The organism is Paracoccus halophilus, assembly GCF_000763905.1.
GTDB classification, from domain to species: Bacteria; Pseudomonadota; Alphaproteobacteria; order Rhodobacterales; family Rhodobacteraceae; genus Paracoccus; species Paracoccus halophilus.
Genome location: NZ_JRKN01000002.1, coordinates 111,331 through 169,001, shown reverse-complemented (window position 1 = coordinate 169,001; position 57,671 = coordinate 111,331). Strand labels below are relative to the sequence as shown.

Genomic DNA, 57,671 nt, shown 5'->3' with positions numbered 1-57,671 from the left:
ACGGGCGCCGGGCAGCCCGCCGCGCTGCTCTTTGCCGATGGCCGGGCCGAGGGTGCGCTGGCCTTTCGCCCGGGAGCCGAGATCGCCTCGCGGCTGCGCGCCTTGCAGCCGGCGCCCTGGGAAACCGCCTATCCCGAAAACCCGGGCGAGATTCTGGCCGAGGCGCCCGAAGCGGGGCTGACGGTGCTGTGGTTCAGCGACGGGCTGGATCACCCGCGCCGCGGCGCGCTGCTCTCCGCGCTGGCCGCGCGCGCGGCGGTCACCGTGGTTCCCCCCGAAGCGGCGCGGCAATCGCTGGAACTGGTCGCGGGCGATGCGCCGGCGCTGCGGCTGCGCGCCACCGGGCAGTCCGCGCCTCCGCCGGTGCTGGCCTTCGGGCTTGATCCGCAGGGCACCGCGCGCGAACTGGCGCGGCTCGAGCCGGGCGAGCCGATCACCGAGGCGGGCGTCACCACGCGCATGGTGCCGATCGACCTGCCTTCCGAGCTGCGCAACCGGATCACCCGTTTCGAGCTGCAGGGCGTGCGCGCCGCCGGCGCGGTGGTTCTGGCCGATGACAGCGTGCGCCGGCGCAAGGTGGCGCTGGTGGGCGACGATCGCGCGACCGAGGGCCAGCGGCTGCTGTCGCCGATGCATTACCTGCGCCGCGCCCTGTCGCCCAGCACCGACCTGATCGAGGGCAGCCTGGGCGATGTGCTGCAGGCCGCGCCGGATGTCATCGTGCTGGTCGATCAGCTTGGCCTGCCGGAAAGCGATGCGCTGGCCGGCTGGGTCGATCAGGGCGGGCTGCTGATCCGCTTTGCCGGGCCGCGCATGGGCGGCTCGGACGAATTGCGTCAGGAGCCGCTCTTGCCGGTCATCCTGCGCGAGGGCGGGCGCGATATCGGCGGCGCGCTGAGCTGGGGCGAGCCGCGCCGGCTGGCGCCCTTTGCCGCTGACGGCCTCTTTGCCGGGCTGGAGGTGCCCCGCGACGCGACGGTGCGTGCCCAGCTTCTGGCCGAGCCGGCGCCCGATCTGGCCGAGCGCGTGCTGGCGCAGCTCAGCGATGGCACGCCGCTGGTCACCCGCGCGCCGCTGGGGCAGGGCCAGATCGTGCTGTTCCACACCACGGCGAACGCGGAATGGTCCAATCTGGCCATCTCGGGGTTGTTCGTCGAGATGCTTCAGCGCCTGATCCAGACCGCCCGCGCCAGCGCCGAGCTGCCCGAACCCGCGCCGGACGAGGATACGTTCTGGATCCCGCAGCAGCTGCTGGACGGCTTCGGCCGGGCCGCGACGCCGCAGGATCCGGTGCCGGTCGCGGCGGCGGAATTCGGCAAGGGGCCGGCGCCGGGCATTCCGGCCGGCCTGTATCGCGCCGGCGAAAGGATCGCGGCGCTGAATGCCGGCGGGGCGATGGTGCCCGCCGAATGGCCCGCCACGGTGCGTCTGGAAGCCGCCGGGCAGGCGCCGGGCCTTGACCTGCGCGGCTGGCTGATCGCGCTGGCGGCGGCGCTTTTCGCGCTCGACGCGCTTGGCAGCGCATGGCTGGCGCGGGGCGGGCGCAGTGCTGCATCCCGCAGACGCAGGGGGGCCACGGCATGAGGATCCTGCTGATTCTGGCCGCAATCCTGTGGGCCGCGCTGGCCCGGGCGCAGGAAGATCCCGATCCGCGCCTGATCCGCGCCGCCGACGAGGTGGCGCTGGCCTACGTCCTGACCGGCGATTCCCGGATCGACGAGACCTCGCTGGCCGGGCTGCGCGGCATCTCGCGGGTGTTGACCGCGCGCACCACCGTCGAGCCGGGCGAGCCGATCGGCATCGATCTGGACCGGGACGATCTGTCGCTGCTGACCTTTCTCTACTGGCCGGTCAGCGACGATCAGCCCGCGCCCACGCCGCAGGCCTATCTGCGGCTGAACAAGTTCCTGCGTTCCGGCGGCATGATCCTGTTCGACACCCGCGACGGCGACATCGCGGGGCTCGGCGGGCCGGACGGGGCGGCGGCGCTGCAAAGGCTGGCCGCGCCGCTGGACATTCCGCCGCTGGCGCCGGTGCCTGACGATCACGTCCTGACCCGGACCTTTTATCTGCTCCGGGATTTTCCCGGTCGCTATCAGGCCAGCGAGGTCTGGGCCGAGGCCCCGCCCGCCGATGCCGCAGCCAGCGAGGGGGTGCCCTTTCGCAACCTCAATGACGGTGTCTCGCCGGTCCTGATCGGCGGCAATTCCTGGGCCGAGGCATGGGCGATGGATGAAAACGGCCTGCCGATGTTCACTGTCGGCTCGGGCCTCGAGGGCGAGCGCCAGCGCGAGATGGCCTATCGCTTCGGGGTCAACCTGATCATGTATGTGCTGACCGGAAACTACAAATCCGATCAGGTGCATGTGCCGGCGCTGCTGGACCGGCTGCGGCAGGAGGAGGTGATCCAGTGAACGCGCTGAGCTTCGATCCGCTGCTGCCCTGGCCGTTCGTCGGCGCGGTCGCCCTGCTGGCCCTCATGATCGCCGCCTGGTCGCTGTGGCGGGGGCTGCGCGGCTGGCCGTGGCGCGGGCTGGCCGGGCTGGCGGCGGCGGCGGCGCTGGCCGGGCCGGCGCTGGAATCGGGCATCCGCAACAAGCTGCCCGATATCGTCCTCCTGCTTGAAGACCGCAGCGCCAGCCAGTCGCTGCCGGGACGCGCGGCGCAGACCGATGCCGCCATCGAGGAAGTCACCCGCCAGATCGATGCGCTGCCCGATACCGAGATCCGCCGCGTCAGCCTGGGCGACGATGCCGATGGCACCTTGCTGGGCACCGCCCTGACCCGTGCCCTGGCGGCCGAGCCGGCGAGCCGGGTGGCGGGCGTCATCGCGGTGACCGACGGGCTGGCCCATGACGCGCCGATGCTGCCCGCGGGCGCGCCGGCGCCGGTCCATGTCCTGCGGACCGGCCGGCCCGACGACTGGGACCGGCGGCTGGTGATCGAGGAAGCCCCGGCCTATGGGCTGATCGGCGAGCCCGTCACCATCCGCCTGCGGATCGAGGATCAGGGCGCCGTTCCCGAGGAGATCGCCGACCGCCCCGCCCGGCTGCGCATCTCGGTCGATGGCGATGACGCGCAAAGCGTCGATCTGCCCCCCGGCCTGTCGGCGGAATTGCAGGTGACGCCGGAACATGCCGGGCAGAACGTCGTCTCGATCGCATTCGACGCGCCCGTCTCGGCGGGCCCCGAACTGACCGACCGCAACAATGCCGCCGCGATCCAGATCCAGGGCGTGCATGACCGGCTGCGCGTCCTGCTGGTGTCAGGGGAACCCCATGCCGGCGAAAGAACGTGGCGCAACCTGTTGAAATCGGACGCGAATGTTGACCTGATCCATTTCACCATCCTGCGCCCGCCGGACAAGATGGATGCCGTGCCGGTCAACGAGATGTCGCTGATCGCCTTTCCGACGCAGGAACTGTTCATGCAGCGGATCAACGATTTCGACCTGATCATCTTTGACCGCTACCGGGTGCGCGGCATCCTGATGCCGCAATATTTCGACAATATCCGCCGCTATGTCGAAGAGGGCGGCGCGGTGCTGGTCGCGGCCGGCCCCGAGATGTCCTCGGTCGAGAGCCTGAACCTGTCGCCCCTGGGCGGGATCCTGCCCGCGCGGCCGACCGGGCGCGTCTATGACCGGGCGTTCCTGCCCCGCCTGACCGAGGAGGGGCAGCGCCATCCGGTGACCGCCGGCCTGACCGGCGCGCCGTCGCCCGACGGGCGGGACGCGGCCGGGGATAGCTGGGGCCGCTGGCTGCGCATGTCGCAGGTGGTGCCCAATCCGCGCGCGCAGGTCGTGATGACCGGCGCCAATGACGAGCCGCTGCTGGTCCTTGACCGGGTGGGCGAGGGGCGGGTGGCGATGCTGACCTCGGATCAGGTCTGGCTCTGGGGTCGCGGTTTCGAGGGCGGCGGGCCGCAGCTGGAATTGCTGCGCCGCATCGCGCATTGGTCGATGAAGGAGCCCGAGCTTGAGGAAGAGGCCCTGACCGCCGATGTCTCGGACGGGCTGACCGTCACGCTGACCCGCCGGACGCTGGACGCGGCGGCCGGTCCGCTCACCATCACCCTGCCCGGGGGCAAGACCGAGATGCTGCCCCTGGCCCAGGCCGGTCCGGGCCGGTTCACCGCGCGCTGGACCGCGCCGGGGCCGGGGCTCTACCGTTTCGCCGATGACCAGATCACGCGGGTCATCGCGCTTGGCCCGGCCTCGCCGCGCGAATTCGAGGAAACCGTGGCCTCGGCCGAGGCATTCGCGCCGCTGGTCGAGGCCACGCACGGCGGAGTGGTGCGCCTGTCCGACGGCATTCCGCGCCTGCGCACGGTCCGCGAGGGGCGCCCGGCCCATGGTCAGGGTGTCGGTGGCGAATGGATCGGCATCACGCCGCGCGACGCCGCGACGGTCAGCGGCATGACGCATCGGCCGCTGCTGCCGGGCTGGGGCTGGCTCGCGCTGATCGCGGGACTGGGGCTGGCCGGCTGGCTGGCCGAGGGGCGCGGCTGGCCGCGCCGCGCGGCCTAGCTGCCGGAGCCGCGCGCCTTCGCGAATCTTGCCAAGCTGCCGCCCCGTTGCTAGGCACATGAAAAGACTGCACGAGGGAACCCGCATGGCTGCCGACGAGACCGCCTATACCCCACCGACCGAAGTCGATCTGGGCCAGATCAAGCAGATCCTGCCGCATCGCTATCCCTTACTGCTGGTGGACAAGGTGCGTGACATCGTGCCCGGCGAAAGCTGCGTGGGCATCAAGAACGTCACCTCGAACGAGCCGCATTTCGAGGGGCATTTCCCGCAGGAGCCCGTCATGCCCGGCGTTCTGATCATCGAGGCGATGGCGCAGGCCGCCGCCGTTCTGGTCGGGGTCAGCCTGGATCTGGCCGGCAAGGGGATGGGCACCTATTTCATGTCGATCGACAAATGCCGTTTTCGCCGCAAGGTGGTGCCGGGCGATGTGCTCGAGCTGCACATGAAGACCCTGCGCGGCGGTGGCAAGGTCTGGAAGTTCGAGGGCCGCGCCATCGTCGATGGCGAACTGGCCGCCGAGGCCGAGATCATGGCCATGCTGAACCGGGGCTGAGATGTCCGCGAATATCCACCCCTCGGCCGTGATCGAGCCCGGCGCCCGGATCGGCGACGGCTGCGAAATCGGCCCGTTTTGCGTCGTCGGTCCGCAGGTCGCGCTGGCCCGGGGCGTGGTGCTGAAATCCCATGTCGTGGTGACCGGCGAAACCTCGATCGGCGAGGAAACCACCGTTTTCCCCTTTGCCTCGATCGGCGAGGTGCCGCAGGATCTGAAATTCCGGGGCGAACGCGTGCGGCTGGAGATCGGCGCGCGCAACCGTATCCGCGAATATGTCACGATGAACCCGGGCACCGAGGGCGGCGGCGGCGTCACCCGCGTCGGCGATGACGGGCTGTTCATGGCCGGCAGCCATGTCGCCCATGATTGCCGGATCGGAAACCGGGTGATCCTGGTCAACAATGCCTCGGTCGCGGGACATTGCATTCTGGAAGACGACGTGATCGTGGGCGGGTTGTCGGGCGTGCATCAATGGGTGCGCATCGGGCGCGGCGCGATGATCGGCGCGGTCACCATGGTGACCGCGGATGTCATTCCCTTTGGCCTCGTGCAGGGGCCGCGCGGCCATCTGGACGGGCTGAACCTTGTCGGGCTGAAGCGCCGCGGCGCCTCTCGCGACGAGATCCACGCCCTGCGCGACATGCTGTCGCAACTGGGCCGGGGCAGTTTCCGCGACACCGCCCGCCATCTGGCGACGGGCACGCAGGATCCCCTGGTGCGCGAGGTTCTGGATTTCATCCTCGGGCCGTCGGATCGCAGCTTCCTGGCGCCGCAACCATGAGGTCGCAAGCATGAGTCGCATCGCCCTGATCGCGGGCGAGGGCAGGCTGGCCCCGGCCATCGCCGCCGCGCTCGACAATCCGCTGATCTATGCGCTGGACAGCCTGAATCCCCGGGTTGAGGCGCGCCCGTTCCGGCTCGAGCGGCTGGTGCCCTTTCTGGACGAATTGCTGGATCAGGGCGTCACCCAGGTGGTCTTTGCCGGTGCCATCCGCCGCCCCCGGATCGAGCCGGAACTGTTCGACGCCCGCACCATGACCATCGTGCCGCGCATTCTGATGGGCATGCAATCGGGCGATGACGCGGCCTTGCGCGCCGTGCTCGATGTGTTCGAGGAAAGCGGGCTGCACATCCTTTCCGTCGATCAGGTCCTGCCCGATCTGGTTCCGGGCGAGGGCGTTCTGGCCGGCGAGCCCGGCCCCCGTGATCACAAGGACGCGGCCCGCGCCGCCGCGATCGTCCGCGCGCTTGGCCCGCTGGATATCGGCCAGGGCGCGGTGGTCGCGCAGGGGCTTTGCCTGGCCGTCGAGGCATTGCCCGGCACGCAGGCGATGCTGGAATTCGCGGCGCTGCATGCCGGGCTGAAACCCGATCCCAAAGGCGCGCGGGGGCTGCTTTACAAGGCGCCCAAGCCGGGGCAGGACCGGCGTATCGACCTGCCCACGATCGGCCCGGATACGGTCGCGCAGGTCGCCGCGGCGGGCCTGGGCGGCATCGTCTGGGAAGCCGGCGGCGTCATCCTGCTCGAACGCGAAAAGGCCGTGGCCGCCGCGCGCGAGGCGGGTCTGTTTCTTTGGGCCCGGGCATAGGATAAGGGGAACGCGCCCGCGTGCCGGGCCGTTTCCTTCCTGCATGCGCCGAAGGAGATATGCGGATGAAGCTCTTTCTGATCGCGGGCGAACCCTCGGGCGACAATCTGGGCGCCGCGCTGATGGCCGGGCTGCGCGAACTGGCGCCGGGCAGCGCGTTCATCGGTATCGGGGGCCCGGCGATGGCCGGGCAGGGGCTGGAAAGCCGCTTTCCGATGGAAGAGCTCAGCCTCATGGGCATCTGGGAGGTGCTGCCGAAATACCGCGCGCTCAAGGCGCGGATCCGCGAAACCGCCGAGGCGATTGCCGATGCAAAACCCGATGCGCTGATCACCATCGACAGCCCCGACTTCTGCCTGCGCGTCGCCCATGCCGCGCGCGCGCTTTGGCCCGGGTTGCGCACGATTCACTATGTGGCGCCGTCGGTCTGGGCATGGCGGGCGGGGCGGGCGCGGAAAATGGCGCGCGTCGTCGATCACGTGCTGGCGATCCTGCCCTTTGAGCCGCCGCTGATGCGCGCCGCCGGCATGAGCTGCGATTTCGTCGGCCATCCGATCGTCTCGGAGCCGGTGGCCGGCATGGCCGAGGCGCAGGCCTTCCGTGCCGCCCATGACATCGACCCGGCGGCGCCGCTGATCCTGTGTCTGCCCGGCTCGCGCCGGACCGAGGTCTCGCGTCTTGGCCCGCGCTTCGACGAGGCCCTGATGCGCCTGCGCGACCGCGTGCCCGAGGTGCGGGTGGCGATTCCCACCGTGCGCGGGGTCTCGGGGCTGGTGCGGGACATGGCGAAGCGCTGGCCGTCCGCGCCGGTGGTGGTCGAGAATGCGCAGGAAAAGCGCGCGGCATTCGCCGCCGCCGATCTGGCGCTGGCGGCCTCGGGGACGGTCAGTCTGGATCTGGCGGCCAATAACGTGCCGATGGTGATCGGCTATGACGTGGCGCCGCTGAGCCGGCTGATCATCCGGATGATGCTGAAAACCGATACGGTGACGCTGGTGAATCTGGTCAGCGAAACCCATGCGGTGCCGGAATTCCTGGGCCGCGACTGCGATCCCGGCCCGATGTCGCAGGCGCTGTTCTGCCTGATCGAGCACCCCGAGGATCGCGGCGCGCAGCTTGCCGCCATGAACCTGACGATGGAGCGGCTGGGGCGCGGCGGCGAGGCTCCGGGCCTGCGCGCCGCGCGTTCGGTGCTGGGCGCGCTCAGTTCTGCGCCGCGACCACGATGATCTCGACCTTGTGCCCGGGCGTCGCCAGGGCCGATTCGCCGGTGGCGCGGGCGGGGGCGTGACCGGCCGGCACCCAGGCGTCCCAGACCTCGTTCATGGTGGCGAAATCGGCCACCATATCGGCCATCCAGATCTGGGCCGAAAGGATGCGGGTCTTGTCGGAACCGGCCTCGGCCAGCAGGCGCTCGATTTTGGCCAGCACCTCGCGGGTCTGGTCCGCGACCGGCGTGCCCGGCGTGCCGACCTGGCCGGCCAGATGGACGATGCCGTTATGGATGACCGCCTGGCTCATGCGGGCGCCGGTCTCGATTCGGGTGATCTGGGACATGGGGTTCCTTTCGGGTTGGGCGGAGATCAGAACAGCCGCCAGAAGAACAGTGCCGTCATGCCAAAGCCGATGGCCGCGATCAATGCCCGAAGCGCCGGCACCGGGATGCGCCGCGCCACCGGCGCGCCCAGATAGCCGCCCATGATGGTGCCGATGCTCATTACCGCGGCCGGCCACCAGGCGATCTGCCCGCCGATGGCGAAGATCGCGAAGGAGATCATCGACAGGGCAAAGGACAGCCAGCTTTTCAGCCCGTTCATCGCGTTCAGGTCGATCATCCCCCACAGCGCGAACAGTGCCAAGAGCACGATGCCCAGCCCGCCATTGAAATAGCCGCCATAGATCGCCACCGGGATCATGGTGCCGGCGCCGAAGGGCACGACCATGCTGCGATATTGCGCGGCCCATTCCCGCACCCGCGCCCCCCAGATAAAGACCGAGGTCGCCGCCAGCAGCAGGAACGGCACCAGAAGCGCGAAGGCCTCGTTCGAGGATACCAGCAGCAGGCAGGACCCGATGGTGCCGCCGAACAGCGTCCAGAGGCTGGTCTTGACGATCAGCCGCCGCTCGATCTGGCCGATGTCGCGGCGAAACCCGATGGCGGCGGCCAGATAGCCGGGCAGGGCCGCGACCGTGCTGGTCGCATTCGCCGTGACCACCGGCACGCCGCTGGCGACCAGCGCCGGAAAGGTGATGAAGGTGCCGCCGCCGGCGACGGCATTCAGCATCCCGCCGAAAAAACCGGCGATCAACATCAACAAGCTATCGGTCATGAACGGATTTCCTGCTCGGTTCTTGCGCCATGCTTAGCCGGGCGCCGACTGTCCGTCCAGCCGGCGGGACCGGGTCAGAGGCTTCCGGGCAGGAAAATCTGCACCGGCATCGGCGCTGTATCGACCGCCCGGCCTGCCTCCGGATGCGGGTTCTCGTGCGGAACCGCATGCAGCCGGGCTGCCGCAGCAACCGGCGGCGGTTGGGGCTCGGTTCCCGGGTGATGACGTGAATACCGCCCTGTCCGCTTGCAAGATCCGGTCCGGCCGGTGATAGTTTCACATCATTTACGATGCGATCCCGACATGAAACGACCGACCATTGCCGATCTTGCCAGAACCGCCGGTCTCAGCACCGCGACCGTGGACCGCGTCCTGAACGGGCGTCTGAATGTGCGCGAGGAAACCGTGCGGCGCGTGCATGAGGCGGCCGAGGAAATCGGCTATCACGGCGCCAATGCGATCCGTCACCGGCTGCTGGCCGACAAGCCGCTGTTCCGTCTGGGGCTGGTGCTGCAAAAGCCGCGCCATGCGTTCTATCAGGAGGTGCTGCGGGTGTTCGAAGCGCAGGCCCGCGCCTGCCATCAGCGCCGCGTCCAGTTGACCGTGCGCTTTCTGGAAGGCGCCCGTCCCGATGAACTGGCCGAAATCCTGCGCGGCTTCCGGGGGCGCGCGGATGCGGTCGCGGCCACCGGGCTTGATCATCACCTTGTCACCCAGGCCGTGCAGGATCTGCGCGCGGCGGGCGTGCCGGTCTATGCCCTGCTCTCGGACTTCGCGCAGGGCGTGCGGGAAAGCTATTTCGGCACGAACAACCTCAAGATGGGCCGCATCGCGGGCTGGTTCATCTCGCGTCTGGCGGGTCAGCCGGGCAAGGTCGGGCTGTTCGTCGGCGGCCCGCGCTTTCACGGGCACGAACTGCGCGAAACCGGGTTTCGCAGCTATTTTCGCGATGCCGCCCCCGAATTCCATCTGCTGGATACGCAGATCAATCTGGAGACGCGCGAACTGACCTATCAGGCGACGATGAAACTGATCGCGCAGCACGAGGATCTGACGGGAATATATGTCGCGGGCGGCGGCATGGAGGGGGCGATTCAGGCGGTGCGCGAAAGCCGCGCCGGGTCCCGGCTGGTGCTGATCGTCAATGAGCTGACGCCGGAATCCCAGTCCGGCTTGCAGGATCAAAGCGTCAGCGTGGTGCTGGCGACGCCCGTGCGCCAGCTTGCCGCCGACCTGATCGCGCTGATGATCGCCACCTCCGAGAAAGGCATGGCCGAGACGCCCGGACAGCGCTTCTTTCCCGCCGAGATATGGACGCCCGAGAGCGAATTCATGATGCAATAACATCATCCGCCATGTCAAAATGCATCATGAATGATGGCTTCTGGCAACGCTAACAGTTGACCGAAAACCGCCGATCGGGAATTGTGGCGCAGCACCGGGAGCAGGAGACCCCGGCGGCAAATCGCGAGGAATGCCGGAACGCAACGCACCGCTTTGGCGGACGGGGGAGGTCTGTCCGCGGCAGCGGTCCCGGGATGTGACTGGCGCCATCGCGCGCCGAAAGAGGAGGAAGCCTGAATGAAGAATTTCCTGATCACCAGCGCCATGACCCTGGCCGTCGCCGGATCGGCCTCGGCCGAGAATATCGGCGTGTCGATGGCCCTGTTCGACGACAATTTTCTGACCGTGCTGCGCAACGGCATGCTGTCCCATGCCGAGAGCCTTGGCGATGTGACGCTGCAGATTGAGGATGCCCAGAACGATGTCGGAAAGCAGCTGAACCAGATCCAGAACTTTGTCGCCTCGGGCGTCGATGCGATCATCGTGAACCCGGTCGATACCGATGCCACCATCGCCATGTCGAACGCCGCCGCCGATGCCGGCATTCCGCTGGTCTATGTGAACCGCCAGCCGGTGAACCTGGACAGCCTGCCGGAAAATCAGGCCTTTGTCGCCTCGGACGAACGGGAATCCGGCACGCTCGAGACACAGGAGATCTGCCGGCTGCTGAAAGAGCAGGGCAAGGGCGACGGCGCCCGGGCCGTGGTGATGATGGGTGAATTGTCGAACCAGGCGGCGCGGGTGCGTACCCAGGACATCAAGGACGTGATCGCCACCGAGGAATGCGGCTTCATCGAGATCGTCGAGGAGCAGACCGCGATGTGGATGCGCACGCAGGGGATGGACCTGATGACCAACTGGCTGTCGGCCGGCGTGGAATTCGATGCCGTGATCTCGAACAATGACGAAATGGCGATCGGAGCGATCCAGGCGCTGAAGACCGCCGGCATCCCGATGGATCAGGTGGTGATCGGCGGCGTCGATGCCACGGCCGACGCGCTGGCCGCGATGGAGGCCGGGGATCTGGACGTCACCGTATTCCAGAACGCGGCGGGTCAGGGGCAGGGGGCGGTCGATACCGCGCTGAAGCTGGTCCGGGGCGAGCCGAGCGAGCGGCAGGTCTATGTGCCCTTTGAACTCGTCACCCCCGCCAACCTTGCCGATTACAAATAGGGCGCGCGGCTCGGGCACCGGGCGAGGCCGCCCGGTGTCGCCCCGCATCGACAGGAGGAGAGGACCATGCTTGACGGCCAGGGCGCGAATGCGCGCGGTGTCTTCGAGGGCGAATTCATCCTCGAGGTGGATCACGTCCGCAAGGAATTTCCCGGCGTCGTGGCGCTGGACGATGTACAGCTGAAGATCCGGCCGGGCACGGTCCATGCCCTGATGGGCGAGAATGGCGCCGGCAAGTCCACGCTGATGAAGATCATCGCCGGCGTCTATAACCCGGATCGCGGCGAGGTGCGCTTTGCCGGGCGCCGGCTGGAGATCCGCACGCCGATCGACGCGCTGAATTGCGGCATCGCGATGATCCATCAGGAACTGAACCTGATGAACACCATGACCGTGGCCGAGAATATCTGGATCGGCCGCGAACCCAAAAGCGGCATGGGGCTGATCGACCATGGCGAGATGCGCCGCATGACGCGGGCGCTGTTCGACGATCTGGGCATCCGGCTGGACCCGGCCGGCATGGTCGGCGATCTGACCGTGGCGCAAAAGCAGATGGTCGAGATCGCCAAGGCGGTCAGCTTCAATTCCGACGTCCTGATCATGGACGAGCCGACCAGCGCCATCACCGAAACCGAGGTCGAGCACCTGTTCCGCATCATCCGCGACCTGCGCGCCAAGGGTGTCGGCATCGTCTACATCACTCACAAGATGAGCGAGCTTTTCGAGATCGCGGATGAACTGACCGTGTTCCGCGACGGCAGGTATATCGCCACCGTGGCCGCCAGCGACGTGACCCGGGACGATATCATCAGGATGATGGTCGGCCGCGAGATCACCGACATGTTCCCCAAGGTTCCCTGCGAGATCGGCGAGACCATCCTCGAGGTCAGGAACCTGGCCCTGCCGGGCGTGTTCCACGATGTCAGCTTCGATCTGCGCCGGGGCGAGATCCTTGGCGTGGCGGGGCTGGTCGGCTCGGGCCGCTCGAACGTGGCCGAGGCGATATTCGGCGTCACGCCCGCCGTTTCGGGCGAGATCCGCATATCGGGCGAAAAGGTCGCGGTGACCTCGCCCTCGGTCGCGATGCGCCACGGCATGGCCTTCCTGACCGAGGATCGCAAGGAAACCGGCTGCTTTCTCGATCTCGACTGTATCGAGAATATCCAGGTCGCGCTGCTCACCACCGGCAAGGTCGACAATCGCGGCTTTGTCAACCAGCGCGAGGTCAACCGCCTGGCCGAGGAATATGCCGCGAAACTGCGCGTCAAGACGCCGAACCTGGCCGAGACGGTGGCCAACCTGTCGGGCGGCAACCAGCAGAAGCTGCTGATCGCGCGCTGGCTGCTGACCGAACCCGGCATCCTGATCCTGGACGAGCCCACGCGCGGCATCGATGTCGGCGCGAAAGCGGAAATTCACCGGCTGATCACGCAGCTGGCCGGGCAGGGCGTCGCGGTTCTGATGATTTCCTCGGAACTGCCCGAGGTGCTGGGCATGTCCGACCGCATCATGGTCATGCACGAGGGCCATGTCAGCGGCTTTCTTGACCGGTCCGAGGCCGATCAGGTCCGGGTCATGGAACTGGCGGCCAAATGACCGGCGCAAGACAATCCGGAGGAGAAGATATCATGGCAACGCAAGATACCAATATCGAAAGACCGGCCGCCCGGGCGCATCGCAAGCTCCCGCCCGAGCTGAATATCCTGCTGGTGCTGGTCGGCATCGCCCTTGTCTTTGAAATCCTCGGCTGGATATTTCAGGGCCAGTCGTTTCTGGGCAATGTCGGCCGGCTGAAGATCATGATCCTGCAGGTCTCGGTCATCGGCATCATCGCCGTGGGGGTGACGCAGGTCATCATTTCGGGGGGCATCGACCTGTCCTCGGGCTCGGTCGTCGGCGCGGTCGCCATGGTCTCGATGAGCCTGGCGCAGGCCGCGGGCTATGAGCGCGCGATCTATCCGGCGCTGACCGGCCTGCCGGTCGTGGTGCCGCTGCTGGTCGGCCTGCTCTGCGGCGCTCTGGCCGGCTTCGTCAACGGCTGGCTGATCGCCTATACCCGGATCCCGCCCTTCATCGCGACGCTGGGCATGATGGTGACGGCGCGCGGCTTTGCCAAGTGGTACACCAAGGGCCAGCCGGTCAGCTTTCCGACCGACAGCTTTGCCTCGCTGGGCGCGGGCATGGCGCCGGTCATGATCTTTCTGCTGGTCGCGGTCATCTTTCACGTCGCGATGAAATACACCCGCTATGGCAAGTTCACCTATGCCATCGGCGCCAATGCCCAGGCCGCCCGCGTGTCCGGCATCAATGTCGAGCGCCATCTGGTCAAGGTCTATGTGATCGCCGCCGTCCTGGCCGCGCTGGCCGGAATCGTGGTCGCGGCGCGGGGGCAGACCGCGCAGGCGGGCATGGGCATGATGTACGAGCTCGATGCCATCGCCATGGCGGTGATCGGCGGCACCTCGCTGACCGGCGGGCGCGGCTCGATCATCGGCACCTCGATCGGCATGGTGATCTTTGGCGTCATCATCTCGGGTTTCACCTTCCTGCGGCTGGACGCCTATTACCAGGAGATGATCAAGGGCGTCATCATCGTCGCCGCCGTGGTCGCCGATACCTACCGCCAGCAGAAGCGCGGCAAGAAGACCTGACGCGCAAACGGTGCGGCGGCCTGTCCCCCGCCGCGCCACCTGCGGAAAACCGACCCATCATGACAATAGCTGGCGCCGGCCGCCGCCGGTTGGCCCGAGAACAGGAATGATCCCATGAAAATCGCCCTCGACCCGTTTATGCATCGCCACCTGCCACTGGAAGACCTGCCCTCGAAGGTGGCGGAACTGGGCTATGAGTGGATCGAACTCAGCCCGCGCGCCGACTTTCTGGAATGGTTCAAGGCGCCGCGCGTCTTCCCGGACCGGGTGAAATCGCTCAGAAAGGCGCTTTCCGACGCCAATGTCGGCATCGCCAGCCTGTTGCCGATGTATCGCTGGGCCTCGAACGACGAGGATGAGCGCCGCGCCGCCATCCGCCACTGGAAACGCGCCATCGAGATCGCCGTGGAACTGGGCGTCGACACGATGAACAGCGAATTCGGCCGCGGCCCGCATCCTGACAAGGGGTCCTGCTATTGCTGTCACACCGGCTCGATGATCGAGGCCTGCGAGGATGCCTGGTGGCGCTCGATCGAGGAGCTGGTGCCGATCCTCGAGCGCGAGGGGATCAACCTCAATATCGAGCCGCACCCCGAGGACTGGACCGAGTCGCTGCAGCCCTCGCTGGACCTGATCCGCACGGTGAACAGCCCGCGCGTCAAGTTTCTCTATTGCACGCCGCATACCTTCTATTTCGGCGACGACACTGCGGCGATGCTGCGTGAAAGCGCGGATGTTCTGGCCCATGTCCATATCGCCGACACGTTCAACCACAAGGCGTCTTCGGGCTTGCGCTATATCATCAACCCGCCGGGATCGCAGGCGCGGGTGCACCAGCATCTGAACATCGGCCAGGGCGAGGTGCCCTGGGACGATTTCTACCGCACGCTGGCCGAGATAGGCTTTGACGGCGTGATGACCGCCTGCGTCTTTGCCTGGGAAGAAAAGGCCGACGAAAGCGGCAAATTCATGCGCCGCGAGATGCAGCGCTATGTCGATCAATACTTCAAGTGAGGAAAGCGCAATGACCGTCAGAATTGGTGTCATCGGCACCGGAATGATCGGCCGCGATCACACGCGGCGCATAAACCAGGTGCTGTCCGGGGCCGAGGTGGTCGCACTCAGCGACTACAGCCCCGATGCGGCGCGCGCGGTGCAGGCCGATCTCGCGCCCGGGGCGAAACTCCATGACAGGGGCGAGGATCTGATCGCTTCGGCCGATGTCGATGCGGTTCTGGTCTGCTCGACCGGGGCCACGCATGAAGCCTATGTGCTGGCCGCCATCGCCGCCGGCAAGCCGGTCTTTTGCGAAAAGCCGCTGGCCACCACCGCCGAAGCCGCGCTGCGCATCGTTGAGGCCGAGGCCGCGCATGGCAGGCGTCTGGTGCAGGTCGGATTCATGCGCCGCTACGATGCCGGCTACCGGATGCTGAAACAGGTAGTGGACAGACAGATCGGCACGCCGCTGATGGTCCACGCCGCCCATCGCAACCAGTCCGTGCCGGAAAGCTATCTCACGCCGATGGCGATCCATGATACGCTGATCCATGAAATCGACGTGCTGCGCTGGCTGCTGGACGACGATTACGTCTCGGCGCAGGTCGTGTTTCCGCGCAAGTCGCGGCATGCCCATGCCCGGCTTGCCGATCCGCAGATCGTCCTGCTCGAGACGAAAAAGGGGGTCCGCATCGATGTCGAGGTCTTCGTGAACTGCCAGTATGGCTATGATATCCAGTGCCAGGTGGTCGGCGAGGAGGGGCTGGCGAACCTGCCCGAACCGATGACCATCGCCATGCGCCGCGAGGCGCGGCTGCAAAGCGATATCCTTGTCGACTGGAAGCAGCGCTTCATCGACAGCTACGATGTCGAGCTGGCCGATTTCATCCAGGCCGCCGCGCGCGGCACCGCCGCCGGTCCCACCGCCTGGGACGGCTATGTCGCCGCGATCACCTCGGATGCCTGCGTCGAGGCGCAGGAAAGCGGCCGGATCGTGCCGATCTCACTGCCGGCCCGCCCGGCGCATTACGACTGACCGGAGGAACCCATGCGCTTTGCCATCAACCATATCGCCGCCCCGAAGCTGGCGCTTGGCGAATTCTTCGCCATGTGCGGCCGGCTTGGCGTGACCGAGGTCGAGATCCGCAACGATCTGCCCGATATCGTCGGCACGATGGATCCCCGTTCGGTGCATGCTCTGGCCGCCGAGCATGGCATCACCATCCTGTCGATCAACGCGCTTTATCCGTTCAATCTGTGGTCCGGCGATCTGCCCGACCGGGCGCAGCGGCTGGCCGATTACGCCGCCGAATGCGGCGCCATGGCGGTGGTCATGTGCCCGCTGAACGACGGCAGCAAGGTCGCGCATTCGCAGGTGGTGGCGGCGCTGGATGCGATGAAGCCGATCCTGCGCGAACGCGGATTGACCGGGCTGGTCGAGCCGCTGGGCTTTCCGATCAGTTCGCTGCGCACCAAGGCCGAGGCCATCGCCGCGATCACCGAGGCGGGCGATGACGGGACCTATCGGTTGCTTCACGACACGTTCCACCACCATCTGGCCGGCGAGACCGAAATCTATCCCAACCGCACCGGCCTTGTGCATGTCTCGGGTGTCAGCGATCCCGGGGTGGCGGTCGCCGATATGCTGGACGGGCACCGGATGCTGGTCGATGGCGCCGACCGGCTCGAGAACGTCGCGCAGATCAGGGCGTTGCTGGCGGGCGGCTATGCCGGCCCCTTCAGTCATGAACCCTTCGCGCAGGAGGTTCACGATCTGGCCGATCCCGAGACGGCGCTGCGCAGCAGCATGGATCACATGCGTGGAGCGGTTTCATGACGAAGCCGTTGGACCTTATCACGATCGGCCGCAGCAGCGTTGACTTGTACGGCGACCAGATTGGTGGCCGGTTGGAGGATATGGGGTCTTTCAGCAAATATATCGGCGGGTCTCCGACGAATATCGCCTGCGGGACGGCGCGGCTGGGGTTGAAGTCTGCGGTGATCACCGGGGTGGGCGACGAGCATATGGGGCGCTTCATCCGCGAGCAGCTGCTGCGCGAGGGCGTGGATGTGCGGGGCGTGAAGACGGACCCGGAGCGGCTGACGGCGCTGGTGATCCTGGGCATTCGCGACGAGGACAGTTTCCCGCTGATCTTCTATCGCGAGAACTGCGCCGATATGGGCCTGACCGAGGAGGATATCGACGAGGGCTTGATCGGCGAGGCGCGGGCCGTGCTGGCGACGGGGACGCATCTGTCGCATCCGCGGACGCGGGCGGCGGTGATCCGGGCGCTGGAACTGGCGAAGAAGCACGGGGCGCAGACGGCGCTCGATATCGATTACCGGCCGAACCTCTGGGGCGTGGCGGGCCATGGCGAGGGCGAGAGCCGGTTCGTGGAAAGCGCCGCGGTGACGCAGGAGCTGCAATCGACGCTGCATTATTTCGATCTGATCGTCGGCACCGAGGAGGAGTTCCACATCGCGGGCGGGACGACCGACACCATCGCGGCTTTGCGCGCGGTGCGGCAGGTCTCGGATGCCACGCTGGTCTGCAAGCGGGGCGCGAAGGGGGCGGTGGCGTTCGAGGGCAGGATCCCGGACCGTCTGGACGACGGCCAGACGGGCCCGGGTTTCCCCATCGAGGTGTTCAACGTGCTGGGCGCGGGCGACGGGTTCTTTTCCGGTCTGATGAAGGGCTGGCTGGATGGCGAGGACTGGCCGCGCGCGCTGGAATACGCCAATGCCTGCGGCGCCTTCGCGGTCTCGCGCCATGGCTGCACGCCGGCCTATCCCAGCCTCGCCGAGCTGGAGTTCTTTCTGGGTCGCGGGGTCAGGCGCCCGGATCTGCGCAACGATGCCGAGCTGGAGCAGATCCACTGGGCCACGAACCGCACGGGTCCCGGCGCGGGCGACTGGTCCGGGATGCGGGTCTTTGCCTTCGACCATCGCGGGCAGCTGGAGGAGATGGAGGGCTATACGCCCGCGAAGGGCGGCGCCTTCAAGGAGCTGTGCCTGCAGGCCGCGCGTCAGGTGGCCGATGGGCGGACCGGTTATGGCATTCTGTGCGACAACCGGATCGGGCGCTCGGCGCTGCATGCGGCCTCGGGGACGGGGCTGTGGATCGGGCGGCCCGCCGAATGGCCGGGCTCGCGGCCGCTGCGGCTTGAGCCGGAACTGGGCCCCGATTGCGGCGGCTTGCATGAATGGGCGCGCGGGAATGTGGTGAAGGTGCTGTGCTTCTGCCACCCCGATGACGACGCCGCGCTGCGCGCCGGGCAGGAGGCGACGGTCGGGCGGCTCTACGCGGCGGCAAGGCGCAACGGGCTGGAATTCCTGCTGGAGGTGATCCCCTCGAAGGTCGGGCCGGTCGATGAGACGACCACCGCGACGCTGATCCGGCAGTTCTATGCGGCGGGGATTTACCCCGACTGGTGGAAGCTGGAGCCGATGCAGACGGCGACCGCCTGGGCCAATGCCATTGCCGCCATCGAGGACCATGACCGGCATACGCGCGGCATCGTGGTGCTGGGGCTGGACGCGCCCGAGGACGAGCTGGCGGCCAGTTTTGAGGTGGCGGCGGGCTTTCCGCTGGTGCGGGGCTTTGCCGTGGGCCGGACGATCTTTGCCGCTGCGGCGCGGGGCTGGCTGGCGGGCGCGCTGAGCGACGCGGATGCCGTGGCGCAGATGGCCGCGCGCTACGGACGGCTTTGCGCGATCTGGGACCGGGCGCGGGCGCGGGCGCGTGTGGCGGCCTGATGGGCGGGGGCAGGGGGGCTTTGCCCCCATCGCCTGACGGCGATTCCCCCAGGATATTTGGAGATGAAAGAGAATGGGTTTGGAGGCGGGCAGATGAGCGGGACGATCCGTTTGACGGCGGCGCAGGCGATGATGCGCTGGCTTTCGGTGCAGATGACGGAAGAGGGTCCGCGCTTTATCGAGGGCGTCTGGGCGATCTTCGGGCACGGCAATGTCGCCGGCATCGGCGAGGCGCTGCATGGGATCGGCGCGGCGCTGCCGACCTGGCGGGGGCAGAACGAGCAGACCATGGCGCATGCGGCGATTGCCTTTGCCAAGGGCTCGGCGCGCCGGCGGGCGCAGGCGGTGACCACCTCGATCGGGCCGGGGGCCACGAATGTGGTGACGGCGGCGGCGCTGGCGCATGTGAACCGGCTGCCGCTTCTGATCATTGCGGGGGATGTCTTCGCGAGCCGCCGTCCCGATCCGGTCCTGCAGCAGGTCGAGGACTGGGATGACGGCACGGTCTCGGCCAATGACTGCTTTCGGCCTGTGGTGCGTTACTTCGACCGCATCGCCCGGCCCGAGCATCTGCTGAGCGCGCTGCCGCGTGCCATGCGGGTGATGACGGACCCGGCCAATTGCGGGCCGGTCTGCCTGGCCTTCTGTCAGGATGTGCAGGCGGAAGCCTATGACTGGCCCGAGGCGTTCTTTGCGCCGCGCGTCTGGCGCATCCGCCGGCCGGCGCCGGATGCGGCTGAGCTGGAAGAGGTGGCGGGTCTGATCCGCGAAGCCAGGGCCCCGGTGATCGTGGCCGGCGGCGGGGTCGTCTATTCGGGGGCCGAGGATGCGCTGGCCGGTTTCGCCAGCCGCCACAATATCCCGGTGATCGAGACGCAGGCGGGCAAATCCGCGCTGCCGCAGGACCATGCGATGAACTATGGCGCGGCCGGGGTCGATGGCGCGGCTGCGGCCAATCTGGTGGCGGGCCGGGCCGATCTGGTGATCGGCATCGGTACGCGCCTGCAGGATTTCACCACCGGCTCGCGGACGCTGTTTTCGGGCGCAAAACTGGTCAGCCTGAATGCGCAGCCCCATGATGCGGCCAAGCATGGCGGGGTCAGCCTCGTTGCGGATGCCAAGGTCGCGCTCGACGCCCTGACTTCCGCATTGGGGGATTATCGCGCCGATGCCGCCCTGCCGCAGGCCCGCGCCGACTGGCTCAGGGCGGTCGATGCGCATTGCGCCGCGCCCTCCGACGGCAACGCGCTGCCGACCGATGCGCAGGTGATCGGCGCGGTGCAGCGGGCGACCGGGCCCGAGGCGATTGCCATGTGCGCGGCCGGGACCATGCCCGGTGCGCTGAAGCTTCTGTGGCAGCCGAGCCAGGGCGGCTATCACATGGAATACGGCTATAGCTGCATGGGCTATGAGGTGGCGGGCGCCATGGGGCTGAAACTGGCGCGGCCCGATCGCGAGGTGATCTGTTTCGTCGGCGATGGCAGCTACATGATGGCGAACAGCGAACTGGCCACGGCGGTCATGCGGCGCATCCCCTTTACCACCGTGCTGACCGACAATCGCGGCTATGGCTGCATCAACCGGCTGCAACAGGGCACCGGCGGGGCGGCCTTCAACAACATGTATGTGGACAGCAATGTCGAAGCGCAGCCGCAGATCGACTTTGTCGCCCATGCCGCATCCATGGGCGCGCATGCGGTGAAGGCCGACAGCATCGCGGCGCTGGAATCCGAAATCGCCGCCGCCCGCAGCCGCGACATCCCGACCGTGATCGTCATCGACACCACCGCCGAGCCCGGCCCCGGCGACGGGCTGGAGGGCGCGGGGCATTTCTGGGACGTGGCGGTGCCCGAGATCGGCGACAGCGACCGGCTGCGCGCCGCCTATGCCGACTATCTGACAAATATCGCGCGACAGGCGCTTTTGAACTGAGGCTGACCCATGATCCTTTACGGCACCAACCCCATCGCCTGGGCCAATGACGACGACCAGTCGATCGGCGCGCATATCCCGACCGAGCAGATCCTGCGCGAGGCGGGCCGCGAGATCGGCTTTGACGGGATCGAGAACGGCCATCGCTGGCCCGAGGACCCCGAGGCGCTGAAGGCGCTGCTGGGCGCATACGGGCTGCGCTTCATCTCGGGCTGGTATTCGACGGAACTGCTGACCCGTTCGGTCGCGGACGAGATCGCCGCCGTGCAGGGCCATCTGGCAAAGCTGAAGGCCAATGGCTGCCGGGTCTGCATAGCCTGCGAATGCTCGAACACCGTGCATGGCCGCCCGGATGTGGCGGTGAACGACCGGCCCCGGCTGAGCGCGGACCAGATGGCGGAATTCGGCGCGAAGATGGAGGAATTCGCGGCCTATCTGGCCAGCCAGGGCATCACGCTGGCCTATCACCACCATATGGGCACGGTGGTCGAGAGCCCCGAGGAGATCGACGCCTTCATGGCGGCGACCGGGCCGGCCACGCATCTGCTCTTCGATGCCGGGCATTGCGCATTCGGTGGCGGCGATCCGGCGGCGGTGCTGACGCGTCACGCGCCCCGCGTCGCGCATTTCCACGCCAAGAACATCCGCCGCCCGGTGACCGAAAGGGTGCGGGCCGAGGGGATGTCCTTCCTGCAGGGCGTTCTGGCCGGGGCCTTCACCGTGCCGGGCGATCCCGAGGGGGCGATCGATTTTGTGCCCCTGCTGCGCATCCTGGCGCAGGCGGGTTACGATGGCTGGCTGGTGATCGAGGCCGAGCAGGATCCGGCGGTCAGGAACCCGCTGGCATACCAGTCCATGGGGCTGGCGGCGCTGAAGGCGGCGGCGGCCGAGGCCGGGCTGGACAGGGCCGCCGCCTGAGGGCGACCATGGCGGGGGCTGTCTGCCCCCGCACCATCCGAGGATATTCGACATGGCAAATGAGGCAGGATCATGAGCGGGCTTTTACGCAAACCCTTTGGCACCCGTGGCGAGGTGCACCGCATCACCCCGCAGGATGCCGGCTGGCGCCATGTCGGTTTCTCGCTGCACCACCTGCGCGCGGGCGACCGGGCGGCCGGAGCGACCGGCGGCAACGAGGTCATTCTGGTCATGGTCGAGGGCAAGGCACGCCTCCACACTGCCGGGCAGGATTGGGGCGAGCTTGGGGACCGAATGGATGTCTTCGAGAAGACCCCGCCGCATTGCCTCTACCTCCCGAACGGTCAGGACTGGCAGGCCGAGGCGACCACGGATTGCGTCATCGCCGTCTGTTCGGCGCCGGGAAAGGGTGGCCATCAGGCGCGCCGGATCGGGCCGGACGGGATCACCCTGACCGAGCGGGGGAAGGGCACCAATACCCGCCATATCAACAATATCGCCATGGAGGATCAGGATTATGCCGACAGCCTGCTGGTGACCGAGGTGTTCACGCCGGCGGGTCACTGGTCCTCCTATCCCAGCCACCGCCATGACGAGGACGATTTCCCCCGCATCACCTATCTGGAGGAAACCTATTACCACCGGCTGAACCCCGAGAACGGCTTCGGCATCCAGCGGGTCTATACCGACGATGGCAGCCTCGACGAGGTGATGGCGGTCAGGGACGGCGACGTCGTCCTGGTCCCCCGCGGCCACCACCCCTGTGGCGCGCCCTACGGATTCGAGATGTATTACCTCAACGTCATGGCCGGACCCCGAAGAAACTGGCGCTTCGTCCCCGCCCCGGAAGTCGAGTGGATCATCGAAAGGGATAAGGGGTAGGAGAGCCTGCACGCCCGGCATCGGCCAGCGGGATGGAATCGCGGTTTTCTTTTGCCATGGCTTGGGCGTAGTGTCTGTGCCGAACAAAAGCGGGAGTCACGACCATGTCCGAGAACTGGGGTTTCGATACCAATGCCATTCATGCCGGGACGGCGCCCGATCCCGCGACTGGCGCGCGCCAGGTGCCGATCTATCAGACCACGGCCTATGCCTTTCAGGATGCCGGACATGCCGCCCGGCTTTTCGGCCTGCAAGAGGTCGGCTATATCTATTCCCGCCTGACCAATCCGACCGTCGCCGCCTTGCAGGCCCGCGTGGCCGCGATGGAGGGCGGCGCCGGCGCGGTCTGCTGTTCCTCGGGCCATGCGGCGCAGATCATGGCGCTGTTTCCGCTGATGGGGCCGGGTAGGAACGTCGTCGCCTCAAACCGGCTCTATGGCGGCACCATCACCCAGTTCAGCCATACGATCCGGCGCTTCGGCTGGTCGTGCAAATTCGTCGATCTGGACGATCCGGACGCGGTGAGGGCGGCGATCGACGACGACACCCGCGCGATTTTCTGCGAATCGATCAGCAATCCAGGCGGCTATGTCACCGATATCCCGGCAATCGCGAAAATCGCCGAGGCGGCCGGGCTGCCGCTGATTGTCGACAATACGCTGGCCACCCCCTATCTGTGCCGGCCGATCGAGATGGGCGCGACGCTGGTCGTGCACAGCCTGACCAAGTTCATGACCGGCAACGGCACGGTGACGGGCGGCGCCGTCGTCGACAGCGGCAGGTTCGACTGGTCGGCCTCGGACAAGTTCCCCGGCCTGTCGCAGCCCGAACCCGCCTATCACGGGTTGAAGTTCCACGAAACCTTCGGCGCGCTGGCCTTTACCTTTCACGGCATCGCCATCGGCCTGCGCGATCTGGGCATGACCATGAACCCGCAGGGCGCCCATTACACGCTGATGGGGATCGAGACGCTGGGCCTGCGCATGCAGCGCCATGTCGAGAACGCGCAGAAGGTGGCGGAATGGCTGGAGCAGGATTCGCGCGTGACCAAAGTCACCTATTCCGGGCTAGCCTCCTCGCCCTGGAATGCGACGGCGAAGCGGGTCTATCCCAAGGGGGCGGGGGCGCTGTTCTCGTTCTCGGTCAAGGGGGGCTATGACGCGGCGGTGAAGCTTGTCGACAGCCTCAAGCTGTTCAGCCATGTCGCCAATCTGGGCGATGCCCGCTCGCTGGTCATCCATTCGGCCTCGACCACCCACAGCCAGCTGAGCGACGAGCAAAAGATCGCCGCCGGCGCCGGGCCGGACGTGGTGCGGCTGTCCGTGGGCATCGAGGATGTCGCCGATCTGATCGCCGATCTGGATCAGGCGCTGAGCGCCGCCACGGCCTGATCCCGGCCGGGGATATGATCGAGGGCGGCGCGGAAAACCCCGCGCCGCCCTTGTCATTCGCTTGTTTCCCTTGCGCCGGTCAGTCCGAGGCGCCGTCGCCCTGCCCGGGCGTCGCGGGCGGCATTCCATCCTGCGGCGCGTCGAGCGGCCGCATGGCGAAAATGGCGGTGGCATGCGCGCTGACCGTCAGCTCGCCCGCCTCGACCGGGGTGGCGGCCGGCGCGCTGGCCTGGGCGCGGGCGAACATCGGCGCGACCGGCCTCGGCTCGCTGAGCTGCGCGTCGCTCAGCCGCAGCAGCGGGCCAAGCTTCATCCCGGCGGCCTCGGCCATGATCTCGGCCCGGTGACGGGCATTCGCGACCGCGGCGGCGCGGGCCCGGTCCTCGGCCTCGGTCATGTCCTCGCGCGAGAAGGCGATGCCGCCGATCTCATTGGCGCCCGAGGTGACCAGGCTGTCCAGGAGCGCGCCCAGCTTCGGCAGGTCGCGCAGCCTGACGGTGACATTGTTGCGGGCATTGTAGCCGGTCAGTTTCGGCGGCTGGCCATCCTGCGAATAATCCAGGACCGGCGACAGATCGAGGCTCGTGGTCCGGATGTCGCGCGCCTCGATGCCTTCGGCCTTCAGCACCTCGATCACCGCATTCTGCTGCTCGGCATTTTGCGACATCGCCTCGGCGGCGGTCGCGGCCCGGGTGCTGACGCCCACGGTGATCGTCGCCATGTCGGGCTGTGCCGAGGCCTCGCCCAGCCCGTTGACCGTCAGCCGCGCGAAATCATGGGCTTTCATGGCGCGTTGTTCCTGTCTGGCGGGGGTCGGGGAATCGGGCGCGGGGGATTCGGTCTGCGCGGCCAGCGGCGCCGCGCCAAGCGCGATCAGCGCGGCGGCGGTCAGAAATGGGCGGAATTGCTGCATCGGGTCGTTTTCTCCTGTATCGTGCGGCGGGTTATTGCCCGCTCGACCTCGGTCTAGCCGCTATAACGTGTGAATGCCGCCCCGGGATGCCTCACAATATGGTGTTTTGCTTTTCACGGATCGCGATCTGGGTTACTCGTCATTATCCAATAATGACGACGCGCCGCGGCGCCCGGAACTGCAAGGCAAAGCCTATAGATGTCGCTTGAGTCCGTAACCGAATACTCACTTTCCTTCAGCGCGGATTCCGTGCACCTTCAGCAGCGCGAAAAAGCCGCCGAAGACCAGAGCAAGCCGGCGCGCCCCGCCTGGCGGCATCTGGGTTCGGTCGAATTCGAGGCGGCGGATTTTCGCGGCGATCTGATGCGCCTGCGCCGGATGGCGCGGGGCGGCGGTGATGATGCCGCCCTGCCGGTGACACTGATCATTCCCGACGACCAGATTTTGTTCACGACGCTTACCGTGGCCCCCGGCGCCGATCGCCGCGATGCGGTGACGCGTGCGCTGGACGGGCTGACGCCCTATCCCATCGAGGATCTGGCCTTTGACTGGGAGGGCGAGGGCGACAGCCTGCATGTCGCCGCCGTCGCGCGCCAGACATTGCGCGAGGCGCGCGATTTCGCCGCGCAATACGGTTTCGAGGGGCAGCGCTATTGCGCCGCGCCCGAGGGCGGGACCTATCCCGGAGAGCCGGTATTCGCGCTGGAGCCGGCCCCTGCCGCCCGCCCGGCCGTCGATCCCGCGCAGGTCAGCGTGACCTCGCCCGATCTGGCGATCGCGAATGAGGCGGATGCGGATACGGATGAGGACCTTGGCCTGGACGTGGCAGGGCAGGGCGTGCTCGACCTGGATCTGGATGCCGATCTGGATGCCGACGGCGAGGCGCCGGGCGAAAACACTGCCGCCGCGCCTGCCGTCGATGAAACCGCCGCGCCATCGTCGCAACCGGCCGCTGCGGTGGCCGACCCGGCTGTCAGCACCAAGGCGGATGCGGCGGCCGATGACGAGGCTGCGGCACAGGCGCCCGAGGCTGCGCCTGCCGGTACCGGCGCAGAAACCGGAGCAGAGGAATCGGACACGGCCGAGGCCCCCGCCGCCGGGGATCCCGCGACCGGCGCCCCGCCGGACGAAAACGCCGCAGCCGCCCCGGCCCCTGAACCGCAGGCAGCCGCGCCTGTCGTGCCCGCAGACCCGGACGCCGGGCAGGTCGCCGCCGTGACAGGCGTCTCCGGGGCCATCCCGGCCGCCACCGAGGCAGTCGAAGCCGGCACGGCTGATGACGAAGCGGCGGTTGCCGCGCCTTTGCCCCCCGCGGCCAAGGCGCCGCCCGTGGTGCGCCACGGCGCGCCCCGCCCCGCGACCGGGGCCGAACCCAAAGCCCCGACGCCACGCGGCAAGGGGCTCGATCCGCGCGCCCAAGCTCTGCATGAGCGGGCCGCCGGCGCGCGCGCTGCGCGCCAGGTGGGCGCCGCCCCCGCTCAGGCGCGCCGCCCCGGCGATCGTGGCGGCCTGCTGGGGCTGATCGCCATGCTGGGCGGGCTGGTTGTCGGGCTGATCCTGATCTGGGCCTTTGTCGTTCCCGAACCCCGGCTTGCGCAAGAGGGTGCCGCGCCGGCCGAGTCGACCCCGACCGCCGCCCTGCCTCGGGACGCTGCCGAAAGCCCGCCCGCGCAGAGCGCCGGAATGGTCGAAACCGTGCCGGATGCGGTGCCGGAAGCCCCGCCCGAAACGGCCGCCGCGCAGCCTGCCGTCGCGCAGCCTTCCGCCGAGCAGGCAGCCGCCAATGTTCCGGCACAGGCCGCGCCGAACGACGACGCGGGGTCCGACGATGCGGCGGTCTCCGGGTCGGCCGGTGCGCCGGTTGCCGGGGATGCGACGCCAGCGGCAGAGCAGCCGGTTTCCTTTGCGCAATTGACAGTCGAGCAGCGCCGTCGCGTGATCGTTGCGGCTGCCGCCGTCGCCGCGGCGGTGGTGCCGCCTTCCGCCGCGGAACAGGCCGCCGCGAGTGGGGTTGCCGCGCGGACCGTCGCACCGGAGGCTTCCGACGGGCGCGAGACCGCGGCTGCCCAGCCGCCAACCGACGCGCAGGGAACGCAACAGCAGGCGGTCGAGCGCGCCCTGCGCGCCGCGATCGAGGCGACCGGGCCGGTGGCCGCGCCCGCTGCCGTGCGGCTGACCAGTTCCGCCCGGCCGCAACTCGCGCCGCGCCGGACCACGCCGCAGACCTCGCGGCCAAGCGCCGATGCCGCGCCCCGGGTGCCATCGGATCCGCTGCCCTATGAGGCCGCGCAGCGCAGCGTTCAGCCCGCCGCCAGCGCCCGGCCGCCGGCGCGGCGTCCGCTTGCGGCGCCGGTGGTTTCCGCCCCCGCGGCGCCCGCCGCGCCGGTGCCGGACGCCCGTGTTCAGGCCGCGCCGGTGACCGGCGGCAGCGCGATTTCGCTGCGCGGCTCGGCCCGCCCGCCCCTGCGTCCCGAAGGCTCGGCGCCCGAACTGATCGAGGAGCAGCCAGAGCCGCTGAACACCGACGAAGAGGCGCAGCTGCGCCAGCTTATCCGCGATATGGACCGCGCCGGGCTGCGCACGGCCTGGAGCGATCAGCCGGCGCCGGGACACATGCTTGCACAGGCGCGACCGGCCCCGAAACCTCCGGGGGCCGGACCCGCGACCGCCAGCGATGCGGTCAGTTCCTCGGCCATCGAGGCCGCGCTCAGATCGGCGACGACCTCGCCACCGGACAAGCCGCAACCCATTGGTGCCGCAGCCGCGCCCGCCCATGATTCGGGCGGGCTTTTGCTTGGCTCGGCGCGCCCGCGATCGCGCCCCGCCGCGTCATCGGCCGGGCCTTCGCAGAAGGCGGTCGATGCGGCGGTCTCGGCCGCGGTGGATGCCTCGGCCGCGTCGGCTGGCGGGGTGCAGCTCTCGGCCCTGACCTCGTCGCCGCTGCCGCCCCGGCGCAGCGCGTCCGGCCCCGATGCGACCCCCGAGGCTTCGGCCCAGCCCAGCCCGGCCGAGGCCGAACTGGCCGCGCGGCGCCGGCTCGACGAACAATTGCAGGCCCAGGCCGAGGCCCGGATCCGCGCCCGCGCCGCCGCCGACGCCGCCGCCGAGGCGCAGGCCCGGGCCCAGGCCGAGGCCCGCGCCCGTGCCCAGGCCGCGGCCGAGGAACAGGCCGCGCGCGCCCGGAGCCAGCAATACAAGCCGCCCGAGGTCGATAACGAACCCGAGATCGCCGGCGAGGTGTCGCCCGGCGGCGAGACTGCGGCCTCGGTCGCTTCCTCGGCCACCGAAAAGCGCGCGATGAATCTGGGGCGTACCACGGTCATCGGGATCATCGGCGCAGGCAAGGCCAGCCGTGCGCTTATCCGGCTGCGCAACGGCAGGATCGTGACCGTCCGGCTGGGCGACCGGATCGACGGCGGCAAGATCAATTCGATCGGCGACGGCCGGCTGACCTATGTCAAGGACGGCCGCACCCATGAACTGCGCCTGCTGGACGGGCGCTGATGGAAGAATTCCTGTTCGTCGCGACGATCTATCTGCTGAGCATGGTCATTGCCGTTCCGCTTTCGGCGCGGCTGGGGCTGGGATCGGTGCTGGGCTATCTGGTCTCGGGCATCCTGATCGGGCCGGTCCTCGGCCTGGCGGGCAGCGAGGGCGAAATGGCCGACCTGCAGAGCTTTGCCGAATTCGGCGTGGTGATGATGCTGTTCCTGATCGGGCTGGAGCTTGAGCCGCGCGCGCTATGGGCGATGCGCAAGCGGCTGGTCGGGCTGGCCGGGATGCAGATCCTGGGCACCATGGCGCTGCTGACGCTGGTGGCTTTGGCACTGCGGCAAAGCTGGCAGGTCGCCGTCACGCTGAGCATGATCCTGTCGCTGAGTTCGACCGCCATCGTGCTGCAGACCCTGTCGGAAAAATCCCTGATGCAGACGGCGGGCGGGCGCAGCGCCTTTGCCGTGCTGCTGACCCAGGACATCGCGGTGATCCCGATGATCGCCCTGATGCCGCTTCTGGCGCCGCGCGCCGTCGCCGGCGGCGCGGGCGGCGAGCATGTCGGCGCGGCCGAGTTCCTTGGCGCCCTGCCGGGCTGGGGGGTGGCGCTGATCGCCCTGGGCGCGGTCGCCGCCGTGGTGCTGATCGGGCAATATCTGGTCCGGCCGCTGTTTCGCTATGTCAATTCGGCGCGGCTGAACGAGCTGGACACCGCGCTTGCCCTGCTGATCGTGGTCGGCATCGCCTCGCTGATGGAATTCGTCGGCCTATCGCCGGCGCTTGGCACGTTTCTGGCCGGCGTGATGCTGGCCGGGTCGGAATTCCGCCACGATCTCGAGGCCCAGATCGCGCCCTTCAAGGGGCTGCTGCTGGGGCTGTTCTTCATCACCGTCGGCGCCAGCATGAATTTCAGCATCCTGTTCGAGCTGCCGGTGGTCGTGCTGGGCGTGACCTTCGTGATGATCGCGATCAAGGCGCTGGTGCTGCACGGCATTGCCCGCGTCACCGGGCTGCGCGGCCGCGACCGGACGCTGTTCACCCTGTCGCTGGCGCAGGCGGGTGAATTCGGTTTCGTGCTGCTGTCCTATGCCGTCTCGCTGGCGATCCTGCCGCGCGCCCTGGTGCAGGGCTTTCTGCTGGTCATCGCGCTGTCGATGCTGGCCACGCCCTTGCTGTTCATCCTGTCGGATTTCATCTCGCGGCGGATCGCCGAGGAGCGCGGCAGCAGCGTCCCTGACGAGATCGACGAACAGCAGCCGATCATCGTGGCGGGAGTCGGCCGTTTCGGGCAGGTGGTGAACCGGCTGATCACCATGTCGGGCTTTCAGACCACGGTTCTGGACCATGACCTCGAGGTGATCCAGCTGATGCGCCGCTTTGGCTTCAAGGGCTATTTCGGCGACCCCACCCGGCCCGAGATCCTGACCGCGGCGGGGCTGGACAAGGCCCGGGTCCTGGTCGCCGCGCTGGACGACCCCGCCGCCAATCTGCGGCTGGTCCGCTATGCCAAGGAAAAGCGTCCCGATATCATCGTCATCGCCCGCGCGCGCGACCGGGTCAACGTGTTCCAGCTTTACGAGGCGCGGGCCGACCATATCGTGCGTGAGACCTTTGACAGCTCGCTGCGGGCGGGGCGCTACGCGCTGGAACAGGTCGGCCTGTCGCCCTATGAGGCTTCGGAGCTCGAACGCATCTATTACCGCATGGACCGCGTCCATCTGCGCGAACTGGCCGAGGTCTGGCAGCCGGGTGTGCCGCTGGACCAGAACCCGGAATATGTGCGGCTGAGCCAGGACCTGAACCGCCAGCTTGAAAACGCGCTGATCGAGCGTTTCGCCCATGGCCCCAGTGCCGCCCCGCTCAATGACGACCCCGAGCAACTGCTGGCCGACGGCAAGGCGGACGAGGCGCCCGAGCACGGCTTGCCAAGGACCGAAAGACAGGGGCGCCCGGGCGGGCGCAGCTGGGTGGATTGACGTGGCTGATCTGTCCCGGTAACGTTCGCGCGATTGATTTTTCGGGTAAAGATCATGCCGTTCATTATTGCTCTTCTGGGCCTTGTCCTGGCTGCCGGGGTTTGGGCCTGGCGTATCCGCATGGCGGCGCAGGTCAGCCGCGATCTGGCCGATATGGCAGGCGATGTGATCTCGGCCGCGCGGCGGCTGGGCTTTCGCCGCCGCCTGAACGTGCATCCGGTCGAAAGCATCGAGGAACCGGCGCTGGCCATCGCCGGCATCGGCATCGCCTTTCTGGAACTGTCCTCGCTGCCCACGGCCGAACAGCAAAAGCAGCTCGGCGATTCGATTGCCCGAAACTGCAACGAATCCCAGACACGCGCCGATGAGCTGATGATCGTCGGCCGCTGGCTGGTCAGCGAATGCAAGGGGCCGCAGACCGCCATTCCGCGCCTGACCAAGCGGCTGTACCAGCTGGACAAGACCGCCTTCCAGCCGCTGCTGTCGGTGCTGGACGATGTTGGGCAGGCGGGCGGCAGCCTCAGCCCGCGCCAGCGCGACGCGCTGGATGAGGTCAGCCGCGGCATGAAGCTGTCCTGACCCCCGCACCCTTGCCCGCCCGCCGCCAAAGTCCTAGAAGGCAGGGCAATCTTGCCAAGGGAAATGCCATGCTGGACCATCTGAGCTTCACCGCCCCGGAACCGAAGATCATTCAGGGCGCGAAACAGGATTGGGAACTGGTCATCGGGCTGGAGGTCCACGCCCAGGTCAGCAGCAAGGCGAAGCTGTTCTCCGGCGCCTCGACCGGCTTTGGCGCGGAACCGAACAGCCATGTGGCCTTTGTCGATGCCGCCATGCCCGGCATGCTGCCGGTGATCAACGAATTCTGCGTGGCGCAGGCGGTCAAGACCGGCCTCGGGCTGAACGCCGCGATCAACCTGCGCTCGGCCTTCGACCGCAAGAACTATTTCTACCCGGACCTGCCGCAGGGTTATCAGATCAGCCAGCTTTACCATCCCATCGTCGGCGAGGGCGAGGTGATCGTGGACATGGGCCCGGGCGTCGCCCGCCGGGTGCGCATCGAACGCATCCATCTGGAGCAGGATGCCGGCAAGTCGATCCATGACATGGACCCGAACCTGTCCTTTGTCGATCTGAACCGCACCGGCGTCGCGCTGATGGAGATCGTCAGCCGTCCCGACATCCGCGGCCCCGAGGAAGCGGCGGCCTATGTGTCGAAGCTGCGCCAGATCATGCGCTATCTGGGCACCTGCGACGGCAATATGCAGAACGGCAACCTGCGCGCCGATGTGAACGTCTCGGTCTGCGCCCCTGGCGCCTATGAGCGCTATCAGGAGACCCAGGATTTCCGCCATCTGGGCACCCGCTGCGAGATCAAGAACATGAACTCGCTGCGCTTCATCCAGCAGGCGATCGATTACGAGGCCCGCCGCCAGATCGCCATTATCGAGGATGGCGGCAAGATCGTGCAGGAAACCCGTCTCTACGATCCCGACCGGGGCGAAACGCGGTCGATGCGCAGCAAGGAAGAGGCGCATGACTACCGTTATTTCCCCGATCCCGACCTGCTGCCGCTGGAGATCGAGCAGGCCTGGGTCGATCAGATCGGCGCCTCGATGCCGGAACTGCCCGACGCCAAGAAAGCCCGTTTCGTCAAGGAACTGGGCCTGTCGGAATATGATGCGGGCGTGCTGACCGCCGAGGTCGAGAATGCCGATTATTTCGAGGCTGTCGCCGCTGGCCGCGACGGCAAGCAGGCCGCGAACTGGGTCATTAACGAACTGTTCGGCCGCCTGAACAAAGAAGGGCTTACGGTCGAAACCTCACCCGTTTCCGCCGCCCAGCTTGGTGGCGTGATCGACCTGATCGCATCGGGCGACATCTCGGGCAAGATCGCCAAGGACCTGTTCGAGATCCTCTGGACCGAGGGCGGCGAGCCGGCCGCGATCGTCGAGGCGCGCGGCATGAAACAGGTCACCGATCTGGGCGCCATCGAGGCAGCGGTGGACAAGATCATCGCCGAAAACCCGGCTCAGGTCGAAAAGGCCAGGCAGAACCCGAAACTGGCCGGCTGGTTCGTCGGTCAGGTGCTGAAAGCCACCGGCGGCAAGGCCAACCCGACGGCGGTCAACGAACTGGTCAGCCGGAAACTGGGCTGAGAAGAAATCCGGCGCCCGGCCTGTCAGGCCCCGGAGCGCCGGACCTGGTGCCGCGCGCCAGCAGGGAATGACGGGCCGCCTGCGGCCTTTTGTCGCATGGAAGGCGCCAGCGTTTCAGGATGCGCGCATGTCACCGTAACGTCGTCTTGCCGCATCATACTGGATTCCCGACACGGATCATCCTGGTAACGGTGGCGCGACGGTGCCATGAAAGCTGGTGTCTTGTTTTGCTGGACAGTTCTTTTCCTGTGTCGGTTCGGATGGCTTGCGATCACGGATCGCTTTCGCAATACTCGGGCTATCGAGAGAGGATTCTGTAGCTGTATCGCAGGTATAGCGACGCGACGTTCCGACCGGCCGGCTATGGAAATGTCGCTTGGATATCCCATCTAGGGGCTGTCTTAGCGCGCGATTTTTTGTCCAAGCAGTAGGGTATTGCCATGACCGATGAGACCACCCCTTTCCCCGCTGACGAGCACGATCTCTTGCTGTCGGTCAAGGAGCTGAGGCAGATCTTCGCCGAGGCCGAATCGGAAAAGGCCCAGCAGGCCGGGGTCGCCTCCAGCAATGCGGAAAAGCAGCGCCGCGAGCTTATTGAAAGGCTCAAGTCCAACGAGCCGATCGACGAGAAGATGATCGAGAACTTTCTCTACCGCCTGAAGCAGGTCGCGCTGAAGGGCAAGGAAGAGATCATGGTCGGCCGCTTTCCCAACGAGCTTTGCACCGATCGCGGCCGCGCCATCAATCAGGCCGAGGAGGATTGGCCCGAGACGCTGACCGGACGCCCCCGGCAGGTCTATGAGTTGTGGCGCGAGCATCTCAAGCCGCTTGGCTACAAGTTGAAGGCGCAGATCGTGGACTGGCCTCATGGCATGCCCGGAGATGTGGGGATGTTCGTCGCCTGGGAGCTTTGATGAGCCCCGGCTGCTGAAATTCGCCCTGTCCGGCGTTCTCGACGGAATTGCCGGGCAAGTTATTCACCGATGGCGCGGTTGACGACATGCCGGAAAGCAGCCGGCCGGTGGCCGCACGTCTCATATGACAGAGCTATGATATGGCACATACCGAATTGAACTTTCCGAACAATCCATGGGTTGAATACATGCGCGACGCGATGGAGCGCTCGGTCCTGTTTCTGGACATCCTGCGCCAACGCGGCAACAATTACGAGGAACAGATCGTGCGCGTCGCGCCGAACGTGCTGAGCTTCAGCGCGGAAGTGATCAGCGACGGGCGCAGCTTCGAGCGTCCGGTGAACTATGCGCTGGTCCGGATCACCCCGCCCGAAGGGGTCGTGGTCGATCCCAGGAAGCGGCCCTTCATCGTCTTCGATCCGCGCGCCGGCCACGGGCCGGGGATCGGCGGGATGAAGCATGACAGCGAGATCGGCGTCGCGTTGCAGGCCGGTCATCCGTGCTATTTCGTGGGCTTCCTGCCCGAGCCGATGCCGGGCCAGACCGTCGAGGATGTCTGCCGCGCCGAGGCCGAATTCATTCGCACCGTCGCCGAGCTGCATCCCGAAGCCGAGGGCAAGCCGACCCTGATCGGCAATTGCCAGGCCGGCTGGCAGATCATGATCACCGCCGCGCTCGATCCCGAGATTGCCGGCCCGATCCTGCTGGCGGGCGCGCCGCTGTCCTATTGGGCGGGCGTGCGCGGCAAGAATCCGATGCGCTACCTGGGCGGCAATCTGGGCGGCAGCTGGATGACCTCGCTGACCGGCGATGTCGGCGACGGCAAGTTCGACGGCGCCTGGCTGGTGTCGAATTTCGAATCGAACAATCTGGCCAATACGCTGTGGAAAAAGCAGTACAACGTCTATTCCAAGGTCGATACCGAAGGGCCGCGCTATCTTGAATTCGAGAAGTGGTGGGGCGTTCCGGTCCAGCTCAACGCCGAGGAAATGCAGTTCATCGTCGACGAGCTGTTCGTGGGCAACCACCTGACCGCCGGCGAAACGATCATGAGCGACGGCGCCCGCGTCGATCTGCGCAAGATCCGTTCGCCGATCATCGTGTTCTGTTCCTGGGGCGACGACATCACACCGCCGCAGCAGGCGCTCGACTGGGTGACCGATCTTTACGACGATGTCGACCAGATCATCCAGAACGGGCAGACAATCATCTATTGCCTGCATCAGAGCATCGGCCATCTGGGCATCTTCGTCTCGGGTTCGGTGGCGACCAAGGAGCATGAGGAAATCACCCTCAACATGGAGATGATCGATTCGCTGCTGCCGGGTCTTTACGAGCTGGAACTGTCCGAACTGGGCGAGTCGGTCGAGAATCGCGAGCTGATCGGCGGCAAGCACCTGGCCCGGCTGGTGCCGCGCACGCTGGACGACATCCGCGCGCTTGGTCACAATTCGGACGAGGATGAGCGCAAGTTCGCCGCCTCGGCGCGCGTGTCCGAGATCAATCAGGGCCTGTACCGGTCGCTGGTCAGCCCCTTCGTGCGGGCCTTCTCGACGCCAACCAGCGCCGAGATCCTGCGCGAGATGCATCCCAACCGGATCGCCTATCGCATCTTTTCCGATCGCAACCCGGTCATGTCCCAGGTCGCCGAAATGGCCGAGAATATCCGCGCCGACGGGCAGCGTCATCCGGTATCGCCGGATAACCTGTTCCTGCAATACGAGAAATTCGTCTCCTCATGGGTGACCAACAGCCTGGAGATCGTCGGCAAGGCGCGCGAGGTCTGGGCCGAGACGATGTTCCATTCGATCTATGGCTCGCCGGTGCTGCAGGCTGCGGTCGGGTTGAAATCCGACCATGCGCGGAACGCCCGCCGCGCCTCGGGCGTGGTCCGGCAGATCGACACCTCGCTGGATCTGGAGGCCGATCAGACCAAGGGCGGCCTGCTCGAGGCCGGCATGCGGGCGCTGATCTATGTGCTGCATGGTAGCGGCGTCGATGAGCGTCAGTTCAACGCGCTCGAGCAGATCTACAAGGCCGCGTCGGACGGCAAGACGCTGTCCGTTTCCGCGCTGAAGGCGATCCTGCGCCGGCAGGCGACCTTGCTGCGCGCCGATCCGGAACGCGCCATGGCGGCGATTCCGCGGATGCTGTCCGAGGATGCCGCCCGCAACAAGGCGGTCGTCGAGACGATCGAGAAGATCGTCGGCGCCAAGGGCAAGCTGGAGCCGGTCACCGCGCAGCGTCTCAAGGAAATCCGGGTGCTGTTCGGCGTCGATGGCCGCGCGACCCCGATCCGCAAGGTTGCCGGGTGATGGCCGTGGACATCGTTCAGAAAGCGCCGGTCCGGGAAAAATACCAGGCCCTTATCGACCGCGCGGCGGCGGCCGGCAGCGTCGGGGTGGCGGTCGCCCATCCCTGCGATGCGGTGTCGCTGCGGGGCGCGGTCGAGGCGGCGCGGATGGGGCTCATCCGTCCGGTTCTGGTCGGCCCGCGCGAGCGCATCCAGGACGTGGCGGCCGATAACGGCATCGACATATCGGGCTTTCCGATCGTCGATGCCCTGCACAGCCACGATTCGGCGGCCAAGGCCGTCGAACTGGTGCGCAAGGCCGAGGTCGAGGCCCTGATGAAAGGCAGCCTGCATACCGATGAGCTGATGGGCGCCGTCGTGTCGCGCGCCTGCGGCATCCGGACCGAAAGGCGGATCAGCCATTGCTTCGTGATGGATGTGCCGGGCCATGAGGACGCGCTGCTGATCACCGATGCGGCGGTCAATATCGCCCCGACGCTGGAGGAAAAGGTCGATATCGTTCAGAACGCCATCGACCTGGCCCAGGCGCTCGGCACGCCCGAGGTGCGGGTGGCGATCCTCTCGGCGATGGAAACCGTCAACCCCAAGGTGCCCTCGACGGTCGAGGCGGCGGCGCTGTGCAAGATGGCGGATCGCGGCCAGATCACCGGCGGCGTGCTGGACGGGCCGCTGGCGCTGGACAATGCGATCAGCATGCAGGCGGCCGAGGTCAAGCATATCGTCTCGCCGGTGGCGGGGCGCGCCAATGTGCTGGTTGTCCCCGATCTCGAGGCCGGAAACATGCTGGCCAAGAGCCTGACCTTCCTGGCCGGGGCGGATTGCGCGGGCATCGTGCTGGGCGCCAGGGTCCCGATCATCCTGACCAGCAGGGCCGATTCGCTGGTTACCCGCCACGCCTCATGCGCGGTCGCCGCGCTGATGGCGGCGGCGCGGCGCGACAAGGCGACGATGGCCGCCTGACGCAAGCGCTGCGCCGGCATGGCCGGCGCAGACACGGGGCCTGATCCGCCGTCAGCGGGCCAGGCCCATGTCTTGAAGATAGCGGGCCGAGGGCAGGATGGCCTCCTTGTCGCGCAGCTCGAGGATCAGGCGGGGCTGGTCGCCCAGAGGCGCCAGCGCCGCGAAGACCGAGGGCCACAGGATGTTGCCGTGCCCGATCCGCCAGTGCCGGTCGGCATGGCCGTCGGCATCCTGCAGATGGACATGGTGCAGTCGTTTCCCGGCGCGGGTCACATAGTAATCCACCGGCGGCGCCCCGGTCGAGCCATGGGCGTAATGCGCATGCCCCGTATCCAGCGAGACGGCGACGGCCGGGCTGTCGAAACTGTCGGCCAGCAGGCAGCGCGAATCGGGATCCTTGTCCTCGATGTTTTCCAGAACCATGGTGACACTGGCGCCCTCGGCCCGGGCGATGACCGGGTCCAGCGTGGCATGGACCAGCTCGGTCACCTCGTCGCGCGCGCCCGCGATATTGTCGAAATTGTTGTAATTCCAGGTGGTATAGGGGCTGTGGATGACCATCTGCGTGGCGCCCAGGGCCTCGCAGACCGCAAGCCCCTGTTCCATCCGCCGGGTCACCAGCGCACGCATGTCGGGGTCGGGATTGGCCAGGCTCAGCCCCCAGAACGGGCCGTGAATGCCCAGCCGTCCGGCATGGCCGTCCAGCAGCCGGGCGGCGCGGTCAACCAGCGGCTGCCAGTCGCCGTTCAGGACATCGGCGGTGATGAAATCCTGCAATTCCAGGTCGCGCGGCTCGGCCAGCATCCAGTCACGCAGGGTTTCAAACGTGTCGAGCGGCATTGCCGCGCCAAGCAGGGGAAGGGTGCTCATGCTCAAAATCCTGTTCAAGGGGTGCCCGGCGGGCAATGGATCCAACGCCGCCTTAGGCCAACGGGATGACAGCTCCGTGACCGGCCGGGGCGCTTCCCGCCGACCGCCGGCAATGTCACCCGATCGTCGTGAAAGCATCGTGCCGCTGTCGTGCTGGATTGCTTTACCGCCTGTATCCGGCGCGTGCCCGGCCATGCGCAGAGCGGCTTGTGATGACGGCTCTGCCGGACCCGCCCGGTGAAAATTTCATCATCCCCGGCCCCTACGCATGCCGGGGCGGCAGGAGAGTAAGATGATCAGACTCAATCGACGCCACGCGCTCGGCCTGATGGGCGCGACGGCGGGCGGCCTTGTCCTTCCCGGCTACCTGCGTGCCCAGGGTGCCCGTCCCTCCGTGACGGTCGCGGTGCAGAAGATCACCAATAACAACACGCTCGACATCTGGAACGAACAGTCCAATGTCGGCGAGCGGGTGTTCTTTCCCAATCTGTGGGAGGGGCTGATCCTGCGCGACTGGATGGGCGATCAGGGTCCGCTGCCGGGGCTGGCCACGGAATGGAGCAGGATCGACGACAGGACGCTGCAGCTCAGGCTGCGCCAGGGGGTGAAGTTCCACAATGGCGACGAGATGACCGCCGAGGATATCGCCTTTTCCTTCTCGCCCGAGCGGGTTTTCGCCGATACCCAGCCCGCCGGCGGCACGACCATCTACGCCGAGAATTACAAGCCCGCGACCGGCAAGGATCTGCCGGCCAATGTGCCGGGCATCGGCCGCCGTCTCTGGCCGGCGCTGCAAGGCATCGAGATCGTCGACAAATATACCGTCCGGCTGCGCAATGCCGCGCCCGACGTGACGCTGGAGGGGCGCCTTTACTCTCATGGCAGCCAGATCGCCAACCGGCGCGCCTGGGACGAGGCCGCGAGCTATGCCGAATGGGCCGCCAAGCCGATCACCACCGGCGCCTATATGGTCGGCGACTATCGCCCCGACGTGTCGCTGACCCTGCTGGCCTTTGACGATTACTGGGGCGGCCGTCCGCCGCTGGAAAAGATCGTCTTCGTCGAGGTGCCCGAGGTCGCGAGCCGGGTGAACGGCCTGCTGTCGGGCGAATATGATTTCGCCTGCGACCTGCCGCCCGACCAGGTGGCGCAGGTGCAGGAAACCGACGGTTTCGAGGTGCAGAACTCGACCATCTGGAACCACCGGATTTCCGTCTTCAACACCGAAAACGAAATCCTCGCCGATCCGCTGGTGCGCCGGGCGATGACCCATGCCATCGACCGCGAGGCCATCGTGCAGGCGCTTTGGGGCGGCATGACCGTCGTGCCGCCGGGCCTGCAATTCGAGAGCTTCCGCGGCTCGGACATGTTCATCGACGGCTGGGCGCCGCCCGAGTTCAACCCCGCTCTGGCGCGGGAACTGCTGGCGCAGGCCGGCTACAAGGGCGACGCCATCCCGTTCCGGCTGCTGAACAACTATTACACCAACCAGGTCTCCAACGGTCAGATCATGGTCGAGATGTGGAAGCAGGTCGGCCTGAATGTCGAGATCGAGATGAAGGAGAACTGGGGCCAGATCCACGAGCCGGTCGGGGTGAAGGGGGTGCGCGACTGGTCGGCCTCGAACACGATCAACGATCCGATCACGCCGATGGTGGTGCAGTTCGGCCCGAATGGCGAGGTCCAGCAAAAGCGCGACTGGACGAATGCCGAGATGAACGAACTGTCGCAGGTGATGGAAAGCTCGACCGATCGCGCGCAGCGCAAGAAGGCGATCGCGCGGATGCTGGAAATCGCCGAGCGCGACGACCCGGCCTATCAGGTCCTGCATCAGAACGCCGTCTTCACCGGCATGCGTTCCGATCTGAACTGGAAGGCGGCGCCGGCATTCGCGATGGATTTCCGCGCCGGGAACTGGCCCGGAAAAGCCTGAGCCGGCCCTGTAGCAATATCCCCGGCCGGCCCGTTCCCGGCCGGGGCATCCGGTCAATTGTCCGGCCGCGTCGCATCCGGTCCGGACAGGAAGGAAGACACATGGCCAATCTGGTCGAGATCCGGGATCTGCGGGTCGCCTTTGACGGCGTTGCGGTTCTGCACGGGATCGGTCTTGAGGTGGCGCCGGGCGAAGCCCTGGGTCTGGTCGGCGAATCCGGCTGCGGCAAATCCGTGACCTGGCTGGCGGCCCTGGGGCTGCTGCCGTCCAAGGCAAGCATCGACGGCTCGGTCCGGCTGCAGGGGCAGGAGCTTTGCAATGCGCCGCGCAGCAGGCTGGAACGCGTGCGCGGCGGCCGGATCGCGATGATCTTCCAGGACCCCGCCAGCGCGCTCAATCCGGTGATCCGGGTCGGCCGGCAGCTCTGCGAGGCCCTGCGTCTGCATCGCGGCCTGACCGGCGCCGCGGGCCGGGCCGAGGCGCTGCGGCTGATGGACATGGTCGGCATTCCCGATGCGCGGGGGCGTTTCGGCCTGTATCCGCATGAGTTTTCGGGCGGCCAGTGCCAGCGCCTGATGATCGCCATGGCGCTGGCCGGAGAGCCCGAATTGCTGATCGCGGACGAGCCGACGACCGCGCTGGATGCCACGATCCAGGCGCAGATCCTGGATCTGCTGGCACGGCTGCGGGCCGAGACGGGCATGGCCGTCGTCTTCATCAGCCACGATCTGGGCGCGGTGGCGCAGGTCTGCGACCGGGTCTGCGTGATGTATGCCGGCCGCATTGTCGAACAGGGAAGCGTGGCGCAGCTTTTCGGACATCCGCGCCATCCCTATACCCGGGGGCTTTTCGACGCGATCCCGCGGCTTTACGGCCCGCGCGGCGCGCTGGTTCCGATCTCCGGCACGGTGCCCGATCCGCGGCACCCGCCGCCCGGCTGCGCCTTTGCGCCGCGCTGCGCGCATGCGCATGGCTTCTGCGCCACGCAGGTGCCGCGATTGCTGCCGCAGCGCGACGGCCGCCATCTGGCCTGCGCCTTTCCCCTGCCTGAAAGGGACCCGCAGCGCGATTACGAGGACGCCCTGACATGAGCGCGCTGATCGAGGCCGAGGATCTCGTCCGGGTCTATGCGACCCGTCAGGGCCTGTTCGGCCGCGCGGTGCCGGTGCGCGCGGTGGACGGCGTCAGCCTGCGGGTCGCGCGGGGCGAGACGCTGGGCATCGTCGGCGAAAGCGGCTCGGGGAAATCGACGCTGGGCCGGATGCTGCTGGGCGTCGATCCCGCGCAGGGCGGGGTGGTGCGTTTCGATGGCGCGCCGCTGCCCGACAAGGGAACGCCCGCCTGGCGGGCGCTGCGGGCGCGGCTGCAGATGGTCTATCAGGACCCGCTGGCGGCGCTGGACCGGCGCCTGCCCATCGCGCGCCAGATCCGCGAGCCGCTGGATATCCATGCGCGCGGAGACGATGCCGCCCGCCGCGCGCGCGTGGCCGAGCTGATGCAATCGGTGGGGCTGCGCGCCGATCAGGCCGGGCGCTACCCGCATGAGCTGTCGGGCGGCCAGAGGCAGCGGGTGGTGATCGCCCGCGCGCTGGCCTGCGCGCCCGAACTGCTGGTCTGCGACGAGCCGGTCTCGGCGCTGGATGTCTCGATCCAGGCGCAGGTGGTCAACCTGCTGCGTGGCCTGCGCGGCGAGAACGGGCTGGCGATGGTCTTCATCAGCCATGATCTCAAGGTGGTGCGCAACCTCTGCGACCGGGTCGCGGTGATGTATCTGGGCCGGATCGTCGAGGAGGGGCCGGTCGAGCGGCTGTTCGCCGCGCCGCGCCATCCCTATACCCGGGCGCTGATCTCGTCGGTGCCCGACCCCGGGCAGCCGCTCAAGGGGCGCATCATCCTGCAGGGAGAGCCGCCGAACCCGGCGAAACGGCCGCCCGGCTGCGCCTTTTACCCGCGCTGTCCGCAGGCCAGCGGCATCTGCCGCGCCGAACTGCCGCAGATGCGCGCCACGGGGCAGGGGTGCCGTGCCGCCTGTCATCACCTGGACGGCGCGGACCCCGTTCCGCAGGCCGCGTAAGGAGGACCGGATGATCCGTTTCGTGTCCCTGCGCCTGCTGCGCGCCCTGGTCACGGTGCTCGCTGTGATGACCTTTTCCTTTGTCGTGCTGCGCATGTCGGGCGATCCGGCCGAGGTGCTGCTGGGGCCGGATGTGCCGCAGAACGTCATCGACGCCTTTCGCCGGCAATGGGGGCTGGATGCGCCGCTGTGGCGGCAATACCTGTCCTATCTGGGCGCGATCTTCCAGGGCGATTTCGGCCTGTCCATGCGCGACCGCGCGCCGGCGCTGGATCTGGTGCTGGAACGCGTGCCCGCCACCCTGATGCTGACCGTTCCGGCGCTGATCCTGAAGCTGGGCATCGGCATTCCCGCCGGAATATTCGCGGCGCTGCATCGCGACAGCGCCATTGACCGGGGCGTGATCTTTCTGGCCATCCTGGGCTTTACCATCCCCTCCTTCGTCATGGGGCTGGTGCTGGTGCTGATCTTTGCCGTCACGCTTGGCGTGCTGCCCTCGGGCGGGTTCGGCACCTGGCAGAACGCGATCCTGCCCGGCATCACCATTTCGATCGGCGGCATCGGCATCATCGCCCGCTTTTCGCGTTCCGCGATGATCGAGGTGCTGGGCCAGCCCTATATCCGCACCGCTTCGGCCAAGGGCGTGAAATGGCACGATGTGGTGCGCGGCCATGCGCTGCCCAATGCGGCCATTCCGATCGTGACCATCGCCGGTTTCATGGTCGGCTCGCTGATCGCCGGCGCGGTGGTGGTCGAGACGATCTTTTCCTGGCCCGGCATCGGGCGCTTGCTGATCGTCTCGGTCTCGAATCGCGATCTGGCGGTGGTGCAATGCATCCTGCTGCTGATTGCGGCGGTGATGGTGACCGCGAACCTGATCGTCGATCTGCTTTACGGCTGGCTGGATCCGCGCCTGCGGACCGGCACGGCCCATTGACCGGGGAAGGAACATGACCGCGACGAACCCGCCCGATCTGCTGGCCCGCGACGACCGCCGCCGCCCGCGCGCCGCGATCCCGACCGCGGTCGCGCTTGGCCTTGGCTGGCTGGCCCTGATGGTGCTGTGCGCCATCCTTGCCGATCTGCTGCGGCCCTATGACATCACCCAGATGGATCTGTCCGCGCGGCTCATGCCGCCCTTGACGCCGGGCCATTGGCTGGGCACGGACGAGCTGGGCCGCGACGTGCTGTCGCGGCTGATCCAGTCGGTGCGGGTCTCGCTGGTGATCGCCTTTGGCGCGACGGCGATCTCGGCCGCCTTCGGCACCACGCTGGGCTTTCTGGCGGCGCGGTTCCGGGGTCTGGTCGAACAGTTCGTGGTCATGCTGGCCGATTTCCAGGCGGCGCTGCCGTTTCTGATCATGTCGCTGGCGGTGCTGGCCTTTTTCGGCTCGTCCATGCTGCTGCTGGTCTGCCTGATGGGCTTTTACGGCTGGGAGCGCTATGCCCGCATCGCGCGCGGCCTGGCCATCGCGGCCGGGGCGCAGGGCTATGCGGCGGCGGTCGAGCAGCTGGGCGCGACGCCGCGCCGGCTGTATCTGGGCCATATCCTGCCCAATGTCGCCTCGACGCTGATCGTGTCGATGACGCTGACCTTCCCCGAGATCATCCTGATGGAATCCGGCCTGTCCTTTCTGGGGCTGGGCGTGCAGCCGCCCGAGACGAGCCTGGGCAATATGGTCGGTTTCGGGCGCGATTATCTGACCACCGCGCCCTGGATCATGCTGGCGCCGTCGGTGGTGATCATGATCACCACGCTGTCTATCTCGCTGGTGGGGGACTGGCTGCGCGACAGGCTCGACCCGACGGTGCGATAGGGCCGCCGGGCCGCGTGTCGGCCCGGCTGATCGCGCCGGATGGCTCAGCCGCCGTCGGCGGTAAAGCCCGCGGCCTCGATGGCGCGGCTGGCGCAGGTTTCGTCATTGTCGGAACTGTCGCCGGTGATGCCGATTGCGCCCAGGATGCGGCCGTCGCGCCGGATCAGGACACCGCCCGGCACCGGCACCAGCGCGCCGCCCGCCAGCGCGTTGACCGACTGGATGAAATAGGGCTGCTCTCTGGCGCGTTCGAAAATCGCCCGCGATCCCATGCCAAGCGCGATCGCGCCCTTGGCCTTGCCCTGCGCGATCTCGGCGCGCAGCGTGCTGGTACCGTCCTGCCGCAGCAGGACCTTGAGCTGCCCGGTCGCGTCGACCACCGCGACGGTGATCGGCTTGAGCTTCATCTCGGCCGCGAATTGCAGGCAGCTGTCGGCCATGCCGCGCGCGTCTTCCAGCGTGAGTTCCATGAATGTCTCCTCCCTCGGATCGCCGACGGGCGGGTGCCCGGCGTTGGGCGGTTCATGCAGGATTCGGGCCGGCTTTTCTAGGCTCGCGACGTTGAAACTGTTTTCGCCTCGGGCTCGATCCGCCAGATCGTCCAGCCCATGACCCCGAACAGGATCGTGACCAGCGGCGATAGCCAGCAGAAGAAGTTGAACGGCAGATAGGCGATCGTCGCCACGCCCAGCGTCGCCGCCTGATAGGCGCCGCCGGAGTTCCACGGCACCAGGTTGGCGGTCACCGTGGCGCTGTCCTCGACCGCGCGGGACAGGTTCTCGGGTGCGATCCCGCGTTCGCGATAGGCCTGGGCATAGGTGCGCGCGCCCATGACGATGGCCATGTACTGGTCGCACAGGATCAGGTTGGCGCCGATGCCGGTCAGCACGGTCGAGACGATCAGCGAGCCGGTGGATTTCGCCGCCCGCAGGATCCGGTCGGCCACGATCTTCAACTGGCCGGTCCGCTCCATCACGCCGCCGAACATCATCGCCACGATGATCAGCGAGATGGTATAGAGCATGCTTTCCATGCCGCCGCGCGACAGCAGGCTGTCCACATCGGCGATCCCGGTTTCGGCGGTAAAGCCGCCAAAGGCCACATTCACCAGTTCCTTGTACCCGGCGCCCTGAAGCCCGATTGCGCAGATCGCGCCGGCGATGACGCCAAGGGTGATCCCGGGAATGGCGGGCATCTTGCGATAGCTGACGAACAGCACCAGAAGCGGCGGCAGAAGCAGGACCGGATTGATGGTGAAATTCTGCTCGAGCGCGGTCAGCATCGCCTGAATCCGGTCCAGATTTCCGTCGCCGCCGCCATAGCGAAAGCTCAGCGCGACCTCGATGATCATGGTCAGCGTCATCGAGACGCCCGTGGTGTAGGACATGTGCTTGATGTGGGTGAACAGATCCGTCCCGGCCATGGCGGGGGCAAGGTTGGTGGTGTCGGAGAGCGGCGACATCTTGTCGCCGAAATAGGAGCCGGACAGGACCGCGCCGGCGACGATGGGCAGGGGAAAGCCCAGCCCCGAGCCGATGCCCATCAGCGCCACCCCGATCGTCCCGGTGGTGCCCCAGCTTGTGCCGGTGGCCAGCGAGGCGATGGCACAGATGATCACCGTCACCGGCAGGAACACCGCGGGCGAGACCATTTCCAGCCCGTAATAGATCAGCGTCGGCACCACGCCGCCCAGGATCCAGACACCGATCAGGATGCCGACGACCAGCAGGATGATCATTGCCGGCAGCGCATTGGCAATGCCCTGCACCATGCCGTCCTGCACGCTGTCCCATGAGAACCCGCAGCGCAGGGCGACCAGACTGGCCACGATCACCCCCAGCAGCATCGGGATCTGCGGGTCCAGCCCATAGATCACGATCGAGATGCTGATGCCGACGATCAGTGAGAACAGCGAGATCAGCGCCTCGGTCAGGGTGGGCGGGCGTGCGCCCCTTGGAATATCCGTTTGCATGTCGATTCCCTGTCTTGAGAAAGAATGAAATGACGATTCCGGCGCCGCGACCCGGCGCTTCTGCTTTTTTCCTGATTTTGTCGGGGAGAAGCGGCCTCAGCCGGCGGCGCGCATCAGCATGCCGTAGAGGTCGCGGGGATCGTCGGGATCGGCGATCATGTCCAGTTGCTGGTAAAGCCGCGAGGTTTTCAGCCGGTCGCGCAGATAGCGCAGGGCGCTGAAATCCTCGATGGCGAAGCCGACGCCGTCGAACAGCGTGATCTCGGTCGCCGAGCTTCGGCCCCGCGCCTGCCCGGTGATCACCTTCCAGATCTCGGTAACCGGGAAATCAGGGGGCATCTGCTGGATCTCGCCCTCGATCCGGGTCTGCTCGGGATATTCCACGAACACGGCCGAGCGTTTCAGGATATCGGGATGCAGTTCCGTCTTGCCCGGGCAATCGCCGCCAATGGCGTTGATATGGACGCCCGCGCCGACCATGTTGTCGGTCAGGATCGTGGCATATTGCTTGTCGGCGGTGCAGGTGGTGATGATCTCGGCGCCCTCCATCGCGGCCTGCGCGGAATCGCAGGCGCGCAGCACCAGACCCGAGCCATGCAGGTTGCGCATGGCCTTTTTCGTGGCCGCGGGGTCGATATCGTAAAGCTGCACGGTCTCGACCCCGCAGATTGCCTGAAAGGCCAGCGCCTGAAATTCGGATTGCGCGCCATTGCCGATCATCGCCATGGTCCGGGCGCCCCGGGGCGCCAGATGTTTCGCCACCATCGCGCTGGTCGCGGCGGTGCGCAGGGCAGTCAGCAGCGTCATCTCGGTCAGCAGCACCGGATAGCCGGATCCGACGCTGGCCAGCAGGCCGAAGGCGGTGACGGTCTGCAGCCCCTCTCTGGTGTTCTTGGGATGGCCGTTCACATATTTGAACCCGTAATCCTCACCGTCCGAGGTCGGCATCAGCTCGATCACCCCCTCGGCCGAGTGGCTGGCCACGCGCGGGGTCTTGTCGAACAATTCCCAGCGACGGAAATCCTGCTCGATGTAATCGGCGAGCCCGGTCAGCATCTCGCGGAGGCCGGTTTCATGGATCAGCTTCATCATGTTCTCGACGCTGACAAAGGGCACATAGGCCAGTCGCGACGGCAGCGGGGCGTTCATCGGGTTCTCCTGTCTCTCAGAAAGGGCGGTTGGGGCGGTCGATGACGCGCCGGCCAAAAAGCGAGGCGGTCAGATCGATCATCAGGCGCGCGGTCTTGCCGCGTTCGTCCAGCATCGGGTTCAGCTCGACCAGATCGAGCGAACTGACCAGCCCGCTGTCATGCAGCAGTTCCATCACCAGATGCGCCTCGCGGAAGGTGGCGCCGCCGGGAACCGTGGTGCCGACGGCAGGCGCGATCGCAGGGTCGAGGAAGTCCACGTCCAGACTGACATGCAGAAGACCGTTTTCCTGCCGCACGCGCTCCAGAAACTCGCGCAGCGGGCGCACGATGCCGGTCTCGTCGATGTCGCGCATGTCATGGGTCAGGATGTCGCTGGATCTCAGCGCCGCGCGCTCCTCGGTATCGACCGATCGTAGTCCGATCATGCAGACCCGCGCAGGATCGACCTTGGCGGCCAGTTCCGGAAAGCCGTCGAAACCATCGCGGCCGGTCAGATAGGCCACGGGCGTGCCGTGAAGATTGCCGGAATCCGAGGTGACGGGCGTGTGGTAATCGGAATGCGCATCCAGCCACAGCACGAAAAGCGGCCGGCCTTCGCGCCCGGCATGGGCTGCCATCGCCGCCACCGAGCCCAAGGCCAGCGAATGATCGCCGCCCAGAAAGATCGGCATCCCCTGCGTCGCGGCCTGTTGCCCGGCCTCGATCAGCGCCTCGGTCCAGGCGACACATTCGGCCATCCGATGCACGCGGTCATTCACCGGCACCACCTCGCGCAGGGGCGCGGGCGCCAGATTGCCCAGATCGCGCACCTCGCGACCCAGATCGCGCAGGATCGTGGTCAGCCCCGCCGCGCGATAGGCATCCGGCCCCATGCCGCAACCGGCGATCCGTTGCCCGGATTCCACCGTCGCCCCGATCAGAAACAATGTCTTGTCAGCCATGGTCATCGCCCATCCTGTGTTTGAAATCGTCGAAACCAGTATCGCTGACTATTACGGATGGATTTCAGCCCTCATTTTGCGCAAAATGAAGGAATAATATTCATATCGGATGGATAGCCTTCCATTATGGACGAAACAGACAAGAAGCTGATCGCCTGCCTGCGCCACAATGCGCGGGCCAGCCTGTCAGAACTGTCGCTGACTCTGGGCCTGTCGCGCACCACCATCCGCACGCGGATGGAGCGGCTGGAGCGCAGCGGCGTGATCCTGGGCTACAGCGTCGTGCTGCACGAAGACACTATGGTCAGCCCGGTGCGGGGGCTGACATTCCTCAGGATCGAGGGGCGCGGCACCGACCGGGTGCTGCGCAAGCTGACCGGGTTGCCCGCCGTGCAGGCGGTGCATTCCACCAATGGCGCATGGGATCTGATCGTGACGCTGGGCACCGAAACCCTTGAGGAACTGGACCTGGTATTGGCCGAGATCCGCCGCTTCGAGCATGTCGCCAATACCGAGACCAACCTGATGCTGGCCGCGAAACGGGCGACCGGCAGGGACCGTCCGGGGGGACGGGCAGGGCGATGATGCGGCGGGAAAGCTGCTGGTCCTTTTGGCCAAATTACCGCATTCCGTGGCCGCCCGCGCGCCGTTTTCCCGGCCGCGATTGCGAAGGCGCGGCAGAAATGCCGCATGCGTCAAGCAATGTGCCGACATTCCGGCTTACGCCAAAATTTCGCGTCAGGGTTTGCGCTCGATGGGGCCTCACAACAGCCTAAGGCCTTGACGGTGTTCGGGCCTTCCCCAAGGGAATCGGCAGGAATTCGCTGGCCGATTCGGAATTGGTCGACAAGCTTTTGTGGCTGAGGCAATCTTGCTTTTGAGAGCGACCGGACGGGCACTGTGCCCCAGACCCGTCCGGTCTCGCCGTACCTGCAAAAGAGAAAATCGTTGAACGGCTGCCGAAACCGTGCATCGAAACTGACGCAGCGTGAACCTGACTTTATAGTGAGGTTTGCGCTGATTTTGCTTGAATGTGGTCGAAAAAGGCCTGTATTCGACCGGTTCGGCCTGTCCTTGTATAGGGTTTTATGACCATGACGCCTATCTCTGCGATAGGTTAGACAGATCATGTCGCGCTCTGGTTGCCGAATGCGCGACGGAGCTTGCATCCAAGGGGCGGGCGGCAATGGGAAAGAATCAGGACGACGGGAACGGCGACGACGCCAAGGGCGGCAAGGCCAGGGATGGCGCCGCCATGCGCGAGGCCCGGCGCGAGGCCAATCGCCGCGAACGCGCTGCGCGCCGGGCCAGCCGACAGGCCGAGCGCGCGGCGCGAAAGAACAAGCGCAGCGGCTCGTCCCCGGACCAGCCTACCCGCGCGCCGGCCCCTGAGCCGGAGGCGAATGGCGCGGCGCCGGTGCCGGTTGTGGCGCCGCCCGAACCCGTGGCGCCGCGACCCGCCGGACCTGTGCACAGACCTGCCCGGAAAGGCCCGGGGAAGGATCATCTGCCGGCGCCAGAGTTCAATATCCTGATCATTGGCCAGAATGGCCGGCTGGGCGTCGAGGCGGCGCTTTTCGCTGCCAGTCTGCGGCGCAATTCTCCGGGCTGGAAGGGGCGCCTGATCGTGGCGGAACCCGAGCCCAAAGGCGCCTGGCAAGGGGTGAATACGCGTATTCCCGACCCGGTCCGTGATGTGCTGGCGGCCCATGGGGCGGAACTGCTGCCCTTTACCGCGACGCATTTCGGCCGCGACTATCCCTATGGCAACAAGATCGAGGCGCTGTCGCTCTTGCCGGCGGACCGGCCCTTCATGTTCTTTGACAGCGATACGCTGATTATCGGTGAACTGGCCGCCCTGGCGCTTGATTTCTCGCGCCCCTCCGCCTCGATGCGGCGCAGCGCGACCTGGCCCGAGCCGCCGCTTTACGGCCCGGGCTACACGCAGATATGGAAATCCCTCTATGAGCGTTTCGGGCTGGATTTCGCCGCCTCGCTGGACCGCAGCCAGCCCGACGAGCACTGGGAGCGATATCTGTATTTCAATGCCGGCTGGTTTCTTGGCGCGGATGCGCAGGAATTCGGCCGGCGTTTCGCGGAATATGCGCTGGCCATCCGCGATGCGCCTGGGGACGAACTGGCCTGCCAGAGCCTTGATCCCTGGCTGGATCAGATCGCGCTGCCGCTGGTCATCCATGCCTTGGGAGGCGGGCGTCCCGGGGCGGAGCTGGACGGGCTGGATGGCGATGTGAGTTGCCACTATCGCAACCTGTCGCTGCTTTATGCCCGCGAATCCGATGCGGCTGTCGCGCTGATCGAGGATCTGGCCGCCGATCCGCAGATCGCGCCACTTCTGGCGGGTGACGAGGCTGCGCAAAGGCTGATCTTCGGCGGCGAGGGACGCCAGCATATCCGGCCGATGTTCCAGGCCGAAAACCCGCAACCCGCCGAGCAGGCGATACGCCACCGCCTGCGCAAGCAGGGGCTGTGGTTTCGCTAAAGTTGCCGACTTTCAAGCTGAGACATGTCGAGCGGCTTTGAAGTGGTTCCAGCACTCACCCGGGGGCGTACAGATCGCAGATTTTGGCGATTGCAGCGAAGAAGCCCGTGACGGTACGCGCGCCGATACGGCGCAGGCGGGCTCTCAGTTTTGAGAAGGCCATTTCTACCGGATTCAGGTCGGGGCTGTGGGGTGGCAAGAACAGGAACCAGCATCCTGCGTTGCACATTGCCTTTGCGGCTGCCACACCGCGATCACTACCCGCCACAGGTCGTGCGTCCGGCACGAGCGTCATCCGGCAAGCACGGCCCGACAACGCCCCGAGCAACAAGAAGGCACGATCCTGTGCGAACCGTGCCTTCCCGTGTCGCGGGTTGCGCCAATACCTTGCGCAGTCGGAAAAGAGCTACAAAATAAAATCCTCCGCGACATATTGGTCTGCCGTGACCGCGCCATCCTGAAGCCGGATGAGCATTTCGGCCTGCGCGTCATTGTCGGTATTGACATAGACCACGCTTCTTGAACCGCTGGTGCCCAGCCACAGCGTGCCTGCGCCGCCGGCGGTGGTGCCATTGAAGACAAAGGCCTGGTTGCCGCCCACAAGATCGTTGGCGTCGATGCGCGCCAGATGGATGCGGTCGCCCAGGGCGGCGCCCGCGCCCTCGAAGTCGCGGATCATGTCGGTGCCCACGCCCGGCGCGGATTCGTCCAGCGCACGGAACTGGAACATGTCCCTGCCGGCGCCGCCGGTCAGCAGATCGCCGCCGGCATCGCCGCGCAGCCGGTCGTTGCCGTCATTACCGAAGATGACGTCGCTGCCGGCCCCGCCATTCAGCAGGTCGTTGCCGGCCATCCCCTGCAGCCTGTCATTGCCGCTATAGCCAAAGGCGACGTCATTGCCGCCACCGGTCACGATGCGGTTCGCGTCTGCGGTGCCATAGACCTGATCATTCCCGTTCGAGGTCAGGACATTCTCGAAGTTGACGAAACTTTCGCCGGCGATATTGGTATTCCCCGAGCCAAGCGAAATGATGTAGTCGTTCTTGTAGGTGCGTGCGTCCAGCCAGTCGGCGCCGGCGCCGCCGTCCAGCGTCTCGTTTCTGCCCAGCACGGGGAACATCACGTCATTGCCGTCATCGCCGTAATACTGGCCGGCGCCGCTGGACACGATGCGATCATTGCCCGCGCCGCCAAAGACCGTATCGGCACCGGCGACCGCCTCGAGCGTGTCGTTCCCGTCGCCGCCGCTCATGTAGTCGTTGCCGCCGCCGCTGCGCAGCGAGTCATTGCCCAAGCCGCCGTAAAGCGAGTCATTACCGGTCAGGCCGTGGATATCGTCATCGCCCTGATTGCCATAGATGCGGTTGACCCCCGAGGTTCCGACAAGCAGATCGTCGCCGCCGCCCGAATACAGATGCTCGAAATTCTCGAAGCGTTCACCCGTAAAGTTGGTGCCGCCGCTGGTCAGGTTGACGCTGTAGTTTCCGCTGAAGGAACTCGTATACAGCCAGTCGTCGCCTATCCCGCCATCCAGCGTTTCAACGGCGCCAAGCCCTGCATGGATGGTGTCATTACCTTCATCGCCGTAATACCGACCGCCGATACCGGCCACGATGATATCGTTGCCTTCCTCGCCGGCTACCGTATCCCGGCCGGTGCCCCGGATGGTGTCATTTCCAGTGCCGGCGGCGATGATATCGTTGCCGCCCCTTCCGTCGATATAGTCGTTGCCCGCGTTGCCGTAGATCCTGTTGTCACCATCGGTTCCGCGCAGGGTGTCGTTATACACTCCGGCAACAATATACTCGAAGTTGTAGAACCTTTCTCCCGCGAGATGGGTGAAGCCGCTGGCGAGGTCCACGGAATAGGCACCGTTATATTCCGCCAGAGTGAGCCAGTCGATCCCGGCGCCGCCGTCCATCGTGTCGTTGCCGCCGATCGCACTGACAAACATAGAGTCGTCGCCACCATTGCCATAAGAATAGCCCGAACTGCTGGCATAGATCGTGTCGTTTCCGTCGCCGCCAGTGATCCTATCGGTTCCGCCTCCGCCGATGATGTAATCGTTGCCCGTTCCGCCGCTCAGATAGTCGTTGCCTGCGGCGCCATAAAGCGTATCAGCCTCCTCCCCGCCATAGAGACGGTCGTCGCCCGCGTCACCATAAAGCGTATCAAGGCCAATCCCGCCATAGACATAGTCGTTGCCGAGGCTGCCGGTCATAAGGTCATTGCCTTCAAGACCGTAAAGGGTGTCGTTGCCACCCAGGCCGTGAATTGTGTCGGCCACATTCGTGCCGGTTATCAAGTTGTCGCCGCTGTCACCATCTATATGCGCCATATCTTCCTCCTGTTGCTGCGTTTGCTTCTGTCTTCATTGCCCTGCACGTTAACTATAGAATCGGCCCCGTGAAACGAGCGTGAACGCAGGGCAACGATTTGATCGCGCTTGCGAAATCGTTTCGACTCGCTTCAGTATGACACCATTGCGGCCGCGCCGCGATACAGGGCGGCTCAACCGGCCGGGCGGGATTGCCCTGCGCGCGCCACGGGGCTATCGCAGGGGGGAAAGGGCGGGAAACATGAACCTCAACACATTCGGGCGCGTATTTACCTTCACCACCTGGGGCGAAAGCCACGGCCCGGCGCTTGGCGCCACCGTGGACGGCTGTCCGCCGGGCATCCCGCTTGATGCGGCCTATATCCAGAAATTCCTGGACCGCCGCCGGCCGGGCACGTCGAAATTCACCACCCAGCGGCAAGAGCCCGATCAGGTGCGCATCCTGTCGGGCACCTTCGAGGGGCGCACGACCGGCACGCCGATCCAGCTGGTGATCGAGAATACCGACCAGCGCAGCAAGGATTACGGCGAGATCGCGCAGGCCTTTCGCCCCGGCCATGCCGATATCGCCTATCACCTGAAATACGGCATCCGCGACTATCGCGGCGGCGGCCGCTCCAGCGCGCGGGAAACGGCGGCGCGGGTCGCGGCGGGCGGGGTGGCGCAGGCAGTGCTGCGCGAACTGGTCCCGGAACTGACGATCACCGGCTACATGGTCCAGATGGGCGAAATGCATCTGGATCGCGCGAATTTCGATGCGGCCGAGATCGCCAACAACCCGTTCTTCCTGCCCGATGCCGGCGCCGTTCCGGCATGGGAGGATTACCTGAACGCCATCCGCAAGGCGCAGAACAGCGTCGGCGCCGCCATCGAGCTGCTGATCCGGGGCTGTCCGCCCGGCCTTGGCGCGCCGGTCTATGCCAAGCTGGACACCGATCTGGCCGCCGCGATGATGTCGATCAACGCGGTCAAGGGGGTCGAGATCGGCGAGGGCATGGCGGCCGCCGCGCTGACCGGCACCGACAATGCCGACGAGATCCGCATGGGCAATGACGGGCCGCGCTTTCTGTCGAACCATGCCGGCGGGATTCTGGGCGGCATCTCGACCGGGCAGGACATCGTGCTGCGATTCGCGGTCAAGCCGACCAGCTCGATCCTGACGCCGCGCCGCACCATCAACCAGCGGGGCGAGGAGATCGAGCTGGTCACCAAGGGCCGCCACGATCCCTGCGTCGGCATCCGCGCCGTGCCGATCGCCGAGGCCATGGCCGCCTGCGTGATCCTGGATCACCTGCTGCTGGACCGCGCCCAGACCGGCGGCCGGCGCGGGGTGATCGGCTGATCCGCCGATCGCGTCCGGGCCGGGCGACAATGTCCTGACGCGATGGATTGTCGTGAATCTGTTACATTCTCTTCGCATAACCGTCGCATTGCGGTTCTAGAGAACACAAGGACCGAATCCGGTCAGATGAAAAATGCCAGGAGTCATCCTATGAAATCCGCAAAATTCACCGTCTCGGCACTTGCCGTGATCGCCGCCACCGCGACGGTCGCCGGCGCCCGCGAACAGATCCAGGTCGCCGGCTCCTCCACCGTGCTGCCCTATGCCACGATCGTTGCCGAAGCCTTTGGCGAAAATACCGATTTTCCGACCCCGGTGGTCGAATCGGGCGGCTCCTCGGCCGGTCTCAAGAAGTTCTGCGAGGGTGTCGGGGAAAACACCATCGACATCGCCAACGCGTCGCGCGCGATTCGCGAGGGCGAAGTGGAAGCCTGCGCCGCCGCCGGCGTGACCGACATCATGGAAGTCCGCATCGGCTATGACGGCATCGTCTTTGCCAGCGACATCAACGGCAACGACTTCGTGTTCACCGCCGCCGACTGGTTCAACGCCCTGGCCGCCGAAGTGGTCCAGGACGGCAAGGTGGTCGCGAACCCCTATACCAAGTGGAACGAGATCCGCGCCGAGCTGCCGGATCAGGAAATCCTGGCCTTCGTCCCCGGCACCAAGCACGGCACCCGCGAAGTGTTCGAGGAAAAAGTCATCGCCGCCGGCTGCGAGGAAACCGGCGCCGCCGAGGTCTTCGCCGCCGAGAAGGCTGACGAGGACGCCGCCGAGGCCGCCTGCATGGCGCTGCGCACCGACGGCAAGTCGGTCGATATCGACGGCGACTATACCGAGACCCTGGCCCGCATCCAGTCGTCCCCGAACGGTATCGGCGTGTTCGGCCTGTCCTTCTATGAAAACAACACCGACAAGCTGAAGGTCGCGACCATCGGCGGCGTCACCCCCTCGACCGAGACCATCTCCTCGGGCGAATATCCGGTTTCGCGGCCGCTGTTCTTCTATGTCAAGAAGCAGCATATCGGCACGATCCCCGGCCTGAAGGAATATGTCGAGTTCTTCGTGTCGGACGCGATGGCCGGCGCCGGCGGTCCGCTGGCCGAATACGGTCTGGTCGCGGATCCGGAACTGGCGGCCACGCAGCAGGCGGTCGCCGACGAAGCCACGATGGCCAAGTGAGCCGACGGGTGCGGGGGAGCCTCTCCCGCACCCTTTCCGCTTATCCGTTATAGAGGGCCCGTATGCCTGTCTCCTGGACCATGTTGATCGTCCTCGCCCTCGCTGTGGCGGGCTTTTTCGTTACCCGTGGGCGCGCCGTCGCACTGGCCGATGGCGATACCCGCCGGCTGCATTCCCGACCCGGCTATTACGGCTGGAACGCGGCGCTGCTGGCGGCGGTGCCGGCGCTGTTCGTGACCGCCATCTGGCGCTTTTTCTGGCCGGGCACCAGCCCGACGCTGATTTCGGTCGTGGCGCTTGCGCTGGCCCTGGGCGGCATCGCCTTTGCGCTGTCGCGCACCTCGCCCGCGTTTCGCGCCCGCAATGCCGTGGAAAGCATCGTCAAGGCCCTGCTGATCCTGTGTTCCAGCATCGCCATCCTGACCACCGCCGGGATCGTGCTGTCGATGCTGTTCGAGACCGGCAATTTCTTCAGCCAGTATTCCTGGACCGAATTCTTCTTTGGCACGACCTGGTCGCCGCGCTTCGGCGGCGGTTCGCAACTGGGCATGCTGCCGCTGTTGTGGGGCACGCTCTACATTTCGCTGATCGCGCTGGTGGTTTCCGTGCCGATCGGCCTGTTCGCCGCGATCTACATGTCGGAATACGCCTCGCCGCGGCTGCGCAGCTTCGCCAAGCCGATGATCGAGGTGCTGGCCGGCATCCCGACCATCGTCTACGGTCTTTTCGCCCTGATCACCGTCGGGCCGATGCTGCGCGACTATTTCGCCCAGCCGCTGGGGCTGGGCAGTTCGGGTTCCTCGGTGATGACGGCGGGTCTGGTCATGGGCATCATGCTGATCCCCTTTGTCAGCTCGCTTTCCGACGACATCATCAACGCCGTGCCGCAAAGCCTGCGCGACGGCGCCCTGGGGCTGGGCTCGACGCATTCGGAAACCATCCGCAAGGTGGTTCTGCCGGCCGCGCTGCCGGGGATCGTCGGCGCCATCCTGCTGGCCGCCTCGCGCGCCATCGGCGAAACCATGATCGTGGTCATGGGCGCCGGCGCCGCCGCCAGGATCGGGGTGAACCCCTTTGAGGCGATGACAACCATCACCGTCAAGATCGTCAGCCAGCTGACCGGCGACACCGATTTCGCCGCGCCCGAAACCCTGGTGGCCTTTGCCCTTGGCCTGACGCTTTTCGTCATCACGCTGGGGCTCAACATCGTCGCCCTTTATGTCGTGCGCAAGTACCGGGAGCAGTACGAATGACCGACGCAACCATTCCCGCCGGCGCCTCGCCCCAGGCAAAGGATTCCCTGCTGGTCCCCGATGCGCGGACCCGCAAGCGCAATGCCTCCGAGGCGCGTTTCCGCGCCTATGGCCTGGGCGCCATCGTGATCGCGGTGATCATGCTGCTGATCCTGCTGTTCACCATCATCACCGACGGCATCGGCGCGTTCCGGCAGACCTACCTGACCATTCCCGTCACGCTGGACGCGCAGCAACTGGACCCGAGCGGCAACCGCGATCCCGAGGATCTGAAAAAGATCCTGACGCTGACCTATGGCAACATGCTGAACGGCGCCGTCGAGGGGGTCATCGCCGAAAGCGGCATCCAGGTCGCCGATCTGACCGAGAAGGATGTGAACGACCTGATCTCGAAAGAGGCGGCGGCGCAGCTGCGCAACCGCGTGCTCGCCAATCCCGAGCTGATCGGGCAGACCGTCGAATCCCGCGTGCTGGTGAACGGCCGCGTGGACGGCTATTACAAGGGGCGCGTCTCGATGGCCAGCGCGGCGCTGGACGGCAATACCTCGCCGCAGCAGCTGCAGCTTGCCGATGCGCTGAAAGATGCGGGCCTGCTGGCCACCCGCTGGAACTGGGCATTCCTGAGCAATCCCGACGCCTCGGACCAGCGCCCCGAGGCCGCGGGTGTCGGCATCGCCATTCTCGGTTCGCTCTACATGATGCTGGTGGTGCTGTTCCTGGCGGTGCCGATCGGTGTCGCCGCCTCGATATATCTCGAGGAGTTCGCCACCAAGAACCGCCTGACCGATATCATCGAGGTCAATATCTCGAACCTCGCGGCGGTGCCCTCGATCGTCTTCGGGATCCTGGGTCTGGCGGTCTTCATCAACTTTTCCGGCCTGCCGCAATCGGCGCCGATCGTCGGCGGTCTGGTGCTGACGCTGATGACCCTGCCGACGATCATCATCGCGACCCGCGCGTCGCTCAAGGCGGTGCCGCCCTCGATCCGGGACGCCGCCCTGGGGGTCGGGGCTTCCAAGATGCAATCGGTGTTCCACCATGTCCTGCCGCTGGCGCTGCCCGGCATCCTGACCGGCACGATCATCGGTCTGGCGCAGGCCTTGGGCGAAACCGCGCCGCTGCTGCTGATCGGTATGGTGGCATTCGTCAAGAACTTTCCCTCGGCCCCGCCCGAAGGGCTGTTCGACCCCGCCTCGGCCCTGCCGGTTCAGGTCTATAACTGGACGCAGCGCGCCGACCCCGCCTTTATCGAACGCGCCTCCGGGGCGATCATCGTCCTGCTGGTATTCCTTTTGTGCATGAACCTTCTCGCCATCTATCTGCGCCGCAAGTTCGAGCGCCGGTGGTAACGGAAGGGAGGAGACACGACAATGAACGACATGAGAATTCTGGAGCGCAGCGTGGACCAGACAGACGCCAAGATCTCGGCCAAGGACGTGCAGGTCTATTATGGCGACAAGCAAGCCATCAAGGATGTCAATGTCGACATTCTGGACAAGACCGTGACGGCATTCATCGGCC

48 protein-coding genes (2 of these 48 only partly in view) are annotated in these 57,671 nt (G+C 66.6%); 38 read left to right on the top strand and 10 right to left on the bottom strand.

What is annotated here, in order from left to right:
* The 7 genes from IT41_RS02115 to lpxB all read left to right on the top strand — a co-directional run.
* Positions 1-1,584, top strand: partial view of a BatA domain-containing protein gene (locus IT41_RS02115; protein WP_331435180.1) — the 3' portion only. Its footprint begins 369 nt before the window's first position; 1,584 of the gene's 1,953 nt are visible here — the last part of the coding sequence; the start codon falls outside the window, past its left edge; the stop codon is at positions 1,582-1,584.
* Positions 1,581-2,414: a DUF4159 domain-containing protein gene (locus IT41_RS21935; protein ID WP_331435179.1), complete on the top strand. Its 834-nt coding sequence runs from the start codon at positions 1,581-1,583 to the stop codon at positions 2,412-2,414. Before IT41_RS02115 ends, IT41_RS21935 begins: the two co-directional genes overlap by 4 nt.
* The gene (locus IT41_RS02105) at positions 2,411-4,528 is read left to right on the top strand and encodes a membrane protein (protein ID WP_036738414.1); all 2,118 of its coding nucleotides are present in this window, start codon (positions 2,411-2,413) and stop codon (positions 4,526-4,528) included. Before IT41_RS21935 ends, IT41_RS02105 begins: the two co-directional genes overlap by 4 nt.
* Before the next feature lie 85 nt (positions 4,529-4,613).
* Positions 4,614-5,084 (top strand): 3-hydroxyacyl-ACP dehydratase FabZ, encoded by a 471-nt coding sequence (gene fabZ, locus IT41_RS02100; RefSeq protein ID WP_036738570.1) that lies wholly within the window; start codon positions 4,614-4,616, stop codon positions 5,082-5,084.
* A 1-nt stretch (position 5,085) separates the two neighbouring features.
* Positions 5,086-5,868, top strand: a complete 783-nt coding sequence (gene lpxA, locus IT41_RS02095) for an acyl-ACP--UDP-N-acetylglucosamine O-acyltransferase (RefSeq protein WP_036738412.1) — start codon at positions 5,086-5,088, stop codon at positions 5,866-5,868.
* A 10-nt stretch (positions 5,869-5,878) separates the two neighbouring features.
* On the top strand, positions 5,879-6,676 hold the full coding sequence (locus IT41_RS02090; RefSeq protein WP_036738410.1) for an LpxI family protein: 798 nt from the start codon (positions 5,879-5,881) through the stop codon (positions 6,674-6,676).
* A gap of 65 nt (positions 6,677-6,741) precedes the next feature.
* Positions 6,742-7,905, top strand: a complete 1,164-nt coding sequence (lpxB, locus tag IT41_RS02085) for a lipid-A-disaccharide synthase (RefSeq protein WP_036738567.1) — start codon at positions 6,742-6,744, stop codon at positions 7,903-7,905.
* Here the strand turns inward: lpxB and IT41_RS02080 are convergent.
* Entirely contained in the window at positions 7,880-8,233 is a 354-nt protein-coding gene (locus IT41_RS02080) for a RidA family protein (RefSeq protein WP_036738408.1), read from the bottom strand. The genes lpxB and IT41_RS02080 overlap by 26 nt on opposite strands.
* Before the next feature lie 26 nt (positions 8,234-8,259).
* Complete coding sequence (locus IT41_RS02075; RefSeq protein ID WP_036738406.1) at positions 8,260-9,006, bottom strand: sulfite exporter TauE/SafE family protein; 747 nt, start codon at positions 9,004-9,006, stop codon at positions 8,260-8,262.
* Positions 9,007-9,309: 303 nt separating this feature from the next.
* Here IT41_RS02075 and IT41_RS02070 point away from each other — a divergent pair, with 303 nt between their 5' ends.
* The 12 genes from IT41_RS02070 to IT41_RS02015 all read left to right on the top strand — a co-directional run bounded on the left by IT41_RS02070 (position 9,310) and on the right by IT41_RS02015 (position 24,049).
* A complete protein-coding gene (locus tag IT41_RS02070) occupies positions 9,310-10,350 on the top strand; it encodes a LacI family DNA-binding transcriptional regulator (protein WP_036738405.1) in 1,041 nt (346 codons plus the stop codon).
* Between the two features lie 237 nt (positions 10,351-10,587).
* On the top strand, positions 10,588-11,523 hold the full coding sequence (locus IT41_RS02065) for a sugar ABC transporter substrate-binding protein (protein WP_036738403.1): 936 nt from the start codon (positions 10,588-10,590) through the stop codon (positions 11,521-11,523).
* Positions 11,524-11,589: 66 nt separating this feature from the next.
* Positions 11,590-13,119 (top strand): sugar ABC transporter ATP-binding protein, encoded by a 1,530-nt coding sequence (locus IT41_RS02060; protein ID WP_036738401.1) that lies wholly within the window; start codon positions 11,590-11,592, stop codon positions 13,117-13,119.
* A gap of 32 nt (positions 13,120-13,151) precedes the next feature.
* Positions 13,152-14,174 carry an ABC transporter permease gene (locus tag IT41_RS02055; protein WP_036738399.1) on the top strand — a complete coding sequence of 341 codons (1,023 nt, stop codon included), beginning with the start codon at positions 13,152-13,154 and terminating at the stop codon, positions 14,172-14,174.
* 114 nt (positions 14,175-14,288) lie between these two features.
* Positions 14,289-15,188 carry a sugar phosphate isomerase/epimerase family protein gene (locus tag IT41_RS02050; protein ID WP_036738396.1) on the top strand — a complete coding sequence of 300 codons (900 nt, stop codon included), beginning with the start codon at positions 14,289-14,291 and terminating at the stop codon, positions 15,186-15,188.
* Positions 15,189-15,198: 10 nt separating this feature from the next.
* A complete protein-coding gene (locus IT41_RS02045) occupies positions 15,199-16,206 on the top strand; it encodes a Gfo/Idh/MocA family protein (protein WP_036738393.1) in 1,008 nt (335 codons plus the stop codon).
* 12 nt (positions 16,207-16,218) lie between these two features.
* On the top strand, positions 16,219-17,007 hold the full coding sequence (locus IT41_RS02040) for a TIM barrel protein (RefSeq protein WP_036738391.1): 789 nt from the start codon (positions 16,219-16,221) through the stop codon (positions 17,005-17,007).
* The gene (locus IT41_RS02035) at positions 17,004-18,926 is read left to right on the top strand and encodes a bifunctional 5-dehydro-2-deoxygluconokinase/5-dehydro-2-deoxyphosphogluconate aldolase (RefSeq protein ID WP_036738389.1); all 1,923 of its coding nucleotides are present in this window, start codon (positions 17,004-17,006) and stop codon (positions 18,924-18,926) included. The genes IT41_RS02040 and IT41_RS02035 overlap by 4 nt, the downstream gene beginning before the upstream one ends.
* Before the next feature lie 93 nt (positions 18,927-19,019).
* The gene (gene iolD / locus IT41_RS02030; RefSeq protein ID WP_036738565.1) at positions 19,020-20,858 is read left to right on the top strand and encodes a 3D-(3,5/4)-trihydroxycyclohexane-1,2-dione acylhydrolase (decyclizing); all 1,839 of its coding nucleotides are present in this window, start codon (positions 19,020-19,022) and stop codon (positions 20,856-20,858) included.
* 9 nt (positions 20,859-20,867) lie between these two features.
* Positions 20,868-21,776 (top strand): myo-inosose-2 dehydratase, encoded by a 909-nt coding sequence (gene iolE / locus IT41_RS02025; RefSeq protein WP_036738387.1) that lies wholly within the window; start codon positions 20,868-20,870, stop codon positions 21,774-21,776.
* A 72-nt stretch (positions 21,777-21,848) separates the two neighbouring features.
* Positions 21,849-22,658 (top strand): 5-deoxy-glucuronate isomerase, encoded by an 810-nt coding sequence (gene iolB / locus IT41_RS02020; RefSeq protein WP_036738386.1) that lies wholly within the window; start codon positions 21,849-21,851, stop codon positions 22,656-22,658.
* Between the two features lie 104 nt (positions 22,659-22,762).
* Positions 22,763-24,049: an O-acetylhomoserine aminocarboxypropyltransferase/cysteine synthase family protein gene (locus tag IT41_RS02015; protein ID WP_036738384.1), complete on the top strand. Its 1,287-nt coding sequence runs from the start codon at positions 22,763-22,765 to the stop codon at positions 24,047-24,049.
* Positions 24,050-24,128: 79 nt separating this feature from the next.
* Here the strand turns inward: IT41_RS02015 and IT41_RS02010 are convergent, their stop codons facing one another.
* On the bottom strand, positions 24,129-24,962 hold the full coding sequence (locus IT41_RS02010) for an SIMPL domain-containing protein (protein ID WP_036738383.1): 834 nt from the start codon (positions 24,960-24,962) through the stop codon (positions 24,129-24,131).
* A 198-nt stretch (positions 24,963-25,160) separates the two neighbouring features.
* Between IT41_RS02010 and IT41_RS02005 the strand changes: the two genes are divergently transcribed.
* The 7 genes from IT41_RS02005 (at position 25,161) to IT41_RS01975 (ending at position 36,777) form a co-directional block, all read left to right on the top strand.
* Positions 25,161-28,466 carry a hypothetical protein gene (locus IT41_RS02005; RefSeq protein ID WP_036738379.1) on the top strand — a complete coding sequence of 1,102 codons (3,306 nt, stop codon included), beginning with the start codon at positions 25,161-25,163 and terminating at the stop codon, positions 28,464-28,466.
* Positions 28,466-30,430 carry a cation:proton antiporter domain-containing protein gene (locus IT41_RS02000; RefSeq protein ID WP_036738377.1) on the top strand — a complete coding sequence of 655 codons (1,965 nt, stop codon included), beginning with the start codon at positions 28,466-28,468 and terminating at the stop codon, positions 30,428-30,430. The genes IT41_RS02005 and IT41_RS02000 overlap by 1 nt, the downstream gene beginning before the upstream one ends.
* Positions 30,431-30,484: 54 nt before the next feature.
* Positions 30,485-31,009, top strand: a complete 525-nt coding sequence (locus IT41_RS01995) for a hypothetical protein (protein ID WP_036738376.1) — start codon at positions 30,485-30,487, stop codon at positions 31,007-31,009.
* Between the two features lie 68 nt (positions 31,010-31,077).
* Positions 31,078-32,589 carry an Asp-tRNA(Asn)/Glu-tRNA(Gln) amidotransferase subunit GatB gene (gene gatB / locus IT41_RS01990; RefSeq protein ID WP_036738374.1) on the top strand — a complete coding sequence of 504 codons (1,512 nt, stop codon included), beginning with the start codon at positions 31,078-31,080 and terminating at the stop codon, positions 32,587-32,589.
* Between the two features lie 440 nt (positions 32,590-33,029).
* A complete protein-coding gene (locus IT41_RS01985) occupies positions 33,030-33,503 on the top strand; it encodes a hypothetical protein (protein ID WP_036738369.1) in 474 nt (157 codons plus the stop codon).
* 140 nt (positions 33,504-33,643) lie between these two features.
* Complete coding sequence (locus tag IT41_RS01980) at positions 33,644-35,818, top strand: DUF3141 domain-containing protein (protein ID WP_036738367.1); 2,175 nt, start codon at positions 33,644-33,646, stop codon at positions 35,816-35,818.
* Positions 35,818-36,777 (top strand): phosphate acetyltransferase, encoded by a 960-nt coding sequence (locus tag IT41_RS01975; protein ID WP_052081231.1) that lies wholly within the window; start codon positions 35,818-35,820, stop codon positions 36,775-36,777. The genes IT41_RS01980 and IT41_RS01975 overlap by 1 nt, the downstream gene beginning before the upstream one ends.
* 51 nt (positions 36,778-36,828) lie before the next feature.
* Here IT41_RS01975 and IT41_RS01970 read toward each other — a convergent pair whose 3' ends face one another.
* On the bottom strand, positions 36,829-37,647 hold the full coding sequence (locus IT41_RS01970) for a sugar phosphate isomerase/epimerase family protein (protein WP_036738365.1): 819 nt from the start codon (positions 37,645-37,647) through the stop codon (positions 36,829-36,831).
* A 292-nt stretch (positions 37,648-37,939) separates the two neighbouring features.
* Here IT41_RS01970 and IT41_RS01965 point away from each other — a divergent pair, with 292 nt between their 5' ends.
* The 5 genes from IT41_RS01965 (at position 37,940) to IT41_RS01945 (ending at position 43,471) form a co-directional block, all read left to right on the top strand.
* On the top strand, positions 37,940-39,580 hold the full coding sequence (locus tag IT41_RS01965; RefSeq protein ID WP_036738363.1) for an ABC transporter substrate-binding protein: 1,641 nt from the start codon (positions 37,940-37,942) through the stop codon (positions 39,578-39,580).
* Positions 39,581-39,681: 101 nt separating this feature from the next.
* A complete protein-coding gene (locus IT41_RS01960; RefSeq protein WP_036738361.1) occupies positions 39,682-40,671 on the top strand; it encodes an ABC transporter ATP-binding protein in 990 nt (329 codons plus the stop codon).
* Entirely contained in the window at positions 40,668-41,654 is a 987-nt protein-coding gene (locus tag IT41_RS01955) for an ABC transporter ATP-binding protein (protein ID WP_036738359.1), read from the top strand. The genes IT41_RS01960 and IT41_RS01955 overlap by 4 nt, the downstream gene beginning before the upstream one ends.
* 10 nt (positions 41,655-41,664) lie before the next feature.
* Complete coding sequence (locus IT41_RS01950) at positions 41,665-42,591, top strand: ABC transporter permease (protein WP_036738356.1); 927 nt, start codon at positions 41,665-41,667, stop codon at positions 42,589-42,591.
* A gap of 13 nt (positions 42,592-42,604) precedes the next feature.
* Positions 42,605-43,471, top strand: a complete 867-nt coding sequence (locus IT41_RS01945) for an ABC transporter permease (protein ID WP_052081230.1) — start codon at positions 42,605-42,607, stop codon at positions 43,469-43,471.
* Positions 43,472-43,515: 44 nt separating this feature from the next.
* On the opposite strand, the gene IT41_RS01940 is transcribed toward IT41_RS01945, so the two are convergent.
* From IT41_RS01940 to rocF, 4 genes are all read right to left on the bottom strand, one after another.
* The gene (locus IT41_RS01940; protein ID WP_036738354.1) at positions 43,516-43,941 is read right to left on the bottom strand and encodes a GlcG/HbpS family heme-binding protein; all 426 of its coding nucleotides are present in this window, start codon (positions 43,939-43,941) and stop codon (positions 43,516-43,518) included.
* Between the two features lie 77 nt (positions 43,942-44,018).
* The gene (gene nhaC / locus IT41_RS01935) at positions 44,019-45,443 is read right to left on the bottom strand and encodes a Na+/H+ antiporter NhaC (protein ID WP_036738353.1); all 1,425 of its coding nucleotides are present in this window, start codon (positions 45,441-45,443) and stop codon (positions 44,019-44,021) included.
* A gap of 96 nt (positions 45,444-45,539) precedes the next feature.
* The gene (locus IT41_RS01930; protein ID WP_036738350.1) at positions 45,540-46,592 is read right to left on the bottom strand and encodes an ornithine cyclodeaminase; all 1,053 of its coding nucleotides are present in this window, start codon (positions 46,590-46,592) and stop codon (positions 45,540-45,542) included.
* Between the two features lie 16 nt (positions 46,593-46,608).
* Positions 46,609-47,535, bottom strand: a complete 927-nt coding sequence (gene rocF / locus IT41_RS01925) for an arginase (protein ID WP_036738559.1) — start codon at positions 47,533-47,535, stop codon at positions 46,609-46,611.
* Positions 47,536-47,661: 126 nt separating this feature from the next.
* On the opposite strand from rocF, the gene IT41_RS01920 reads away from it, so the two are divergent.
* Together IT41_RS01920 and IT41_RS01915 are read left to right on the top strand one after the other, a co-directional pair.
* Positions 47,662-48,120, top strand: coding sequence for an Lrp/AsnC family transcriptional regulator (locus IT41_RS01920; RefSeq protein WP_052081229.1), 459 nt, complete (start codon positions 47,662-47,664; stop codon positions 48,118-48,120).
* A 601-nt stretch (positions 48,121-48,721) separates the two neighbouring features.
* A complete protein-coding gene (locus IT41_RS01915; protein WP_081967429.1) occupies positions 48,722-50,035 on the top strand; it encodes a hypothetical protein in 1,314 nt (437 codons plus the stop codon).
* A gap of 55 nt (positions 50,036-50,090) precedes the next feature.
* Here the strand turns inward: IT41_RS01915 and IT41_RS21830 are convergent, their stop codons facing one another.
* Both IT41_RS21830 and IT41_RS01910 read right to left on the bottom strand, forming a co-directional pair.
* Positions 50,091-50,264: a transposase gene (locus IT41_RS21830; protein WP_414811545.1), complete on the bottom strand. Its 174-nt coding sequence runs from the start codon at positions 50,262-50,264 to the stop codon at positions 50,091-50,093.
* A gap of 177 nt (positions 50,265-50,441) precedes the next feature.
* On the bottom strand, positions 50,442-52,373 hold the full coding sequence (locus IT41_RS01910; protein ID WP_052081228.1) for a calcium-binding protein: 1,932 nt from the start codon (positions 52,371-52,373) through the stop codon (positions 50,442-50,444).
* A 241-nt stretch (positions 52,374-52,614) separates the two neighbouring features.
* On the opposite strand from IT41_RS01910, the gene aroC reads away from it, so the two are divergent.
* From aroC to pstB, 5 genes are all read left to right on the top strand, one after another.
* Entirely contained in the window at positions 52,615-53,715 is a 1,101-nt protein-coding gene (gene aroC, locus IT41_RS01905) for a chorismate synthase (protein WP_036738349.1), read from the top strand.
* Between the two features lie 150 nt (positions 53,716-53,865).
* Complete coding sequence (locus IT41_RS01900) at positions 53,866-54,897, top strand: substrate-binding domain-containing protein (RefSeq protein ID WP_036738348.1); 1,032 nt, start codon at positions 53,866-53,868, stop codon at positions 54,895-54,897.
* Positions 54,898-54,959: 62 nt separating this feature from the next.
* Positions 54,960-56,150 (top strand): phosphate ABC transporter permease subunit PstC, encoded by a 1,191-nt coding sequence (gene pstC, locus IT41_RS01895; protein WP_036738346.1) that lies wholly within the window; start codon positions 54,960-54,962, stop codon positions 56,148-56,150.
* Complete coding sequence (pstA, locus tag IT41_RS01890; RefSeq protein ID WP_036738344.1) at positions 56,147-57,499, top strand: phosphate ABC transporter permease PstA; 1,353 nt, start codon at positions 56,147-56,149, stop codon at positions 57,497-57,499. Before pstC ends, pstA begins: the two co-directional genes overlap by 4 nt.
* 21 nt (positions 57,500-57,520) lie before the next feature.
* Positions 57,521-57,671: the beginning of a phosphate ABC transporter ATP-binding protein PstB gene (gene pstB / locus IT41_RS01885; RefSeq protein ID WP_036738342.1), read on the top strand. It continues 647 nt past the right edge of the window; 151 of the gene's 798 nt are visible here — the first part of the coding sequence; its start codon is at positions 57,521-57,523; its stop codon lies beyond the right edge, outside the window.

What these genes read in the sequence shown, in the direction of transcription:
- IT41_RS21935 (WP_331435179.1), top strand. Translation starts at nt 1,581, where the DNA reads ATGAGGATCCTGCTGATTCTGGCCGCAATCCTGTGGGCCGCGCTGGCC.
- fabZ (WP_036738570.1), top strand. Translation starts at nt 4,614, where the DNA reads ATGGCTGCCGACGAGACCGCCTATACCCCACCGACCGAAGTCGATCTG.
- lpxA (WP_036738412.1), top strand. Translation starts at nt 5,086, where the DNA reads ATGTCCGCGAATATCCACCCCTCGGCCGTGATCGAGCCCGGCGCCCGG.
- IT41_RS02090 (WP_036738410.1), top strand. Translation starts at nt 5,879, where the DNA reads ATGAGTCGCATCGCCCTGATCGCGGGCGAGGGCAGGCTGGCCCCGGCC.
- lpxB (WP_036738567.1), top strand. Translation starts at nt 6,742, where the DNA reads ATGAAGCTCTTTCTGATCGCGGGCGAACCCTCGGGCGACAATCTGGGC.
- IT41_RS02080 (WP_036738408.1), bottom strand. Translation starts at nt 8,233, where the DNA reads ATGTCCCAGATCACCCGAATCGAGACCGGCGCCCGCATGAGCCAGGCG.
- IT41_RS02075 (WP_036738406.1), bottom strand. Translation starts at nt 9,006, where the DNA reads ATGACCGATAGCTTGTTGATGTTGATCGCCGGTTTTTTCGGCGGGATG.
- IT41_RS02070 (WP_036738405.1), top strand. Translation starts at nt 9,310, where the DNA reads ATGAAACGACCGACCATTGCCGATCTTGCCAGAACCGCCGGTCTCAGC.
- IT41_RS02065 (WP_036738403.1), top strand. Translation starts at nt 10,588, where the DNA reads ATGAAGAATTTCCTGATCACCAGCGCCATGACCCTGGCCGTCGCCGGA.
- IT41_RS02060 (WP_036738401.1), top strand. Translation starts at nt 11,590, where the DNA reads ATGCTTGACGGCCAGGGCGCGAATGCGCGCGGTGTCTTCGAGGGCGAA.
- IT41_RS02055 (WP_036738399.1), top strand. Translation starts at nt 13,152, where the DNA reads ATGGCAACGCAAGATACCAATATCGAAAGACCGGCCGCCCGGGCGCAT.
- IT41_RS02050 (WP_036738396.1), top strand. Translation starts at nt 14,289, where the DNA reads ATGAAAATCGCCCTCGACCCGTTTATGCATCGCCACCTGCCACTGGAA.
- IT41_RS02045 (WP_036738393.1), top strand. Translation starts at nt 15,199, where the DNA reads ATGACCGTCAGAATTGGTGTCATCGGCACCGGAATGATCGGCCGCGAT.
- IT41_RS02040 (WP_036738391.1), top strand. Translation starts at nt 16,219, where the DNA reads ATGCGCTTTGCCATCAACCATATCGCCGCCCCGAAGCTGGCGCTTGGC.
- IT41_RS02035 (WP_036738389.1), top strand. Translation starts at nt 17,004, where the DNA reads ATGACGAAGCCGTTGGACCTTATCACGATCGGCCGCAGCAGCGTTGAC.
- iolD (WP_036738565.1), top strand. Translation starts at nt 19,020, where the DNA reads ATGAGCGGGACGATCCGTTTGACGGCGGCGCAGGCGATGATGCGCTGG.
- iolE (WP_036738387.1), top strand. Translation starts at nt 20,868, where the DNA reads ATGATCCTTTACGGCACCAACCCCATCGCCTGGGCCAATGACGACGAC.
- iolB (WP_036738386.1), top strand. Translation starts at nt 21,849, where the DNA reads ATGAGCGGGCTTTTACGCAAACCCTTTGGCACCCGTGGCGAGGTGCAC.
- IT41_RS02015 (WP_036738384.1), top strand. Translation starts at nt 22,763, where the DNA reads ATGTCCGAGAACTGGGGTTTCGATACCAATGCCATTCATGCCGGGACG.
- IT41_RS02010 (WP_036738383.1), bottom strand. Translation starts at nt 24,962, where the DNA reads ATGCAGCAATTCCGCCCATTTCTGACCGCCGCCGCGCTGATCGCGCTT.
- IT41_RS02005 (WP_036738379.1), top strand. Translation starts at nt 25,161, where the DNA reads ATGTCGCTTGAGTCCGTAACCGAATACTCACTTTCCTTCAGCGCGGAT.
- IT41_RS02000 (WP_036738377.1), top strand. Translation starts at nt 28,466, where the DNA reads ATGGAAGAATTCCTGTTCGTCGCGACGATCTATCTGCTGAGCATGGTC.
- IT41_RS01995 (WP_036738376.1), top strand. Translation starts at nt 30,485, where the DNA reads ATGCCGTTCATTATTGCTCTTCTGGGCCTTGTCCTGGCTGCCGGGGTT.
- gatB (WP_036738374.1), top strand. Translation starts at nt 31,078, where the DNA reads ATGCTGGACCATCTGAGCTTCACCGCCCCGGAACCGAAGATCATTCAG.
- IT41_RS01985 (WP_036738369.1), top strand. Translation starts at nt 33,030, where the DNA reads ATGACCGATGAGACCACCCCTTTCCCCGCTGACGAGCACGATCTCTTG.
- IT41_RS01980 (WP_036738367.1), top strand. Translation starts at nt 33,644, where the DNA reads ATGGCACATACCGAATTGAACTTTCCGAACAATCCATGGGTTGAATAC.
- IT41_RS01975 (WP_052081231.1), top strand. Translation starts at nt 35,818, where the DNA reads ATGGCCGTGGACATCGTTCAGAAAGCGCCGGTCCGGGAAAAATACCAG.
- IT41_RS01970 (WP_036738365.1), bottom strand. Translation starts at nt 37,647, where the DNA reads ATGAGCACCCTTCCCCTGCTTGGCGCGGCAATGCCGCTCGACACGTTT.
- IT41_RS01965 (WP_036738363.1), top strand. Translation starts at nt 37,940, where the DNA reads ATGATCAGACTCAATCGACGCCACGCGCTCGGCCTGATGGGCGCGACG.
- IT41_RS01960 (WP_036738361.1), top strand. Translation starts at nt 39,682, where the DNA reads ATGGCCAATCTGGTCGAGATCCGGGATCTGCGGGTCGCCTTTGACGGC.
- IT41_RS01955 (WP_036738359.1), top strand. Translation starts at nt 40,668, where the DNA reads ATGAGCGCGCTGATCGAGGCCGAGGATCTCGTCCGGGTCTATGCGACC.
- IT41_RS01950 (WP_036738356.1), top strand. Translation starts at nt 41,665, where the DNA reads ATGATCCGTTTCGTGTCCCTGCGCCTGCTGCGCGCCCTGGTCACGGTG.
- IT41_RS01945 (WP_052081230.1), top strand. Translation starts at nt 42,605, where the DNA reads ATGACCGCGACGAACCCGCCCGATCTGCTGGCCCGCGACGACCGCCGC.
- IT41_RS01940 (WP_036738354.1), bottom strand. Translation starts at nt 43,941, where the DNA reads ATGGAACTCACGCTGGAAGACGCGCGCGGCATGGCCGACAGCTGCCTG.
- nhaC (WP_036738353.1), bottom strand. Translation starts at nt 45,443, where the DNA reads ATGCAAACGGATATTCCAAGGGGCGCACGCCCGCCCACCCTGACCGAG.
- IT41_RS01930 (WP_036738350.1), bottom strand. Translation starts at nt 46,592, where the DNA reads ATGAACGCCCCGCTGCCGTCGCGACTGGCCTATGTGCCCTTTGTCAGC.
- rocF (WP_036738559.1), bottom strand. Translation starts at nt 47,535, where the DNA reads ATGGCTGACAAGACATTGTTTCTGATCGGGGCGACGGTGGAATCCGGG.
- IT41_RS01920 (WP_052081229.1), top strand. Translation starts at nt 47,662, where the DNA reads ATGGACGAAACAGACAAGAAGCTGATCGCCTGCCTGCGCCACAATGCG.
- IT41_RS01915 (WP_081967429.1), top strand. Translation starts at nt 48,722, where the DNA reads ATGGGAAAGAATCAGGACGACGGGAACGGCGACGACGCCAAGGGCGGC.
- IT41_RS21830 (WP_414811545.1), bottom strand. Translation starts at nt 50,264, where the DNA reads ATGTGCAACGCAGGATGCTGGTTCCTGTTCTTGCCACCCCACAGCCCC.
- IT41_RS01910 (WP_052081228.1), bottom strand. Translation starts at nt 52,373, where the DNA reads ATGGCGCATATAGATGGTGACAGCGGCGACAACTTGATAACCGGCACG.
- aroC (WP_036738349.1), top strand. Translation starts at nt 52,615, where the DNA reads ATGAACCTCAACACATTCGGGCGCGTATTTACCTTCACCACCTGGGGC.
- IT41_RS01900 (WP_036738348.1), top strand. Translation starts at nt 53,866, where the DNA reads ATGAAATCCGCAAAATTCACCGTCTCGGCACTTGCCGTGATCGCCGCC.
- pstC (WP_036738346.1), top strand. Translation starts at nt 54,960, where the DNA reads ATGCCTGTCTCCTGGACCATGTTGATCGTCCTCGCCCTCGCTGTGGCG.
- pstA (WP_036738344.1), top strand. Translation starts at nt 56,147, where the DNA reads ATGACCGACGCAACCATTCCCGCCGGCGCCTCGCCCCAGGCAAAGGAT.